Consider the following 55,449-nt stretch of genomic DNA (forward strand, 5'->3'; position numbering starts at 1 on the left):
GCCGAGCGCGGCGACGACCATCAGCAGGTCCACGTCGAGGGTCCGCTCCCGGAGCGCCTTCAGCCCCTCCCAGCCGGGCTCCCAGCCGCCGGTGGCGTAGGCGGCGGCGAAGAGCGTCCCCCACAGCCACGCGGGACCGTCCAGGAGGTAGGGGGTGAGGGCGAGGAGGAAGAGCGCGAGCGAGGCCAGCGCCCAGCGCACCTCGGGAAGCGCGAGGGCACGGGTGCGGGTGCGGGAGGGCGGCGCGGCGTCGGGGCGCGCGGGCCGCCGGGCGTCCGGGTGTGGCGCGTCCCGGTCGCCCCGCGGCCCGCGCGGGTCGCGGGGGTCGCTCGGGTCGCGACGCTGGTCGCGCTGGTCCAGGGAAGAAGGCATGGCGGAGCGACCCTTCGCGGGCAGGCGGCATCGACCCCCTCACCATACCGGAACACCTGAACACCTATTCATGTGTCATCCGTATGATGGGCGCATGGGCCACGGAATCGACACCGTCACCGGCGCGACCCCCCGCGAACGGCTCGACGCCGTCGGCACCGCGGACGTCGCCGCCACGCTCCAGGCCCTCGCCACCCCCTCCCGCCTGTACATCCTCGCCAGGCTGCAGGAAGGCCCCTGCTCGGTCGGCGACCTCGCCGAGGCCGTCGGCATGGAACCCTCCGCCTGCTCCCACCAGTTGCGCCTGCTGCGCAACCTCGGACTGGTCACCGGCGAACGTCACGGCCGCTCGATCGTCTACGCCCTGTACGACAACCACGTCGCCGAACTCCTCGACCAGGCGCTCTACCACGTGGAGCACCTCCGCCTCGGCGTCCGCGACGCGACCGCGGAGCCGTCGGCCTCCTGACGGGCCCCGGCGCGTCGGACGGGCAGAGCCGGACGCCCGACCCCTGACGGGCCCCGGCGCGTCGGACAGACAGAGCCGGACGCCCGCCCCCCGACGGGTCCCGGCGCGCCGGACAGACAGAGCCGGACGCCCGACCTCCCTGACGGGCCCCGGCGCGTCGGACCGGGCCGGGCGCCCCCTCCCGTACGAAGAATGGGGTGGAACCGTACGAACCACCCCGCGGGAGACGCCCGTCCATGAGCACGACGCCCCCACCCCCCGTCCGGATCGGCGCCCTCGCCCCGCTCACCCGCCCCGGCTGGACCGAGGCCGGCCGGCATCTGCTCGCCGGCCTCGAACTGGCCGCGCGGGAGGCCAACGCCGGCGGCGGGATCGACGGCCGGCCGCTGGAACTCCTGGTCAGGGACACCGCCGCCGACCCGCACCGGGCCGAGGCGGCCGTGGACGACCTGGCCGGGCTCGGCGTGACCGCCCTGGCCGGCGAGTACCACAGCGTCGCCGCCCGCGCGGCGGCCGCCCGGGCCGACGCCCTCGGCCTGCCGTTCCTCTGCTCCTCGGCGGTCCTCGACGCGCTGACCGAGCGGCCGACGGACCGGGTCGCGCGGCTGGCCCCGGCGCAGTCCCACGGCTGGCGCGTCTACGCCGACTTCCTCCTCGCCGCCGGCCACACCCGCGTCGCGGTCGCCGCCGAACCGAGCCTCTACTGGGCGGCCGGCACCCGCGTCCTCCGCGACCACCTGGCCCCCCGCGGCGGCACCGTCACCGAACTCGACGCGCGCACCCTGCCCCCCGAGGCGCTCTGCGACGAACTGGCCACCGGCTCCCGGGACGTGACGGCCCTTCTGCTCCTGACCGGCTTCCCGGACCCGGCGGTCCCGATCGTCCGGGCGGCCCGCCGGGACCCCCGCCTGGCCCACGTCCTCATCGGCGCGCCGGCCGGCCAGCCGGAGTTCCCTGCCTGGGAGTCCCTCCTCGGCGAGGCCGGCGCCGCGATCCCGTTCCTCCGCTACCTCCCCGTACGCCCCACCCCGCTGGGCGCGCGCGTGGAGTCCGCCCTCCGCGCCCGGCTCGGCGCCGCCCCCTCGTTCGTGGCGTTCGAGGGGTACGACACGATCACCGTCCTCGCGGAGACCCTCCGCGCCCACGGCACGGACCGCGCGGCCGTCGCCGGGGCCTGGCCCCGCGTGACCGTCGAGGGCACCCGGGGCGCCATCCGCTTCACCCGCCCCGCCGACACGCCCGTCCAGCAGTGGGCCTGGCCCCCCGTCCAGGTGGCCGACCGCGACCCGGCCGCCCCGACCCGCTTCCGCACCCTCCACACGGCGACCGCCGGAACGCCCGGGCGGTGAGAGCGGGGCACCGCGCCGGCCCGCCCAGGGCCCGAGGGGCAGTTCCCGGCCGACTGCCCCTCGCGGCCCCGGCGCGTCGCTAGCTTCTCCTCCGGAGCGAGACACGCTCCAGAACAGGGAGACGGAACGAGAATGAAGCGATCCTCAGTACGTCTGGCTCTCGCCTTCGCCGCGGTGCTCGGCCTGACGGGCCTCGGCGGCGTGGGCACGGCCGCGGCCGACCCGGCGGCGGCCGACACGGTGGCGGTCGGCACGGCGGCCGTCACGACCGAGTACTTCACCGGCTTCGGCACCGGCTCGACCGCGTGGACGGCCGAGTCCTCCGCCTACAACGACGCTTACGTGAAGGCGTCGTTCGCCGGCTACGCCCGCTACACGTGCTTCCCGTCCGGCATCCCGTACACGCGGCAGATCAGCCAGTACATGTACTGGTCGAACGCCACGGTCCGCTGCACGAAGTGAACCCGGAGCCCCTGAGCTCCTGAACCTCCGCGGCATCAGCCGGGTGCGGCCGGCCCCGTCCCCGACTCGTCAGGGACGGGTCCGGCCCCCACCGGACCGGGTCCCGGCGATGCTCCGGGCCGCGTCGCGGGCGGGGCGGCCGACGCCGATGAGGGTGGCGGAGGCGGGGCGGAAGCCGGTGCACCAGATGATCGCGTCGGCCTCGGCCGTGGTGCCGGCGGGCCATTCCACTTGTAGTGGTCCGCGATGCCATGACCCTCGTCGGTGAGGCCGACGGCTGGGTCAGGGCCCGGAGCACTTCTTCGGTCGGCTTCGTCAGCTCTCCCTCACGGCGTGCGCGGGCGGTTCACCATCGGCCGGACCGTACGGAGGGGGAGGGCGGCGCGCGCACGTGCGCAGGGGCGCGTGAGCTGCACCGTGGTCCGTGCGACCGGCAGGACGGTGCCAGGGGTGGTTCATGCCAGCGGGTGCGGGTTCCGCGCGGGCGGGTGGGTGTCGAGACTCGACGGTGACCGCAGTGTGCGCCGGCATGGGCGGCGTACGCGTCCCGTCGAAAGAGAGCGCACGTGTCCCCAGTACCCCGGGCCAAGCTGCTGAGTCGGGCGATCCTCACGGGGACGTCCGTCTATCTCGCCGGCCAGGTGGTGCACACGGTCCTGAACACCAACCGGTGGCCGTTCTGCACCTTCAACATGTTCGCGTACCACAAGCGTGACCAGGCGCTGCAGATGCGCGTCCGGCTCTTCACGGACGACGGCGAGGCCGTCGGGCCCACCGATCCGTGGTCGCTGCTGCCGCTGGAGTTCTTCCGGGTGGTGTCCGTCCTGGAACGGGTCTTCCACGCGCAGGACGACGTGGAGGTCCGGGACCGGTTCTGCCGACAGGCACTGGAGCGGTTGAACCGGCGCGGGTGGCGGGCCTGGGACGAGGTGAAGGCGTCGTTCTCGGCGGGGGCCGGGCGGCGGTTCGTCGCGATGGAGCTGTACTTCGTCGAGGTCGACTTCCGGACCTGCTCGCCCTTCGACCGCACGGAGGTGACGTCGGCCGAGCTCGTGCACCGGTACGACCCCGAAGGCGTCGTGGCCGATCAGCCGGAGGCGCCCCTGTGGCGGTTCGTCGAACCCCTCGTCGAAGAGACCGAGGAAGGGAAGAAGGAGGAGGCGGGGCATGCTGCCTGAGATCACCGGGGCGCGTCAGCGCCTCGCACTGGCCCGGCTCACCACCGGCCTGGCGATCCTGAACACCCTCTGGCACCTCCCGCCCGGCGACGCCCTCGTCGACGAGTGGAGCCGTAAGGAGGAGGGCCAGGACGGCCGGCCCTCCGGGCGGCTGAGCGCCGAGCAGTACGAGGCCCTGCGACGGCTCGCGTTCGTGTCGACGGCCGCCTGGACGCTCGGTGCCGAGAGCAAGGCCCTCAAGTTCGCGGCCAATGCCTCGTTCGCCGCCGTGCAGCGGCATGTCGCGCAGTTCGACCAGCGGGCCTGGAACTACAACTCCAACCTCAACGTCTACCTGCTTCTGCTCTCCCTGACCGACTCGCGCGGCAGTCTCGCCGAAGCCGTCGGCGAGGGAGCGGACGACGGCACGGGCGACGGCGCGGACGGCGGGGGACCGTCGCCCGACGTCGCCACCGCCGTGCTGCTCGCCATGCGGCTGTACTACGGCTGCCTCTACTTCCAGTCGGGGCTCTCCAAGGTGCTGCTGAGCGGGCCCGCCTGGGCCGACGGCCGTACCCTGCGCGGCAGCTGGGCCGAGCTGGGCAACCGTGCGGGCAAGTGGCTCAGCAGGCGGCCGATGACCGTGGCGGCCGCCGCCAGTGCCGCCACGCTCGCCTTCGAACTCCTCTTCCCCGCCGCACAGATCGCGCTGCGCAAGCACCCCCGTGCCGTGGGGCTGTCCTCCGTCGCCTTCCACGCCTCCATCAAGGCGACGATGGGCATCTCCTTCTGGCATCACGCCGTCCACGCCCTGCCGCTGTTCGTCCTCGACCCGGGTGCCGAACGGCACACGGCACGCCTCCTGCGTCCCTTCCGGAAGCGCTGAACGGAGACCTCGACAGAGCGCTGACAGAGCGTTCACAGAGCGCCTTACCCGCCCTCCGCCGGCCCCCCCGAGCCTTCCGCTCGGGGGGCTTTCGCGTTTCCAGGACGGCTTTTCCAGTGTTATCCGATTTCACCTCCGGGCAGCTTCCTGCCGGGTGCAATTGCTGCCAACCGGAGGGGCTTCCGCGAGCTCCGGCCACAGGACATCATTAACTCGTCGCCAACAAACGGAGGCGACACCGGGAGGAAATCCCGGGAAACCTCGAAATCACTCAGGGAGTCATCATGCTGAAGATCATCAAGGTTGTCGCCGCCCGCGCCGTCTCCGGCCGCGCCTTCAACTAGTAGTCGTCGCCTCGCGGGCCGGGAGCGACCCCGGTTCCCGGCCCGCGGCAGCGGCGGCTCCCCGCAGTGCCCCTGCTTCATCCAGCTTTCCCCCAGCTTCCCTCCCCAGGTTCAGAGTTCGTCCGGAGGCGGAACGGCCCATGGTGCATACGGAAAAGAAGAACGCGGAACCGTCCGATGTGAAATCCATCTGGCGTGACTCCAGATTCCGCCGCCATTTCGCCGGAATGTGGGTCAACGCCTTCGGGAACGGCGTCTTCAACATCGTCCTTCCCCTCCTCGTCTTCGACCGGACCCATTCCTTCGCCGCGATGGGCGGCGTGGCCCTCGCCACCCAGCTGCCCAAGGCGTTTCCCGGACCCCTCGTCGGCGTGCTCGCCGACCGCCGGTCGCCCCGCGCGATGATGCTGTGGGCCTATCTCCTCCAGGCCGTCCTCGTCCTGACGATCCCGCTCGCCGCCGGCGCGTCCGTCGCCGCCGTCTGGCTGATCGGCCTCATCGCGTACGCGATGAACACCATCGACCTGTTCGCCCGCACGGCCACCTTCGTCACCATCCCCCGCGTGTACGGAGACCGCCGCAGCAAGGTGAACGCGGCCTTCGCCAGCGCCTGGACGTCCGCCTCGGTACTCGGCCCCGCCGCCGGCGGGTTCCTGCTGCAGGTCACCTCGGCGGACGTGCTGATGCTGCTCGACAGCCTCACGTTCCTGGCCATCGCCGCCGTCGTCCTCACCATCGGTGTCCCGACCACGCCGGGGAACGCCTCCACCGCCCCGATCCGGAAGAGCCTCCTCGAAGGCCTCACCTGGTTCCGCAGGGCCGAGGGCGCCGGGCGGTTCATGAGCTCGATCGCCGCCGTGGCCGTCGTGTACGCGCCCCTCGGCACGCTGGCCGTCTTCGCCGTACGGGACGTGTACGGCGACGGGCCCACCGAGGCAGGCATCGTGACGAGCGCCGCGGGCGCCGGCCTCTTCCTCGGCACCCTGATCTGCCAGCGCCTCGCCGACCGGCCCAAGGAACCCGTGATGCGGCGGGCCGCCCTGTGGATGGCCTTCGGCGCGGCCCTCTTCGCCGTCCCCTCCTGGATCGGTGCCACGGCGGCGATGCTCGTCGTGAACCTCTGCGGCATGGTCTACGCGGTCTCCCGCTCCAACCTCATCCAGGAGCGCGTCCCGACGGAGCACCTGGGCCAGACGATGACCGCCGTGCAGTCCCTGGAATCCGCCGTCCAGCCGGTCTCCGTCGCCGTGGTGAGCGCCGTGCTCGCCCTGGCCGGACCGCCCGGAGCGGCTGTCTTCCTCACCGTCTTCTCGGTCGTCGCGGCCCTGCTCGTCCTCGGTGGCGGCCGGCTGCTGGCGCCCCGTACCGAGACCGCCGCCCCCGCTCCGACCACCTCCCGCTCCCCGTCCACCCTGAACGCGACCGCCTCCGCGGCGGCCCACGGAGGCACCCGATGACTTCGATCAACCTGCGGCAGGGACTCTCCGTCCTGCAGCCGGGCAAGGACCTCATGATCGGCCTCATGCCGCCCGCGGCGCTGGCCATCGAGGACGCCCCCGACTACCTGCGGCACGTCCTGTCCGCCTTCTCCCGGCCCGTCCCCGAGGCGGAGGCGCTCGCCACCGTGACCGCCCACTCCGACCTGGGCGTCGAGGAGGCCGGGCAGCTGCTCCACGAGCTCCGCTGCGCCGGCGTGCTCACCACGCACTGGGTCGACCGGGAGGAGCGCTACAGCCGCCACCGCCTCTACTTCGGCGTCGCGGGCTTCGAGGGCGACCCGATGGCCGTCATCCGGAACAGCACCGTCGGCCTCATCGGCGCGGGTGGCATCGGCAGCAACGTGGCGATGATGCTGGCCGCGGCGGGCGTCGGCCGGCTGGTGGTCGCCGACGCGGACGTCGTGGAGACCACGAACCTCACCCGCCAGTTCCTCTACACCGAGGGCGACGTCGGCACCCCGAAGGTCGAGGCGCTGGCCCGCCGCGTCGCCGAACGCAACACCGAGGTCCGCGTCGACGTCGTCAACGACGTCTTCGACGGCCCCGACTTCGCCGTCCGGCACTTCGCCGACTGCGACCTCGTCATCCTCTCCGCCGACACCCCGCAGGACGTCCACCGCTGGCTGAACGAGGCGTCGGTCCGCACCGGCGTCCCCTACACCTGCGCCGGCTACCTCGACACGATGGGCATCGTCGGCCCGCTCGTCGTGCCCGGCCGCACCGCCTGCCTGGAGTGCCACTTCGCCGACACCGGCCTGGCCTCGTTCAACGGCGGCGACCTGGAGGCCACCGACTTCACCGACTACAACCAGGCCTACCAGGCCCCGAGCTACGGCCCCCTCAACGCCATGGTCTCGGCCGCCGCCGTCAACGACACCCTGCGCTTCCTCCTCGGCCTGCCGGCCAGGTCCCTGGGCACCAAGCTGCTCCTCGACTCCATCGAGTACGGCGTCCAGACGGAGGAGTACGAGCGGAACACCGCCTGCGGCTCGTGCGGCACGGGCGCGCGCGAGGGGGCCTTGAGCGGCGTGGCCTAGCGCTCTGAGGGCCCGTGGCCGCCGACGGGGCCACGGGCCCTCAGCCGCGCAGCGGAAGCGCCATCTCCAGTTCGCGCTGGCTCTGGTTCAGCGGGTACGGCTTCTTTTGGCCGGTCGGCACGAAGCCGCGACGCCGGTAGAAGGCGATGGCCCGGCGGTTCTCCTCGTGGACGAGAAGGACGAGGCGCTCGGCCGCCGTCTCCTCGCGTGCCCAGCGCACGATCTCGTCCAGCATGAGCGTCGCCACGCCACCGACCGGGCCTCGGTGGTCCGGACGCAGCCAGACGCCGACCAGCTTGGCCGTGTCCGGCGCGGGCAGGAATCCGTTCATGACCCCGACCCATTCCCCTTCGGAGCCGACGGCCGCGACACCGATGTTGCCGGGGCTCGCGGCCCGCGTCGTGCGGAACTGCCACTCGGAGTCGGGGTGGGCGAGCGCCTCGTCGATCGTCTCCAGGTAGGCGAGCGGGGTGTCCCGGATCATCTCCAGGCGTATCGCCCGGTACGCCGGCCAGTCCTCCGCCTGTACGCGGTGCAGGGTGTAGTCCATGGCGGGCGATCTTCGCAGGAAGCCGCAGCTCTGGCCAGGCTTGTTCTCTGTTCAGCGCAGGAGTTCGGCGATCGCGCGGGCGGCGTCGCGGGCGGGGCGGCCGACACCGATGAGGGTGGCGGAGGCGGGGCCGGTCCAGTCGCCGTAGCCGAGCAGGTGGAGGCGGGGTTCGCCGAGCGCCTGGGTGCCGGTGGTGGGGATGTGGCCGCGGGGGCCGCGCAGTCCGAGCGGGGCGAGGAGGGACAGGGCGGGGCGGAAGCCGGTGCACCAGATGATCGCGTCGGCGTCCGCCGTCGTGCCGTCGGGCCATTCCACGCCGGTCGCGGTGAGGCGGGTGAACATGGGCTGGGGTTTGAGGAGGCCGGCGTCGCGGGCCGCGCGGACCGGGGGGACGGCGACGATGTCGCCGAGGGAGGCGACGCCGCCGGTGTCGGTGCGGCCTTCGTCGAGGGCCTTGCGGCGGGCGGTGGCGTGGTCGAAGAGGGCGCGGCCGTCGATGTCGTCGGCGAGGTAGACCGGTTCGCGGAGGGTGACCCAGGTCAGGTCGGCGTCGTACGCGAGGTCGGCGGCGATCTGGGCGCCGGAGTTGCCGCCGCCGACCACGATCACGCGCTGTCCGGCGAAGTCGGAGGGGCGCTGGTACTCCACGGTGTGGAGCTGGGTGCCCCGGAACTCCGTGCGGCCGGGGACGGCCGGGACGAAGGGGCGGGACCAGGTGCCCGTCGCGCTGACGACCGCCCGGGCCCGCCACGTACCGGAGTCGGTCGCGACGCGGAGGCGTGCGCCGTCGCGGTGGACGCCCGAGACGCGGACGGGGCGGTGGACCGGGAGGTCGTAGCGCCGCTCGTAGTCGGCGAGGTACGTGACGACGTGGGCGGCGTCGGGGTACGTCTCGCCCGGCTGCGGGGGCATCATGCGGCCGGGGAGGGACGAGTACGCGGCGGGGGAGAAGAGATGGAGGGAGTCCCAGGTGTGCCGCCAGGCGCCGCCGGGGGCCGTACCGGCGTCCAGGATCACGAAGTCCAGGCCGGCCCGGCGCAGGTGGTAGCCGGCGGCGAGGCCCGCCTGGCCTCCGCCGATGACGACCACGTCGATGCCGACTTCGGCGGTCTGGTGCTGGGCCATGCCCGGGATTCCCTTCTCGACGACGGTGCCCCGGCCCGCACGGCGGGGCGGGGCACCTGGGGGTGACGCGTGACGACGCCTACCGCTGAGCCGGGGCGAACTTCCTGCGCCAGGCCAGCGACACGTAGACGAGCGCGACCAGGACCGGGACCTCGATCAGCGGGCCGACGACGCCGGAGAGGGCCTGGCCGGAGGTGACGCCGAAGGTGGCGATCGCGACGGCGATGGCCAGCTCGAAGTTGTTGCCGGCCGCCGTGAAGGCGAGCGTGGCCGTCCGGTCGTAGTGCAGGCCGATCGCCTTGCCGAGCAGGAAGGTGCCGAACCACATGACGGCGAAGTAGACGAGCAGCGGGAGCGCGATCCGCGCCACGTCCAGCGGCTGCGAGGTGATCGTCTTCCCCTGCAGGGCGAAGAGGATCACGATGGTGAAGAGGAGGCCGTAGAGGGCCCACGGGCCGATCTTCGGCAGGAACTTCGCCTCGTACGACTCCCGGCCCAGCTTCCTCTCGCCGATGCGGCGGGTGAGGAACCCGGCGACGAGCGGGACGCCGAGGAAGATGACGACGTTCAGCGCGATCTTCCACATCGAGATGTCCAGCGTCTCGCCCTCGCCCAGGCCGAGCCATCCGGGGAGGATGTCGAGGTAGAACCAGCCCAGCAGGCCGAAGGCCAGGACCTGGAAGACCGAGTTCAGGGCGACCAGGACGGCTGCGGCCTCGCGGTCGCCGCAGGCCAGGTCGTTCCAGATGATCACCATGGCGATGCATCGGGCCAGGCCGACGATGATCAGGCCGGTGCGGTACTCGGGCAGGTCCGGCAGGAAGATCCAGGCGAGCGCGAACATGAGCGCCGGGCCGAGGATCCAGTTGATGACGAGCGACGAGACCATGAGCTTCTTGTCGCCGGTGACGGCGTCGAGCCTGTCGTAGCGGACCTTGGCCAGGACCGGGTACATCATGATCAGCAGGCCGACGGCGATGGGGAGCGAGATGCCGCCGATCTCGACCTTCGCGAGCGCGTCGTCCATGCCGGGGATCAGGCGCCCGAGTCCGAGGCCGAGGCCCATGGCGAGGAGGATCCAGACGGCGAGGAAGCGGTCGAGCGTCGACAGCTTCGCGACCACCGACTTCTCGGGGCTCGTGGTCGTGGGGGCGGCGGGGGTCACGGGCAGGACCTCTTGGTGTCGGCGTGGGCGCGGGCGGTGGCGGCGAGGCCGGCGAACTGCTCGGCGAGCGTGTCGAGGACCTCGGGCTTCAGTCGGTAGTACGTGAACCGGCCGCAGGGCTCGGTCTCCACCACGCCCGCCTCGCGCAGCACCTTGAGGTGGTTGGAGAGGTTGGTCTGTCTGGCCCCTGTCTCCTCCACCAGGTGCGTGGTGCACAGCGTCTCGCGGGCGAGCAGGGTCACGATCTGGAGCCGGAGCGGGTCGGCGAGGACCTTCAACAGCTCAGTGTCGACTGACGTCAGCATGGACTGATACTCTCACATCATTGAGGGCTGATGCCAGCCCGGGCTGATACCTGCCTGCTGTGAAGGAAGAACCGATGTCCGAGTCCCCGCTCGCGTCCGTACTGTTCGTCTGCGTCCACAACGCGGGGCGTTCCCAGATGGCCGCCGGCTTCCTCCGCCACCTGGCGGGCGACCGCGTCGAGGTCCGCTCGGCAGGCTCCCTCCCGGGCGACCGGGTCAACCCGGCCGCCGTGGCCGCCATGGCCGAGCTCGGCATCGACATCTCCGACCAGAAGCCGAAGGTGCTCACCGTCGAGGCCGCCCAGGCGTCGGACTACATCATCACCATGGGCTGCGGCGACGCCTGCCCGTACTTCCCCGGCAAGACCTACCTCGACTGGGTCCTGGAGGACCCGGCCGGCCAGGGGGTCGAGGCCGTCCGTCCCATCCGGGACGAGATCAAGGGGCTCATCGAGGGCCTCATCGCGGAGATCGACTCCAAGAACGCCGAGAAGCAGGAGAACTGACCTCACCATGACGACCGCCACGACCCCGACCGGCGCCCAGGACGACGTCCGCGAGGTCATCATCATCGGCTCCGGCCCCGCCGGGTACACCGCCGCGCTCTACACGGCCCGCGCCCAGCTCAAGCCGCTGCTGTTCGGCAGCTCCATATTCGTCGGCGGCTCGCTCACCACCACCACCGAGGTCGAGAACTTCCCTGGCTTCCCCACCGGCATCGACGGCCCGGACCTCATGGACAACATGCGGGCGCAGGCCGAGAAGTTCGGCGCCGAGATGATCGACGACGACATCGTCTCCGTGGACCTCGCCGGTGACATCAAGCTCCTCACCGACTCCGCCGGCACCGTCCACCGCGCCAAGGCCGTGATCATCGCCACCGGCTCCGGCTACCGCAAGCTCGGCCTCCCCCAGGAGGACGAGCTGTCGGGTCGCGGCGTCTCCTGGTGCGCCACCTGCGACGGCTTCTTCTTCCGCGACCGCGACATCGTCGTGGTCGGCGGCGGCGACACCGCCATGGAGGAGGCCACCTTCCTCACCCGCTTCGCCCGCTCGGTCACCGTCGTCCACCGCCGCTCCACCCTGCGGGCGTCCAAGACCATGCAGAACCGCGCCTTCGCCGACGACAAGATCTCCTTCGCCTTCGACAGCGAGGTCGCCGAGATCAAGTCCGAGAACGGCATGCTGTCCGGCGTCGTTCTGCGGGACGTCCTCTCCGGCGAGACCCGCGAGCTGGACGCGACCGGCCTGTTCATCGCCATCGGCCACGACCCGCGCACCGAGCTCTTCGCCGACCAGCTCGAACTCGACGAGGAGGGCTACCTGAAGACCGAGGCCCCCTCGACCCGTACGAGCCTGCCGGGTGTCTTCGGCGCCGGTGACGTCGTCGACCACATCTACCGCCAGGCCATCACGGCCGCTGGCTCCGGCTGCGCCGCCGCCCTCGACGCCGAGCGCTATCTCGCGGCCCGCCGCGACGCGGAGCCGGCCGCCGCGACCGGGCTCGTCACCGCCGGATGAAAAGCGTCGGGCCCGGCCCGTCGTGCTTTCCTCACGACGGACCGGGCCCGACCACCGGGACCCGCTGATGCGGGGTTCAGGAGGCGGCCACCAGCGCGGCCGTCTCCGGCAGCTCCAGCTTGACCGTGCGGTCGCAGAGCCGCTCCACCTGGCCCGGGTCGTGCGACACGAGCAGGACCGTACGGTTGCCGCGCAGCGCCGCCACCGACTCCTCGACCGTGTCACGGCTGCGCTCGTCCAGGGCGCTGGTCGGCTCGTCCAGCAGGAGCGCCGCCGGCTCCAGGGCGAGGGCCCGGGCCAGGCACAGCCGCTGGCGCTGGCCGTTGGAGAGCGACTGCGCCGGGGTGTCGAGCCGGTCGCGGACCTCGTTCCACAGGCCGGACTCCCGCAGTGCCTTCTCCATCCGGTCCCGCATCTCCGTCCGCGAGGCGCGGACCAGGTGGCGCAGACCGAACAGGGCGTTGTCCATGATGCTTCCGCCGAAGACCACCGGCGTCTGCGGCACCAGGACGACCGTGCTCCGCAGGGTCGCGTCTCCCTTGCCGCAGCAGATCGTGCGTCCCTGCACGTCCACCTCGCCGTCCCGCCGCAGTCCGTGCGGGAGGAGGTCGACCAGGGCGCGCAGCACCGTGGACTTGCCGGCGCCGGAAGGGCCGCACAGGCCGGTGGTGGAGCCGGCGGGCAGCTCGAAGGTGACCGGCCCGACCAAGGTCTTCTTTCCGTCGAGGACCCGCAGGTCGCGGACGGCGATCACGTTCTCCGGGGTCGCGTTGCCCGTGGTCACGTTGTCCAACGTCGTGCTCCTTCGAATCGGTTGCGCAGGAAGACGGCCAGGGTGAGGAGTCCCGCGGTGATGAGGACCAGGACGAGGGCGCTGCCCCAGGCCTGGGCGATCGCCTCGGGGGCGCCGGAGTCCTGCGACAGGGTGAAGATGTGCGTGGGCAGGGCCTGCACCGGAGCGTTGACGATGCCGGTCGGCAGGGCGGGGGCCCCGAAGAACACCGTGGCGGTGAAGATCAGGGGGGCCGTCTCGCCCGCCGCGCGGGCCAGGCCGAGCAGCAGGCCGGTGAGGGTGGCCGGCCACGTGTAGGGGATGACCACGGAGCGGATGTACTGCGGCCGGGTCAGGCCCAGCGCGAGCGCGCTCTCGGTGAGTTCGCCCGGCATGCCGCGGACGCGGCCCGCGGTGGTGAGCGCGACGACCGGGACCACGACGGGGACCAGGACGACCGCGCCGGCCAGCCAGGAGCGGCCCCAGCCCATGGTCGTGCAGAACAGCACGTAGCCCGCCAGGCCGAGCAGGATGGTGGGTGTCCCGCCGACCGCCACGGTCAGGGTCTCCAGGATCCGGGACGTCTTCGCGGAGGCACGGGTGCCGATCACGATGCCCGCCCCGTAGCCGAGCGGCAGGGCGATCAGCGCCGTGGTGGCGAGGAGCAGGAGCGTGCCGACGATCTGGTCCCGGATGCCTCCGTCGGAGGCGCCGGCGGACGGGGTGAACCAGAAGACCGGGTTGAGCGCCGCGCCACCGCGGGCCAGCAGGATGCCGAGCATGCCGAGGAGGAGGGCGGTCGGCAGGAGCAGAGCGCCGTACCGGACGGCCGTGGTCAGCCGGTCCTTGGGGCCGCGCAGCCACGCGGAGGTCCGCCGCACGCGTGGTCCGCGCCGCACTCGGGCCGAGGAGCCGCGGGTGCCCCACACGGTGGCGACGGCGACCAGGGCCAGCAGGATGATGCCGAGCCCGCACAGGGCGGCGAAGTACGGGCCCGAGGTGCCCGCGAGCATCGGCTCGGGTCCGGCGAGTTTGGTGGTCAGAGTCTGGCCGGGGCGGACCAGAGAGGAGAAGAAGTCCCCGAACGACTGCGGGAGCCGTCCGTCGGCGCGGCCGATGACCATGAAGACCGCGATGGCCTCGCCGAGCGCCCGGGCCAGTCCGAGCAGGACGCCGGAGCGCATGCCCGAGCGTGCCTGGGGCAGGACGGCGGAGCGGACGACCTCGCGGCGGGTGAGACCGAGGGAGTACGCGGCCTCGCGGTAGCGGCCGGGGACGGCGGCCAGGGCGTCGACGCTGACCGCCACGATCGTCGGCATGATCATCACGGCGAGGACGATGCCGGCGGCGAGGATGCTGTCGCCGCCCGGTACGTCGCCGAGGCCGGCGACGAACGGCCGGATCACCATGATGCCGATCAGGCCGTAGACGATGGAGGGGACCGCGGCGAGCAGCTCGATGCTCAGGCGCAGAGGCTTGGCGAGGCGGGGCGGCAGGTACTCGGAGAGGGCGATGGCCGCTGCCCAGCCGACCGGCACGGCGAGGGCCAGGGCGAGGACGCAGACGACCGCCGAGCCGTAGATCATGGCCAGGCCGCCGAAGGCGAGGTTGCCGGGGCTCCACGTCGACGACGTGAGCAGGGCTCCCCAGTCGACGGTGCCGCTCGCGATGCCGTCGGCCAGGTAGCCGACCAGGACCACGAGGGCGAGTCCGACGGAGAGGATGCCGCTGTAGGCCCAGCCCCAGACCCATCTCGCCCGGCCGGGGCGGCCGCCCTCCTCGGGCGGCCTCCTCTCGGCGGACGCGTGCGCCTTGGCGGGGCGCTCCAGGGTGAGGCTCACGTCAGAGGCCCATCTGCTGGCGGGTCAGGTAGCCGTGCTTGGGCAGCAGCTTCTGGCCCTCGGCCGACAGGATGTAGTCGATGTACTGCTTGGCGTGGCCCTTGGGCTGCCCGTTGGTGATCATGTACAGCGGGCGGGTCATCGGGTACTTGCCGGAGGCCACGTTCGCCATCGTGGGGGCGATGCCCTCCAGGGGCACGGCGACCAGGTCGGGGTGGCCGTCGATGAAGCCCGTCGACAGCGGGGCGATGGAACCGCGGGTCGACTTCAGCTTGTTGCGGGTCTCGGTGTTGCCGCCGACCACGGCGTAGTTGGCGGACTGCGGCGGGGCCGGCGGCTCGCCCTTGCCGTAGACGAACTTGTCGAGGACCTCGCGGGTGCCGCGGCCGGGCTCCTTGTCGTACACGAAGACCTGGAGGTCGGGTCCGCCGACCTCCTTCCAGTTGGTGATCTTGCCCTCGAAGAGGCCCTGCACCTGCGCCTTGGAGAGGCTCTTCACCCCGCCGTCGGCGACCTCCTTGGTGATGATGACGCCGACGGCGTCCGCGCCGATCTGCGTCGTCACGAAGTCGGCGTTCGGGTACGCCGCGCGGTCCTTGTCGGCGAGCGGCTTGGAGCTGAGGGCGATCTCGATCTGGCCGGTGCCGAGCTGGGAGATGCCGCCGGCGGAGCCGCCCTGGGTGGCGACGGTGATGTTCAGGCCCTTCCCCTTCAGCGCCTCGGCGGCGTCGGAGGCGACCGGGGCGACCGTGGTCGAACCGCTGGCCTGGAGGGCCCCGCTGTCGGCCTTCGCGGAGCCGGCGCAGCCGGTGAGGACGGCGGCGAGGAGGAGACCGGCAGAGGCGGCGGCGCCCCGGCGGACCCGGCGCCCGGTGAGGGCCGCTGCGGTGCTTCGGAATTCGGTGGAGGTGACAGACATGGCGGTGCCTTTGCGGTGGTGGGAGAGGGAAGGGAGGACGTGCGGGGCTGTTCGGACGTCCGCTGAATGACAGGCGAACAGTGGGTGAACTCGCTCGATGTGACGCAGACGGCTGTCCGGGCGGACATAGGGTGATCGTCATGTCAGCGGAACAAGCGACCGATCACCGCTCGGAGTTGCTGCCCTTCGTCGACGAGGATCCGACCTGCGGGGCGCCTCTCGACGTGGAACCGCTGCCCAGAGAGCGGGCGGAGGCGTTGGCCCGGAGCATGAAGGGCGTCGCCGATCCGACCCGGCTGCAGATCCTCAGCGTGCTGCTGGCGGCCCCGGAGGGCGAGGCGTGCGTGTGCGACATGACGCCGCTGCTCGACCTCGCCCAGCCGACCGTCAGTTACCACATGAAGATCCTGGTGGACGCCGGCCTCGTGAGCCGCAGGAAGCGCGGCACCTGGGCCTGGTACGCCGTCCGGCCCGAGCACCGGGCGGTGCTCGACGCGCTGATCTGGGGCGAGGGCGTGGGTCCGGCGGCGTGAACCGCCCGCGCCGGGCGTACCACCTCAGACGGCGACGGCCGCCCGGGCGCTCACCTCGGCCGTGAAGGCCGTGATCAGCCGGTGGATCCGGCCCGGCCCCGAGACCAGCTCGGGCTGGAACAGGGTGCCGATGAAGAACGGGTGCCCGGGCACCTCGGCGGCCCGCGGGGCGCCTTCCTCGTCCCATCCGCTGAACAGCACGCCCGCGCCGGTGAGCAGCTCGACGAACTCCGCGTTCAGGCCGTACTTGCAGTGGTACGTCTCCGTCGAGCGCCCGGCGCCGTCGTAGACCGCCGCGAGCCGGCTGCCGGCGGTCAGCAGCAGGGGCGCCTGCTCGCCGGCGAGGCAGCAGGTGAGCGGCACGATCAGCGGGGTCGCGGCCTCGGGGTCGTACTGGACGTCGTCGGCGTCGCTGAGGCCGGCGACGTTGCGGGCGTACTCGATCAGCGCGTGCTGGAAACCTCCGCAGGTGCCCAGGTACGGGATGCCGTTCTCGCGGGCGTGACGGGCGGCGGCGAGGACGCCGTCCTTGTTCTCGTACGGGGAGCCGGGCACGACCCAGAGGCCGTCGAAGCCGTCGAAGGACTCCGGGCCGGTGATCGTCTCGGTGGGCACCCACACGGTGTCCACCTCCAGCTCGGCGCGGAAGCTGTCGAGGCGGGCGTGGGCGGGGGACTTGCCGTGGTCGCCGATCAGCGCCACGCGGGGGCGGGGTCCGGTGACGGTGGTCATGAGGCGGTCTCCTGGTCGGTGTCGAGGGCGCGCCCGAGGTGGACGAACCCGTGGGGGGCGAGGCGGGCGACGAGCCGTCCGTCGCGCTCGGCGGTGGTGGACGCGCCGCCGAGGAACAGCAGGGGTCCGTCGCCGGGCGGCAGCAGCGGCTCGGGGAGCAGCTCCTGTGCCTCGGAGGTGAGGTTGGTGACGGTCAGCACGTGGGCGGTGCCGTCGGCGCTGGCGCGGACCTCGGCGGCCAGCGCGGGGCCCGCGTCCGGCTCGTGGCGGACGGCGCCGTCGGCGTAGGCGCCGGCGAAGCGGGTGCCGCCCGGTGTGTGGGTCTGGGCGAGCGGGGGCGCGAGGGTCACAGCAGGCTCCTTCCGGTCATGGCGGGTCCGCTCGGACGGCCGAGCAGGGCGAGCACGGTGGGCGCGATGTCGGCGAGACTGCCGCCGTCGCGGAGGGCGTCGGGCAGGACCTGTCCGGGTGCCGGGACGACGACCGCGGGGACCGGGTTGGTGGTGTGCCCGCCGTACGGGAGCGGGGTGCCGTCCGGGCCGGGCTTGGACATCCGCTCGGCGTTCCCGTGGTCGCCGACCAGGACCACCCAGCGGCCGGTCGCGGCGGCGGCGGTCAGGATCCGGTCGACCTGGCCGTCGGTGTGCTCGGCGGCCTTGACGGTGGCGTCGTGGTCGCCGGTGTGGCCGACAACGTCGATGTTGGCGAGGTTGGCCGCCACCAGGGCGACGTCGGACCGGCCGGCGGCCTCGATCACCGCGTCGGCGACCCGGTCGAGGTTCATCTCGGGTCGGGCGGTGTACTCGGGCGCCTCGTCCGAGGTGATCCGGACGTGCTCCTCGACCTCCCGGCGCCGCTCGTCGCGCCCGTTCAGGTAGTAGGTGACGTGCTCGAACTTCTCCTGCTCCGCGACCCGCACGGACCGCAGACCGTGTGCCTCCAGCTGGTCCGCGAGACCCCCGGAGGCGTCGGCGCGGCCGACCAGGGCGGGGATGTCCGCCTCGGTGTCGTACTGGGTCAGGGAGAGGATCCGCACGTCGCTCTCGGCCAGGTGCTTGACCAGGTCGTCGGCGAGCTGCTGGATGCGGTCGCTGCGGAAGTTGGCGAACAGGACCGCGTCCCCGTCCCGTACGGTCGCCAGCGGTGTGCCGGCGGCGTCGGTGAGGACGGTCGGCGTGACCCAGACGTCGCCGTCACCGGCGCCCGCCAGCACCTGGCCGTAGTCGCGGGCCAGGGCTCCGCGCCCGTCGGCGACCGCCTGGGTGACCTTGGCGGTCAGCTCCAGGTCGCCGCTCTTGTCGAGGGCGTAGCCGCGGCCGGAGACCGTGGCGAGGCGGCCGACGCCGGTCGTGGCGAAGAACTCCTCGACCCGGCCGAGGTAGTGCCCTGCCGTGCGGTCGGCGACATCGCGTCCGTCGGTGACGGCGTGCACCCAGACCCGCTCCACGCCCCGGGCGGCGGCGATGGAGAGCAGCTCGTGCAGGTGGTCGACGTGGGCGTGGATCTGCCCGTCGGAGACCAGCCCGATCAGGTGCAGGGCGCCGCCGCCGGCCGCGAGGGCGTCGAGCGCCTCGGTGAGGCGCGGGTTGTCGCGCAGCCCGCCGGTGTCGATCTGCCGTTGGACGAGGACGCTGTCGTAGTCCAGGGGGCGGCCGGCGCCGATGACCATGTGGCCGATCTCGGAGTTGCCGACCGTGCCGGGCAGCAGGCCGACGTGCTCGCCCGAGGCTTCGACGAGCGTGGCGGGGTACTTGGCGCGGATGCCGTCCAGGACGGGGGTGTCCGCGACCGCGAGGGCGTTGCCGGCCCCCGGTTCGGCGTGGCCCCAGCCGTCCAGGACGAGCAGGATGCCGGGGTGCGTGTCGGTGGTCCCGGTCATCGCAGGGTGTCCAGGGTCTGCCAGAAGGCGGGGAAGGACTTGGCGACGCAGCCGGGGTCCTTGATGACGACGCCCGGAGTGCGCAGGCCCATGATCGCGAAGGTCATGGCGATGCGGTGGTCGTCGTAGGTGTCGATGACCGCGCCGTGCGAGGGGCCGCCGTGGACGGTCATGGCGTCGTCGTACTCGTCGACCTCGACGCCCATCTTGCGCAGCTCGGTGGTGACGGCCGCGATGCGGTCGCACTCCTTGACCCGGAGGCTGGCGATGTTCGTGATGTGGGTCGGGCCCTCGGCGAAGGCGGCGACGGCGGCGAGCGAGGGGACGACGTCGGGCATGGCGTCCATGTCGACCTCGATGCCGCGGAGCTGTCCGCCCTTGACGGTGACCGAGTTCTCGGTGACCTCGGTGTGGGCGCCCATCCGGCCGAGGACCTCGACCAGGCCGACGTCGCCCTGGTGGGAGGTGGAGCCGATGCCGGGGATGGTGACCCGGCCGCCGAGGATCGCGGCGGCGGCGATGAAGTACGACAGGCCCGAGGCGTCCGGCTCGACGACCGCGTGGCCGCCCTTGAAGGACTGCCCGGCGGGCACCTTGAACCAGCGGTAGCCGTCGCGCTCGACGGTGATGCCGTGCTCGGCGAGGGTGGCGAGGGTCATCTCGACGTACGGCTTGGAGACCAGTTCGTCGACGATCTCGATCTCGGTGTCCTGCTTCGCGAGCACGGAGCTGATGAGGAGCGAGGAGGTGTACTGGCTGGAGACGGCGCCGGAGATCCTCGTCTTCCCGCCGGCGAAGTTGCCGCCGGTGACGCGGATCGGCGGGGAGCCGTTGCCGCGCACCGCGACCGCCTCGACGCCGAGACCGGGCAGGGCGGCGAGCAGGTCGCCGAACGGGCGCTCCTGCATGCGGGCGTTGCCGGTGATGGTGGTGGTGCCCTCGGCGAGGCCGGCCATGGAGATGAGGAAGCGCAGCGGGGTTCCGGCGCCGCCGACGAAGATCTCCTCCTGCGGGGCCGTCATCGGCTTGCCCGTGGGGGTGAAGGCGATCCGGTGGGCCGCGTGGTCGATCTCGGCGCTGACGTGCCCGAAGGACTCGACGGCCTTGGTGAAGAAGACGGTGTCGTCGGAGATGAGCGCCCCGTCGATCACGCCTTCCTTGCCGGACAGGGCGGCGACGGCGATCTGCCGGTTGGTGTAGCTCTTCGAGCCGAGCACCTTCACGTCGTGGTCGATGGCGGCCAGCGGCTCGACGGTGAGCTCTTCGGCCTTGAGACGGGGGTCGTTGATGCCGCTCATGGGTGGTACTCCTCGCAGGGGTGTGTGATCTGGATCACGCAGGAAGGGGGCCCGAGCCGGGGAGGGCGTCGGGAAGTCGGGGGGCGGAGGTGATCCGCCAATGGGCCAGAGAAGGGCTGGAATTCAGCGCCCGCACGCAGATTTCCCACGCGGCGGAAATCGCCTCGGCGGGGTTACGCGTGCGGTGGAAGAAGGTCAGCTCGATTCGGCCCGGAGTGGAACTGGCGTGGACATGCTCAAGGTCGTCCTCGACCATCGCGGACGCCCAGACGATGTCCGTCACCGCCGCCGCCTGCAGGGTCCGGTGCGCGGCGGCGTCGGTGGCGACGAGGGTGGCGGTGGCCATGAGCATGGGGCCTCCCGGTCGGGCGGCGAGCCCAGGTACGGACCACACGTGCTGGTCGGCCTCGGCCGGAGTGATCTCGGCGTACAGCTCGGCGTGACGGCACTTCGGGCCGCAGCCGTGCCCGCCGGCGGGCGAGAAGCCCAGGGCGACGGCGGCGGCCCTGTTGGCCAGGCGCAGCAGACTCCGCGCAGCGGACATGGCTGTCCTCCGTGTGTGGTGGATGGAATGCCCCGCGAAAAGGGGCGTGAAGTCAGGTGCGGAATCCGTAGTGCCGGCCTGCCGAACCTTTGTGATCACCAGTCTGCTGAGGCCCCGGCGGCGACGGAAGGGATATCGGCTGGCATGAACCGCGTCCGGCAACGACCTGCCTGCGAGGGGTAATTCCGGTCGCTCGGTACGGGCTTGAGCGTCTCTCGCGGAGCCTGATCACAGGGCGAACACGTCTTGTCTGCGGGTGCCCTGAGCTGCAAAGATCGGCGCTCGCCAATGGACTGACGAAGGTGTCTCAGTTGTTGAGACACGGGCCGGGGGGTCGCTGTGCTGGCGAGTTTGGGACTGGATGCGGACGCCGAGACGGTCTACCGCCTGATGCTCACGCACCAGGACTGGGGTGTCGCGGAGCTGGCCGGCCATCTGGCCCGCCCGGAGTCGGAGATACGGGAAGCGCTGGACCGACTCGCCGAACTCAACCTCCTGCGCCGCTCGCTCCAGGCCCCCGGCGGCGTGCGCCCCGTCAGCCCCAACCTGGGCTTCCAGCTCCTGCTCCAGCGCCAGCAGGCGGAACTCCTGGCCCAGCAGCAGCAGTTCGCCGAATCGCAGGCCGCCATCAGTACCCTGCTCGCCGAGTACGCCGAGCTGCGCACCGGTGAGCGGCACGGCGTCGAGTACCTCCAGGGCATCGACGCCATCCAGGCACGCCTCGAAGAGCTGGCCCACCGCAGCACCCACGAGTGCCTGTCCTTCATGCCCGGCGGCGCCCAGTCCGCGGCCAGCCTGGAGGCGAGCCGGCCCCTCGACGAGCAGCTGATGCGGCGCGGCGTGCGGGTCCTGACCGCCTACCTCGACAGCGTCCGCAACGACAACCCCACCGTCGAGTACGCGCACTGGCTGCACGACAACGGCGGCGAGGTGCGCACCGTCCCGGCCCTGCCGCTGCGGATGGTGCTCTTCGACCGCGAGGTCGCCCTGCTCCCCGTCGACCCGGACAACACCAAGAAGGGGGCCGTGCAGCTGACCGGCCCCGGCGTCATGACCGCCCTGGTCTCCCTGTTCGACCAGGTGTGGGAGCGCGCGGCACCCCTCGGCAGCGTCCGCGACCGGGACGACGCGGGTCTGACCGCCCAGGAGCGGGAGCTCCTGCGCCAGCTCACGCAGGGCGCCACCGACGAGATCGCCGCGAAGAAGCTCGGCATCGGCCTGCGCACGGAGCGCCGGATCATGTCCGAGCTGATGGCCCGGCTCGGCGCCCGCAGCCGCTTCGAGGCCGGCGTCCTCGCGGCCAAGGCCGGCTGGACGGACTGAACCGGCCCGCCGACCGACCGGCCCCCCGGCGGCGCCTCCGCCGGGAACGCGCCCGGCCGGCCCGGTGCGCGAGGCACCGGACCGGCTCTACGGGGGCGGTGTGGAGTCGTGGTGAGGAGCGGACCCGGATCGCGGGTCAGCCGCAGCAGCCGCCCTCGGGCTGCAGGGGCTTGATCGGCTCGTAGGCCGTGCTGCCGAGCAGCTTCGCCTTGAGCCGGCCGATCGCCGTCGTCGGCGCCGCTTCCTCGGCGGTCGAGCCGAGCGCCTCGCGGCGGGCCTGGCCGTAGGCGGCGTGCAGCTCGGCGACCTTCGGCCGGAGCGCGGCGTCGGCGACCAGGACGACGGAGCGGATCTGCCCCGGACGGAAGCCGCGCAGCCGCTTGGCCTCGTCCGCGCCCGGGCCCGCCTCGATCGCGGTGACGCCCTCGGCGAAGGCGTCGCGCAGCGGACGGTCGAGGGCGATCTCGAAGTACACGCCGCTGCGCTCGCCCAGCGCCTCGTAGTCGAAGCCGGCCCACTTCACGAAGAGCCGCTTGCCGCGCCGGACCATCACCGAGGCCGCGACCACGGCGTCGTCCTTGTGGACGAGGTACGCGCGGATGTCGGCGCCGCCCTCGACCAGCGAGGTCAGCAGGGCGCCGATGTGCGCCTCGTCCTCGCCGCCCTCGTACTTCTGGCGGTTGTGCGTCACGAGCTCGGTGATCCGGCCGATCAGCGGGCGCAGCTCTTCGCCGTCCTTGCGCTCGATACGGGTCCCGGAGTTGTCCGCGCGCTCGCGATCCTCCTTCACGCGGCGCCGCTTCCGGGCCGGCAGCGAGGCCAGGTAGGCGTCGTAGCTGTCGTGCTGGAGGTCGAGCAGGTTGTTCTCGCCGTGGAAGGCGATGTCGCCGCCGTACGCCTGGAGCGCCAGGGCGAGGACGTCGCTGTACGCGCTGTTGTGCAGCCACGGGGCGGTGATCGAGCGGATTCCGGCCTCGATCGCCGCCGGGACGATGTGGTCGACCAGGTCGGCGACGAGCAGCGGGTCCTCGACGGACGCGGTCGCCTCGGAGCGGTAGCCGAGCGGGGAGCCGAGCAGCAGCGACGGGAAGAACGCGTCGGAGCCGAGAGCCTCGACGGTGTCGGTGGCGGACTCGCAGCACGAGGAGGTGGCCGAGCAGCAGGCGGCGGTGCCGTCCTTCGGCTGCCAGCCCAGGAGCGTACGGGGGTCGGCGTCCACGATCGGGTCGACGTCGAAGACGTACCCCGGCAGGAAGGCGACGTCGCCCTCGCCGCGGTCGGCGACGGTGTGCCAGGCCTTCGCGCCCTTCAGGCTCTCCTCGGTCGCCGTCAGCCAGTCCACCTGGGCGTACGGGGTGGGGTCGGTGGCCTGCGGGATGCCGCCGCCGAGCGCCGCGACCGCGTCGTCCAGGGAGAGACCGGTGCGCACCTGGGCGGGCTCGGCCTGCTCCTCCTGGGGGCCGCAGCATCCGGAGGCCGCGACCGGCTCGGGCTCGGCGGGGCCGCAGCAGCCGGAGGCCTCGGCGGGCTCGGGCTCGGTGGCAGGGGCGTCGCAGCAGCCGGACGCCTCGACGGGCTCGGGCTTCTCGGTCTCGCTGCCGCAGCAGGAGGACGCCTGCTCCTCGGCGGCCTTCTCGGCCGGCTCGGGGGTCGAGCAGCAGCCGGTGGAGGCGGACTCGACGACCGGGAGGACCGGGGCGGGCTCCTCGGCGGTGGTGCTGCAGCAGGTGGTGCTCATGGGTGCTCTCCTCGTGGGGTCAGCGGTGCGCGGGGGTGCGGGTCGGGTGCCCGGCGGGAAGGGCGAGGGGTGGTGGTCAGTCCCAGCCGGCGCCGTCGGTGGAGGGGTCGGTCGGGACCGAGTCCCAGCCGGCGCCGTCGGTCGTCGCGGGGGCCACGTCCCAGCCGGCGCCGTCGGTGGAGTCGTCGGTCGTCGCGGGGGCGATGTCCCAGCCCGCGCCGTCGATGGAGGAGGCGAGGACGACGGGGGCCACGTCCCAGCCGGCACCGTCCGTGGAGTCGGTGGGGACGGTGTCCCAGCCGGCCCCGGCGAGGGCGGGGAGGGCGGTCGCGCCCAGGGTCGAGGTGGCACCGAGTCCGATCACGGCGACGAGTGCGGCGGTGGCAAGACGCATCGAGGTACGCGAAACAGACATGGCTCTCCCCTGGGCGATGACGGTGGCTTTTTGTCGACCGGCGGCCTCGGCGGCCTTTCCCGGTGTCCCGGGGGCTTGCCGCCCTTCCGGTGTTCATGAGTCTGTCCGAGCCCACCCAGGGCGTGGAAGGGATCACCGGTGGCATGAACTGCGCCCGGCATCCACCTGCCTGGAGATGCCGAAGGGCCGGTCCTCCTCGCGTGACGCGGGGATGAACCGGCCCTTGGGGAAAGGGTGTTGTCGTGCCTGGTCAGCTCGCTGCGAGGAGCTGGGGCGACGGGTCGAGCGCCTGGCAGAGCACGCTCATGCTCTCCGGGGCGATCCGGTAGTAGGTCTGGCGCCCGCGCTTCTCGCGCTCCAGGAACCCGGCCTCGTACAGCACCCGCAGGTGGTGCGTGACGGTCGGCTGGGTGAGGCCCAGGGGTTCGGTGAGGTCGCAGGTGCACGCCTCGCCGCTGGGCTGGGAGCGGATCAGGCCGAGCAGGCGCAGGCGGGTGGCGTCCGCCACCACCTTCAGGGCGGTCGCGAGATCGTCGGCGGCCTCGGGCGTGAGCGGGCCGGCGAGCACGGGGGAGCAGCACAGCTCCGAGATCGACGTGGGCATACCGGACTCAACGATGGTCATCTATGAATTGTTCCCGAGATTCATTGACAGTCATCTATGAGTTCCGGCAGAGTCTGACCCATCGACAGCCGTCTATGAATTGCTGGAGCCCCCGTGATCGACACCGTCCTCGACGTCCTGTGGCGCACCGCCCAGGACGTCGGCCACTCCCTCTCCGCCAACTGGCCGTTCCTGCTCATCAGCGTGGTCCTGGCCTCGGCCATCCCCGTCTACATCGGGGCGGACCGCCTGTCGGCCTGGATGCGCCGCAAGACCGCGGTCGCGGTGCTCGGTGCGATCGTCCTGGCGACCCTCACCCCGTTCTGCTCCTGCGGCACGACCGCGGTCGTCCTCGGGGCGCTCGCCTCCAGCGTGCCGTGGGCCCCGGTCGTCACCTTCATGGTGGCCTCGCCGCTGACCAGCCCCGAGGAGTACGTGCTGTCGACCGGGCTTTTCGGCTTCGACTTCGCCACCACCTTCTTCGTGGCCGCGATGGTCCTCGGCGTCTTCGCCGGTGTCGTCACCTGGCTGATCGAGAAGACCGGCTGGCTGGAGGGGCAGGCGCGTCTCACCGCCCACCAGGCGGAGGAGAAGGCGTCCGAGAGCTGCTGCGGCGACGAAGGCGAGATCGAGGGCTCCGGTGGCGGCGTCTCGGCCGGCGGCGGCGTTCCTGCCGGTGGCGGCGGACTGGCCCGTACGGCCCTGCTCACCCGTCCGGTCGCGCCCAAGCCCGTTCCCGCGCCCGCTCCGGCCGGTGTCGTGGAGCGCTGGAAGCTCAAGGAGTTCGGTGAGGAGCTGAAGGTCAACGTCAAGCGCCTCGCGCTCTACTTCCTGGGCTTCGCCACCCTCGGCTTCCTGCTCATCAACTCGATCCCGACGCACTACCTCACCGAGTTCCTCGGTGACGGCAACGTCTTCGCGGTCCCGGTCGCCGCCCTCATCGGCATCCCGGTCTACCTGAACTCCGACGGCTCGCTCCCGCTCGTCGCCACCCTGATGCAGGGCGGCATGGGCCCCGGCCCGGCCCTCGCCTTCCTCGTGACCGGTGCGGGTACCAGCATCGGCGCCATCAGCGGCATGCTCCTCATCGCCCGCTGGCGTGTCGTCGCCCTGGTCGTCGGCATCCTCTTCACCGGCGCGCTCGTCCTGGGCTACACGGCCCCCATCTGGCTCTGAGTCCCCCATGGGCCGGCCTTCGGCGCCGGCAGGCTTCACCAGCACTGTGTAAGACGGCAACGGCCCGCCCCCTGGCTTCGGGGCGGGCCGCAGCCGTTTCCGCGTACTCGGCTCCGCGTGTTCTCAGCAGCGCGAAGGCGTGCAGGCCGCACTCCGCATCCCCGCCAGTGGGCCGATCAGGTGCTCGATCCGGTCCGGGCGGACGAAGTAGTAGACCTCGTTCGCGCGCCGTTCCGAGGCGAGGATGCCGGCCTCCCGCAGCTTGCGCAGGTGGTGGCTGATGGTCGGGCCGGTCAGATCGAACTCGGCGGCGATCTCGCCCATGCAGACCTCGCCCGCCGGGCAGCAGGCCACGATGCTGGCGATCCGCAGGCGCACCGGGTCCGCCAGGGCCTTGAACATGACCGACAGCTCCTCCGCCTGATCCGGTGTCATGGGGTCGGGGCAGCAGGATCCGGACGGGGGTTCGGTGGTCAGGGGCTCGATCATGCGGCCCAATGTGGCCGATGGCGGCGCGCCGCGTCCAGAGTCGCCCGCCTTCCGGACCGCCCGCACCCAACTCATTGACAGTCATCTATATGTCACGCCATACTCATCTCATAGATAAGCGTCTATGAATCGAGGTCGCGTCATGCCGTCTCTCCTCACCTCGCTCCGCCGGCTCCGCAGTGCCCGCCGCTCCGCCCGCACCACCGACGTGCGCTTCTGTGACGGCTGCGTGGAGGTCGTCGACCGGGGCGCCCGCGCCGCGGCCCTCCGCCGGGGCCACGAAGCCACGCTCGGTCACTTCGCCGTCCGCCTCTGACCCGTGAGGAACCCCGTGAACCCGCTCCGTCCCGCCGCGCGTGCCGCCGCCGTCCGGCCCTCGGCCACCGCCGCGCTCGACGCCCAGGCCAAGGCCCTCGTCGCCGAGGGCGTCGACGTCATCAACCTGACCAGCGGCGAACCGGCGTTCCCGACCGTCGAACCCGCCGCCCGCGCGGCGGAGAGGGCCATAGCCGAGGACTTCACCCGCTACACGCCGGCCGCCGGCGTCCCCGCACTCCGTACGGCGATCGCCGCGCACCTCAACCGCCACGGCGCGGCGTACGAGGCGGCACAGGTCGTCGTCACGGCGGGCGCCAAGCAGGCCCTGCACCACGCCTTCACGGCCCTGCTCGACCCGGGTGACGAGGTGCTCGTCCCCGCCCCGTACTGGGTCAGCTACCCCCACCTCATCGCCCTGGCCGGGGGAGCCCCGGTCCCCGTCCGCCCCGCTCCCGGCGCCGGCCTGAAGGTCACGCCCGAGCAGGTCCGGGAAGCGGTCACCGACCGCACGAGGATCCTGCTCCTCAACAGCCCCGCCAACCCCTCCGGCGTCGTCTACAGCCGCTACGAACTGGCGGCCCTGGCCGCAGTGGCCGTCGAGCACGACCTCGTCATCATCAGCGACGAGATCTGCGACCACTGGGTCTTCGGCGACGCCCGCTTCGCCTCCGTGGCCGCGCTGGGCGCCGAGATCGCCGCCCGCACCGTCACCATCGGCGGCGTCTCCAAGACCTTCGCCATGACCGGCTGGCGCATCGGCTGGCTCGCGGCCTCGGCCGAACTGGCCTCCACCGTCACGGCCCTGCAGAGCCACACCGCCTCCGCGCCGTCCTCCATCGCCCAGCGGGCCGCCCTCGGCGCACTGACCGCCGACCTCGGCGCCGAACTGGAGCGCCGCCGCTCCGGACTCGATGCCCGCCGCCTCGCGACCGTCAAGGCGATCGGCGACATCCCCGGCCTGCGGGTCGACGGCAACCCGGAAGGCGCCTTCTTCCTCCTCGCCGACGTCAGCGGCCTGTACGGGAAGACCTGCGCCGGCCGCACCATCACGTCGGCCGCCGGCTTCGCCGAACTCCTCCTGGCCGAAGCCCAGGTGGCGGTCGTCCCCGGCGCCGACTTCGCCGCCCCGGACCACGTCCGCATCTCGTACACGGTCCCGCCCGAGCAGCTCGACGCGGCACTCGGACGCCTCGCGGGGTTCGTGAGCGCGCTGTCCTGACGGCCCGGTTCCGCCCTCGCGGAGGGGCGTCGGCCGCCACGGCCGGCGCCCCTCCGCGTTTCGGCGCTCGGCGGTCGCCGCTCCACCCACCGCGCGAGCGCGCGGAAGGCGGCCGGGTGTTCCAGCGCCGCTGCCGTCGTTCGTCCTCAGGCGGAGGTCGACGGGCTCAGCAACTGCCCCATCGCCGCGAGGACCCCCGGCTCCACCCGGTAGTACACCCAGGTCCCGCGCCGCTCGGAGGAGAGCAGCCCGGCCTCCTTCAGCTTCTTCAGGTGGTGGGAGACGGTGGGCTGCGAGACGCCCACGTCCGAGATGTCGCAGACGCACGCCTCGCCGCCCTCGTGGGAGGCGACGGCGGAGAACAGCCGCAGGCGCACCGGATCGCCCAGGGCCTTGAACATGACCGCGGTCCGCTCCGCCTCCTCGGCCGTCAGCGGGCGTTCCGTGAGCGGCGGGCAGCACGGCTCGACGGCGGGCTGGAGCAGCGGGAGCGCCTTCACGTTCGACATACGCCTATGTTGACACATGTCGAAACAAGAGCCCAGGGAGTCACCGTCGGCCCAGGGTCCGGGCCAGACGCCGGGCGGCGCGCCGGGCATCGCGGCCGACGCCGCGCAGGGACGCGGACGACAGGCTGCGCTGCCACTCCAGCCCCACGTGGGCCAGGCGGGGATGGGCGAGCGAAGAGCCGTCCCGGTGCCGGGGTCTGCCGGTCCCGTCGAGGGCGTCGAGCGGGGCGAGGTAGCCGAGGTCGGGCAGGTAGCCGGTGGCCAGGATGATCGTGTCGACCTCTTCCCGCGTACCGTCGGCCCACGGCACGGTCGAGCCGTCGAGGCCGGTGAACAGGGGGTGCCGGTCCGGCCGGCCGGCGGCGAGGGCGGCCCGGTAGCGGCCGTCGTCGATGACCGCCATCGTCGCCGGACGCCGCTGGAGACGACCGAGCGGCGCCGCGTCCGCGCCGGTGACCGTGAGCCAGAAGTGCAGGTCACGCCCGAGCGGCCGCTGGGGGAACCAGCGCACGGGCGCCCGGCTCGCCAGGCTCACCCGCGCCACATCCGCGAGCTCGACCGCGACCTGCACCGCCGAGTTCCCCGCGCCGACCACCACGACCCGCTGCCCCGCGAACGGGCCCGGTGCGCGGTACTCCGAGACGTGCAGCGCCGTACCCGTGAAGGTGTCGAGCCCGGGCAGCGCGGGCCGGTTCGGCCGGCCGAAGCCGCCCGTGGCGGTGACCACCGCGCGGGCGCCCAGCGCCTGCCCGTCGGCGAGGTCGAGCTCGAAACCCTCCCCGGCCGGGCGCACCGCGGTGACGCGCCGCCCGGTGCGGAGGTCGGCGTCCAGGCGTCCGGCGTACCGCGTCAGGTAGGCCACCACCTCGTCCCGGCGCGGATAGCGGTCCGGGTCGCCGCCGAAGGGCAGGTCCGGCAGGGAGCTGTACCGGGCGGGCGAGAACAGGGCGAGGCTGTCGTAGTACCGCGGCCACGAACCGGCCGCCCGGTCCGAAGCCTCCAGGACCACCGGCCTGAGCCCTTCGCGCAGCAGGCTGTGTGCCGTGGCGAGGCCGGACTGGCCGGCTCCGATGACGGCGACGTCGAAGCGGTCCATGGGCATCACTCGATTCGATGAATGTCTATGTTGACGTCTATCGATATCCGATGCATGCTGAGAGCGCAAGAGATCGACGGACGTCGAAACATAAGGGGACCTCTCGTCATGAACGCCGCCATTGAGCAGCTGCCCGTCGTGGTCGTCGGAGCCGGCCCCACCGGCCTGGCCGCCGCCGCCCACCTCGTCGAGCGCGGCATCGAGCCGCTGGTCCTGGAGGCCGGGCCCACGGCGGCCGCCGCGGTACGCGAGTGGTCGCACGTCCGGCTGTTCTCCACCTGGGGCGAGCTCACCGACCCCGCCGCCGAGAAGCTCCTCGCCCCCACCGGCTGGACCAGGCCCGACGCGAAGACGTACCCCACCGGCGGCGACTGGGCGGACCGCTACCTCCAGCCGCTCGCCGACGTCCTCGGCGACCGCGTCCGCACCGGCGCCCGCGTCACCGGCGTCTCCCGAGCCGGCCGCGACCGGATCGTCGACGCCGACCGCGACGCCCAGCCGTTCGCCGTCCACGTCACGTACGCCGACGGACGCGAGGAGCGGCTCACCGCCCGCGCCGTCGTCGACGCCTCCGGCACCTGGGCGGTCCCCAGCCCCGCGGGCGCCGACGGCCTCCCGGCGCTCGGCGAACGCGCCGCCGCCGACCGGATCTCGTACCGCGTCCCCGACCTCGCCGACCCCGCCGTCCGCGCCCGGTACGCCGGCCGGCGCACCGCCGTCATCGGCTCCGGCGCCTCCGCCTTCACCGCGCTCGCCTCCCTCGCCGCCCTCGCCCGCGAGGAGGCGGACACGAAGGCGGTCTGGATCCTCCGCCGGGGCCTGTCCGGTGCCACCTTCGGCGGCGGCAGCGCCGACCAGCTCCCCGCCCGCGGCGCCCTCGGCCTCGCCGCCAAGGCCGCCGTCGACGAAGGCCACGCCGACGCCGTCACCGGCTTCCGTACGCAGGCGATCGAGCGCGACGGCGACGGCCGCCCGGTCCTGGTGGCGGAGGACGGCCGCCGCCTCGACCCCGTCGACGAGGTGATCGTCCTCACCGGCCTCCGCCCCGACCTGTCCTTCCTGGACGAGCTCCGCCTCGGCCTCGACGACCGCCTCCAGGCCCCCACCGCCCTCGCCCCGCTCATCGACCCCAACCAGCACTCCTGCGGCACCGTCTACCCCCACGGACACCGCGAACTCGCCCACCCCGAACAGGGCGTGTACCTCGTCGGCATGAAGTCCTACGGCCGCGCCCCCACCTTCCTCGCCCTCACCGGCTACGAGCAGGTCCGCTCCGTCGTCGCCGCCCTCGCGGGCGACCTCGACGCCGCCGACCGCGTCGAACTCACCCTCCCCGAGACCGGCGTCTGCGGCGGCTCCGGCCTCTACGACGCCCCCGCCACGCAGTCCGCCGACCCCGGCGGCTGCTGCGCCCCGCCGGCCCCCCAGCTCGTACAGCTCGCCGCTCCGTCCGCCCTGCCCCTCGCCACCGAGCAGCCCACGGGCGGCTGCTGCGGCTCGTAACCGAAACCGACGCCGCCGCACCCGAGGTCGGGACCGCCCCCATGGACCGGTCCCGGCCCGCGACCGTGACGGCGGGCTCGGGCCATCTGCGGGCGGGCCGCCGCCACGCAACTTGGTGTACGACTCCGGCAAGGGCGGGAGCGAGCTCGAAGCGAAGCTCCCGCAGGAGGCGACCGCGCCGGCCGGCTGCGGCACGATCGGACACGGGGGTGCCTGATCGGCACCGACGAACCACGGCTGACGGGCCCGGCCGGCGTCATGACCGCCCGGTCTCCCCGGTCGATGCCGGGGAGACCGGGTTCCTCGGGCCCGCGATTCTCGGGTCCCGGGTTCCTCAGGCGCCCGAGCCGGTCGTCACTTGGGCATGAGGACGGTGTCGACGATGTACACGTGGGCGTTGGCGGTCTTCACGTTGCCGCAGACGACCTTGGAGGTGTCGTTGACGGTGTAGTCCTCGCCGGAGCCCTTGGTGGTGATCATGCCCTTCTGCAGGGTCTCGAAGCTGCCGTTCTCCAGCTGCTGCGGCGTGAGCTTCTGACCGACGACGTGGTAGGTGAGGATCTCGGTGAGGGTGGCCTTGTCGGCGAGGACCTTGTCGAGGTCGGCCTTCGGGATCTTCGCGAAGGCGTCGTTGGTGGGTGCGAAGACCGTGATGTTCTCGGCGTTGTTGAGGGTGTCGACGAGTCCGGCCTGCTTCACCGCGGTGACGAGCGTCGACAGGGCCGGATTGTTCGACGCGGCGGTCGCGACGGGGTCCTTGGCCATGCCGTCGAAGGAGCCCGCACCCTCCTTCGGCACGCCGGCGCACGCCGGGCCGAAGGGCTGGTCGTCGGTCATCGGCGCCTCGGAGGGGCTGCTCGCCGGCGTCGTCGCCTCGTCACCGGCGGCTGCGGAGGAAGCGGCCTCGGTCTTGCTGCCGGAGTCGGAGCACGCGACGAGGGAGAAGGGCAGCAGGGTGGCCGCGGCGACGGCGAGCGCGGTGCGGCGGAACTTCATGCTGTTCATGATCAGTTGCTCCTTGAAGGGCTGTTCTCTGGGTTGTCGGTGTACGGGTTTCGGTGCACGGGTGGTGCTGTCCCGGGCACGGCCTGCCGGCCCCGCCGGGGGGTCTACGGGTGGTGGTCCACGCGTGGTCCACGGGTGGTCTAGGTGACGGTGACGAACACGCTGTGCCGGCCGCTGGGCCCGTCGGGGACGGTGCGGGTACGGCGCTCGGTCTGGACCTGGCCGGTGCCGTCCGTGGCGCGAACGGTGAGCGTGTGGCTGCCGGGAGCGGCGTTCCAGCGGTAGGACCACTGGCGCCAGGTGTCGACGGTGTCCTGCGCGGCGAGGTCGGCGTCCCGCCAGGGACCCTCGTCGACGCGGACCTCGACGCGGGTGATGCCGCGGCGCTGGGCCCACGCCACCCCGGCGACCGTGACCGGGCCGGCGGCGACGCGGGCGAACGGCTTCGGGGTGTCGATGCGGGACTGCGTCTTGACCGGGGCCCGGCGGGCCCACTTCCGCTTCACCCAGTACGGGTCGTAGGCGGCGAAGGTGGTGAGCTCGATGGACTCGATCCACTTGCAGGCGGACACGTAGCCGTACAGGCCGGGCACGAGCATGCGGACGGGGAAGCCGTGGTCGAACGGGAGGGGTTCGCCGTTCATGCCGACGGCGAGCATCGCGTCCCGGCCGTCCATGACGTCCTCCACCGGGGACCCGAGCGTCATGCCGTCGACCGAGCGGGCCACGAGCTGGTCGGCCCCGCCGCCTTTCGACGGCGGCCGCACCCCGCACTCCTCCAGCAGGCCGGCCAGGGGGACGCCGAGCCAGCGGGCATTGCCGAGGTACGGCCCCCCGACCTCGTTCGACACGCACGTCAGCGTGATGTCCCGCTCGATCAGGGGGCGGGCCAGCAGCTCGTCGAGGGTGTAGGTGCGGGCGCGTGCCACGCCCTCCCCGTGGATCCGCAGGCGCCAGGTCCGGGCGTCGACCTTGGGGACGACCAGCGCGGTGTCCACGCGGTAGAACTCGCGGTTCGGTGTGACGAAGGGGCTGATGCCGGGCACCTTCAGCTGGACCCCGGCCGGCACCGATGGCGCCGGTGACGCCGGGGCGGGCAGCGCGAGGCCGTCGCGGGAGGCGACGGCGCCCTGCCCCCGCTGCCCGGCCAGGAACCGGCCGAGGACGCCCGCGCACGCGGCCGCCCCGGCCGTGACGGCCGCCGAAGTTAGAAACGCGCGCCGGTTCCAGCCTTGCTCGCCGTCGTTCCCCGGCGACACGACGCCCCTCGCAGGGACCGCCCTGCCCGCCAGCATCCACAGCGCCGCGGCCCCCGCCAGCGCGCCGGCCACGGACGGCAGCACGTCCAGGGGACCGGCGTCCGGACGGCTCACTGCCGCCCCCACCCCGACCAGACCGAACACCAGGATTCCCGCCGCGCCGCCGGTCCGGTGCCGCAGGGCCGCCACCCCCAGCCCCATCGCGATCAGGGCGAGGACGGCGAGGATCCCGAGCTGCAGGACCGTCTTGTCGCTCTCGCCGAACGTACGGATCGCGAAGTCCTTCACCGGAGCCGGCGTACGGTCGATCACCACCCCGCCCACGACCGTCACCGGCCCGGCCTCCGGACGGACGAGTCCAGCGGTCAGCTCGGCCATGGCCAGTGCGGAGAACCCCGCGACCAGCCCGGCCGTCGCGCCGGGCCACGCTCTGCTGCTGAGGGTGCGGAAGCTGCTCACGTCGGGGATTCGGCGACTCCCGCACCGCGGATGGGTCACTCATCCGAAAGAGGGGCGGCCGAGACGCACTTGACGGCAACGGCCACGCCACGGCCACGGCGTGGGGCGGGGCGGGACGGTGCACCGCCCACTGTCAGCGGGCACTCCCCTCGCCGGGCAGCCCTTCGCCCGGTCCGCCCGGAACGCTCTGGCGGGTTCCTGCGGGAGCAGGACCGTTTTGCCGGCGGGGGGCGCTGGGGTTCAGCGAGGTTCCCGGGGCCCGGAGCGGGTCCGGCGAGGGTCCGACCGGGATCCGGCCGGGGGCCGGCGAGGATCACCATGAACGAGGCCCCCTTCGCTCCCGGTCCACGCCAACCATGCGCCGCACGCCTCCTGCGCGGGCCCGGGCGCCCTGACGGACCAGGGCAGAAGGCTGCGGGCGGCTGTGGCGTCAGCCGCCCGCAGCCGACCCCATCCCAGGGCACGGCTCTGCGTGCGGAACAGCCCGGCGCTGCTTCCGCCCGTGCTCCGGGCGGGTCACCGGCCTGCCCCACCCCCAGGGGGCACGGGCCGGAGCCGCGTGCCGCCGGTCAGGCGTTCACGCACGTGGTGCCGAACGCGGGGTTCAGCAGGCCGACGACACCCACCGCGTCGCCGCACGCGTCGACCGGCACGTGGACGGGTACCTGGACGAGGTTGCCCGACCCGACGCCGGGCGAGTGGGCCGCCCAGCCCTGCGCACCCGCGTCGGCGGCGGCCGTCGAGGCCCCTCCCGCCATCACGGCGCCGGCCACCAGGGCCACTGTCAGACCGCTGCGCATACGCGCCATCGCACTACCTCCAGGATGAGGATCCACCCGTCCGCGCGGACAGCGCGCGGACGGAGAGAACGGGCGGACGCGCCTGCTCTCACCGGGGTTTCGCGGTGGTCCCCGATCCGGCTGGGCCTCGGCGGTCGTGTTCCCTCGATCGGGTCAGCCGCAGGCCGCGGAGCCGGCGAAACCGCTCCCATCCGTACGCGTGTCCGCTACGAAGAACGTTCACAGAGACCCCTGGCGCCCGAGAACCGATCCTTCCCCGATCCGCCCGGATCAGGGCTTCAGCGACGAGGACCCGCATGCGATGGACCGCCCTGCCCCCGCCGGCACCACCCGGCGTCCGCGCCTGGCCGCACCCGGCGGAGGGCGTCCGGTGAGCGAACCCCTTCCCTTTCGCCGCACGGCCCGAAGCACCGTGGCCCCCGACCTTCCCGCCGTCATGGAGCAGGTCGCCCTGGGCGACAAGAACGCCTTCTCCGCCCTCTACGACGCGCTCGCACCGATGGTCTTCGGCATCGTGCTCAGAATCGTGCGGGACCCGGCGCAGTCCGAGGAGGTCGCCCAGGAGGTCATGATCGACCTGTGGCGCCAGGCCGCCCGCTACCGCAGCGACGCGGGCTCCGTCAGCGCCTGGGCCGCCACCATCGCCCACCGCCGGGCCGTGGACCGGGTCCGCTCCGCCCAGGCCGCCACCGACCGCGAACACGCCCAGGCCGCACGCGACCACCACACCGCCTACGACGACGTCGCCGAACAGGTCGAGACCCGCCTGGAGTCCGAGCAGGTACGCCGCTGCCTGCGCGGCCTGACCGAACTCCAGCGCCAGGCGGTGACCCTGGCCTACTACCAGGGCCTGACCTACCGTGAAGTCGCCGAGACCCTGCGCGCGCCTCTTCCCACCATCAAGACACGCATGCGCGATGGGCTCATCCGGCTCCGCGACTGCATGGGGGTGACCACGTGAACCACCATTCCACCGACATCCACGCCCTCGCAGGCGCGTACGCCCTCGACGCCCTCGACGCCGCGGAGACCGACGCCTTCACCCGCCACCTCCAGCAGTGCGAAGCGTGCCGGCACGAGGTCGCGGAGTTCCACGCCACCACCGCCCGCCTCGCCGACGCCACGGCCGAGGAGCCCCCCGCGGCGCTGAAGCAGCGCACCCTGGACGCCGTCGGCGGCGTACGGCAACTGCCCCCACGCCTGACCGGCACGCCCACGCCGACCGGCCTCGGCGACCGCCTGCGCCGCAAGGCCCTGTCGCTGGGACTCGCGGCCAGTCTCGCCGCCGCCGCGTCCTTCGCCGGCCTCGCCGTCTGGCAGCACCAGGAGGCCCGCCAGGCCCAGCAACAGACCCGGCAGGCCCAGCGGAACCTCGACACCGTCAGCGGCGTCCTCGCTGCACCAGACGCCCAGGCGGCCCACGGCAAGGCCACCAACGGGGCACTCACCACGGTCGTCACCTCCGAGCGCCAGAACAAGGCGGTCTTCACCGCGACCGGCCTCCCCGCCCCCGTCCCGGGCCGGACCTACCAGCTGTGGCTCCAGCACGACGACACCATGCGACCGGCCGGCTTCATCCACCAGGACGGCACCGTCCTCGTCGACGGCGACCCCGCCGACGCCACCGCCCTCGGCCTCACCCTGGAACCCTCCGAAGGCTCCCCCCAGCCCACCACGACCCCCCTCCTGCTCATGACCATCCCCGCCTGAGCGGGCAGCGCGTGGCGGCCTTCACCACCGCCGTCAGATCCCGCGGCGGCCGCCCTGGTCGTCGCAGGGCAGTCCGCCGACCGGCGGCCCGGGCGATCCCTTGCCGCCGCCCAGGGCCGGCCACTCCTGCGCCCCACGGCGCGGACGTGACAAGGGGCGTCGGCCAGCAAAAGGACCCTCCCGAAGGAGGGTCCCGGTCTTGCGCCCCCGGCAGGACTCGAACCTGCGGCCAAGTGCTTAGAAGGCACCTGCTCTATCCGCTGAGCTACGGGGGCCGGTGGTGGCCTTGGGCCTGGTGGCCCTGGTGGGTGGGGTGGGGCTGCCGGGACAAGGATAGGGGTCCTGGCGGCTCGGGCCCGGTGCTTCGCCTGCGTGGCACGATGTGGAGGTTCGGTGAAGCGAACCGATAATCGCAGGCAGGTGCGATTCGCGCAGCGCTTTTCACGTCGCTCGGGGCGGGTGTTGTGCACTCGTTATGCCCGGGCTTCCGGTCGGCCTCCCCTTCTTCGGCGCGCAGGGCCGTTATACGCTTCAAAAACGCTCATAAATTGGGCATTCTTCGCATGTGGTGACCTTGGACGAACGGCCTCAGCTGATCGACGCACTCTCGGCCCTGCGCGACCGAGTCGCGGCCGTGCGTCTTCCCCTTCCCCTTCCGGACGTGCCGCGCGCCCGGCAGACCCGGGCCGAGCTGCTCGCGCAGCTCGACGACTACCTGGTGCCCCGGCTGAAGGACCCCGACGCGCCGCTGCTCGCCGTCGTCGGAGGGTCGACCGGGGCCGGGAAGTCCACGCTCGTGAACTCGCTGGTCGGGCGGCGGGTCAGCGAGGCGGGGGTGCTGCGGCCGACCACCCGGACGCCGGTGCTCGTCTGCCACCCCGAGGACCAGCACTGGTTCGCCGGACTGCGGGTGCTGCCGCAGCTCACCCGGGTCTGGCTGCCGCAGGCCGACGAGGAGCACCCCGCGGAGCCGGGCGACGCCGAGGACAACGCGCTGCGGGTCGAGACCGCCGCCACCCTGCCGCGCGGGCTCGCCCTCCTCGACGCCCCCGACATCGACTCCCTCGTCGTCGAGAACCGGCTGCTCGCCGCCGAGTTGATGTGTGCCGCCGACATCTGGGTGATGGTCACCACCGCCTCGCGGTACGCCGACGCCGTGCCCTGGCATCTGCTCCGTACCGCCAAGGAGTACGACGCCACCCTCGTCACCGTCCTCGACCGGGTGCCCCACCAGGTGATCGGCGAGGTCTCCCGGCAGTTCGAAGCCCTGCTCGACAAGGCCGGGCTCGGGGACGTGCCCCGGTTCACCATCCCCGAGCTGCCCGAGTCGACCGGCGGCGGGAGCGGGCTGCTGCCGGAGAGCGCCGTCGCCGCGCTGCGCGGGTGGCTCGCGCACCGGGCCGAGGACCCGGCCGCGCGCCAGCAGGCCGTCTCCCGTACCGCCTCCGGGGTCATCGACTCCCTCGACACCCGCCTCCCCGAACTGGCCGGCGCCGTCGCCGCGCAGTACGCCGCCGCCGTACGCCTCGGGGGAGCCGTCGAGGCCGCCTACGGCCGGCAGGCCGCGCGGGTGCGCAAGGAGCTCGGGAAGGGGGCCGTGCTCGCCGGGGACGCCCGGGCCCGCTGGCGCGCCTACCCCCGCGACAGCACCGCCGACGAACTCCTCGACGCCCTCACCGAGTCGCTCGCCGCCCTCCTCCACTGCGCCGTCTCCGCCGCCGAGGAGTCGATCCGGGACGTCCACCGCCGCGAGCCCGCCGCCGGCGCCCTCCGGGCCGTCCCCGGCGGGGACCGGGAGGTCGCCGAGCGGATCGGCCTGGAGGTGCGGCGCTGGCGGCGGGTCCTGGAGGAGCTGGCCGAGGACGAGGTGCGGTCCGTGGAGAAGCCCGCCGGACGCGGGGCCGCCCGCGGCACCGTGCCCGACGCCGAGACCGTCGCCGCCCTGCTCGCCGCCTCCCTCCTCGGCGGCCGCCGCGCCCGCCCGGCCGGCGAGCGGCTCGCCGAACTCCTCGGCGCCCAGGCCGCCCTGCGCCTGCGCGACAAGGGCGGCGACCTCGTCCTCACCCACGTCGACCGCGTCCTGCACGCCGAGCGCGACCGCCGCCTCGCGCCCCTCGACGCCCTCGACGTCACCCCCGAGCCGCAGGCGGAGCTGATCGCCGCGCTCTCCGTACTGCAGAAGGAGAAGTGACGTGGCCGAGAACCCCGAGAAGCCCGAGAACCCCGAGAAGCCCGTGAAGCCCGTGAAGACGGAGAAGAAAGAGGACGCGGAGCGGCGGTGGGACGACGGGCTGATCGCCCGGCGGGCCGCCGAGCGGGCCGTCCCCGGGGAGCCGGCCGCCGAGGGGACCGGGGCGGGGGAGGAGTCCGAGGACGCCCGGGGGTTCGGCGGGAGTTACGGCGGCGGGCTGCGGACCCGGCTGGACGCCCTCCACGAGCTCGTCGGGCTCTCCCGTACCCGGGTCGAGAGCGACGCCCTCGCCGAGGCCGGCCGGGTGCTCGACGAGGCCGCCGCCCGGCAGCGGCTCTCCTCCCGGCACACCGTCGTCGCCCTCGCCGGTGCCACCGGCAGCGGCAAGTCGACCCTCTTCAACGCCCTCGCCGGCGTCGCCGTCTCCGAGACCGGGCTGCGCCGGCCGACCACCTCCGCGCCGCTCGCCCTCACCTGGTCGGAGGGGGCCGCCGGGCTCCTCGACCGGCTCGGGGTGCCCGGGCGGCTGCGGCGGCGGCCCCTCGCGGGCGGGGCCGCCGACGCCGACCTCGCGCCCCTCGTCCTCATCGACCTGCCCGACCACGACTCGGCCCTCACCGCCCACCGCGACCAGGTGGACCGGGCGCTCGGCCTGGTCGACGCGGTGATCTGGGTGGTCGATCCGGAGAAGTACGCCGACGCCGCCCTCCACGAGCGGTACCTGCGGCCGCTCGCCGGGCACGCCGAGGTCACCTTCGTGGTGCTCAACCAGGTGGACCGGCTCGGCGCCGAGGCCACCGAGCTCGTCCTCGACGACCTGCGCCGGCTCCTCGACGAGGACGGCATGGCCCTCGGCGAACACGGCGAGCCCGGTGCCACCGTGCTGCCCGTCTCCGCCCTGACCGGCGAGGGCGTGCCCGAACTCCGCGAGCTCCTCGCCCGGTTCGTCCAGGAACGCACCGCGGCCGAGCGCCGCATCGCCGCCGACATCGACGCCGCCGCGGCCCGGCTGCGGCCCGTGTACGTCGCCGACGGGCGGGCGGGGCTCGGGGAGCGGAGCCGCGAGGAGTTCGCGGGCCGGCTGGCCGTCGCGGTCGGCGCCCAGGCGGCCGGCGAGGCCGCCGAGCGGGTCTGGCGGCGGGGCGCCATCCGCGCCTGCGGCTCGCCCTGGCTGCGGCTGCACCGCTGGTACGAGCGGAAGCGCTGGCACGGTTCCACCGATCCGCGGCTCGCGGTGCCCGCCGAGGACGAGCTGACCGCCCGGCAGCGCGTCGAGCAGGCGGTACGGATCGTGGCCGACGAGGCGTCGCGGGGGCTGCCCGCGCCCTGGGCCCTGGCCGTACGGGAGGCGGCGACGCGCGGCGCGGAGGGGCTGCCGGAGGCGCTGGACGAGCTGACGGTCACCCTCGGCGACCCGGCCGCCCGGCCGCCGCGCCCCGCCTGGTGGCCGGCCGCGGTCCTCGTCCAGGCCCTGATGACGCTCCTTCAGCTGTTCGGCGCGCTCTGGCTGGTCGGTCAGATCGTGGGCGTGGTGGAGCCGGGGCTGCTGCCCCCGGTCCTGGTCATGCTGGGCGGGATCGTCGGCGGTCCGCTGGTCGAATGGGCCTGCGAGAGCGCGGTGAAGGGACCGGCGCGGCGGTACGGGCAGGAGGCCGAACGCAAGCTGGCGGAAGCGGCGGCCGCCTGCGGCCGGGCCCGGGTCCTCGACCCCGTCTCGGCCGAACTGCTGCGGTACCGGGAGGTGCGCGAGCAGTACGCGAAGGTGGCCGGGCCCCGGCCCTCGCCGCGGATCGTCGGTGCGGGCGGCCGCGGAACCGGCCCGCGCCTGGGCGCCACCCGGGCCGGTGCCCGGCTCCGCTAGAACGGCGAGAACGGCGAGAACGGCGAGAACGGTGCGAACGGCGCGAGCACCGAGAGCACCGAGAGCACCGAGAGCACCGAGAACGCCAGAGCGCCAGAGCGCCGGGAACGCCGGGAGCACCGACACCCCGGCCCCTCTCCCGCGCGCCCGTCAAGCCCCGTACGAGTGGGGGGTTTGTCCACAGCCCGCCGGTCGTCCACAGGCGCCGGCGGGCTTTCCGTGTGCCCGCCAGCATGGTGCTCACCAGGAGGAGACAGACGCAGGGACGGGGAGGGGCACGGGGATGAACGACACGACGGTGACGCTGGTGGGGAACGTGGCGACGGCGGTGGAGTACCGGGACACGGTGGCGGGGGCGGTGGCCCGCTTCCGGTTCGCGGTGACCGCGCGGCGGTGGGACCGCGAGCGGGCGGCCTGGACCGACGGCGCCACCAGCTTCTACACGGTCTCGGCCTGGCGCTCGCTCGGCGCCAACCTGGCCGCCTCGGTCTCGGTCGGCGAACCGCTGGTGGTGCACGGCCGGCTGAGGGTCCGTGAGGACGAGCGCGACGGACAGCGCAAGACCTTCGTCGACATCGACGCCGTCGCCGTCGGCCACGACCTGACCCGGGGCACCTCCGCTTTCCGCCGGACCTCGCGGGCCGAACCGGGGGCCGAACCGCGGACCGGGCCCGGGGCCGGGGCCGGGGCGCAGGCTCCGCCAGGCCCGGGAGAGGGCGACTTGACGGATCGCGAGGTTCCGCCGGGACTCGTTCCGGCCGACGGAAAGGACCCCTGGACGACCGCCGCACACCGGTTGGTAACGGCCCCCTGACCTTGTGTCGTGGGGATTTGTCGACCAACTCGCCAGCGGTATAACGATTCCGAGACGGAATGGTTATCTCGTCGTATGACCGGGGACCGGGGTCTTCCGCCTCCCTAGGATTCCGAATACTCATGAGGCACGTGAGCCCATCGAGTCAGTGAGTGCGCTGGCGAGCGCTCCCCCCACGCGAATCGACCACGTTCGCGGAGCCGCTCGCCCGGAGGGGAAATCCATGTTTTCAGTTCGTCGGCCTGGCGTCGCACGCCGCGCCGCAGCGACGCTGGTCGCCGGTCTCGTCGCGTCCGCCTCGATAGCCACCGCCGGTACGGCCTACGCCGACGGCGGTGCCACGGCGAAGCTCGGCGGTCTGACCGACGAGGTCGGCAAGATCAAGATCACCGAGAAGGACGGGGACGAGTTCACCGAGACCGGTGGCCTCTTCACGATGCAGGTCGAGGGCGGCGGAAACCTCTTCACCTACTGCATCGACCTCTACACCCTGGCGAAGACCGAGTACGACTACAAGGAAGTCGGCTGGGACGAGTCGTCGCTCCACAACAACCCGGACGCCGGCAAGATCCTCTGGATCCTGACCAACGGCTACCCGGAGCAGAAGCTCGAGGACCTGAACGCGAAGATCGGCGCCACGCTCACCAAGGGTGACGCCGCCGCCGGTACGCAGGCCGCGATCTGGACCCTCTCCGACGGCGTCAAGGCGACCCCGCTCGACGAGGACGCCAAGAAGCTGACCGAGTACCTCCTGGAGAAGGCGGTCCAGCTCGACGAGCCGACCGCGTCCCTCTCCCTGTCGCCCGCCTCGGTGGCCGGCAAGCCCGGTGAGAAGCTCGGTCCGATCACCGTCACCAGCAGCAAGAAGGAGGGCACCGCGGTCGCCCTCACCCCGGGTGCCCCCGAGGGCGTCAAGGTCGTGGACGAGGCCGGCAACCCGGTCACCACCGCCGGCGACGGCAGCAAGCTCTTCTTCGACGTGCCCGCCGGCACCGCCGACGGCGCCGCCGAGCTGACCGCCTCCCTCACCACCGAGGTCCCCCTGGGCCGCGCCTTCGTCTCCATCGACGGCCCGTCCCAGACCCTGATCCTGGCCGGCTCCAGCGCCTCCACCGTCACCGCCAAGGCCGGTGCGACCTGGGCCAAGACCGGTGCCGTCCCGGCCGTCACGGTCGCCAAGGACTGCGCCAAGGGCGGCCTGGAGATCGTCGCCTCCAACAGCGGCGACGAGCCCTGGACCTTCGACCTGAAGGGCACCTCGTACACGGTCGGCGCGGGCGAGACCAAGACCATCGCCCTCCCGGTCGGCGAGGACGAGGCGTACAACTTCACGATCACCGGCCCGAACGGCTTCTCGGAGACCTTCGAGGGCGTCCTCGACTGCAAGACCGCCCCGAGCCCGGAGCCGTCCACCGGCACCCCGTCGGAGACCCCCTCCGGCACCCCGTCGGCCGGCACCCCGTCCGAGACCCCCTCGGCGAGCCCGTCCACCCCGGCGCCCAGCACCACCACGGACGCCTCCACCGGCACCACCGGCACCACCGGCGGTGACCTGGCCGAGACCGGCAGCTCCAACGCCACCCCGATGATCGCCGGCATCGCCGTCGCGCTCGTCCTGGTCGGCGGCGGCGCGGTGTTCTTCCTCCGCAAGAAGAAGGCCGCCGGTCAGTAAGGCGGGAAAAGCGTGACGTCACAGGGTGGCACCACCCCGTGACGGACGGCCCCGGACGCGATCCGCGTCCGGGGCCGTCGCACGTCCCCGGGCCCCTGAGTCGACGTCCCCGGGCCCCTGAGTCGACGTCCCCGGGCCCCTGAGTCGACGTCCCGGGCCCTGAGTCGCACGTCCCCCGGGTCCTGAGTCGTATGTCGCCAGGCCCTGAGTCGTGCCGCCGCGGACCCTGGGGCGCGCTCCCACGGCCACGGAGGGGGCCGCCGGAGGCTACTGGTTTCCGCCTGGGGGCGGTGGTGCGGCAAGATGGGTGTATCTGCCCACTCACTCCTTGCCGGACGGTTTCCTTTGGCTGAGTACATCTACACGATGCGCAAGACGCGCAAGGCGCACGGCGACAAGGTCATCCTCGATGACGTGACGCTGAGCTTCCTGCCCGGTGCGAAGATCGGTGTGGTCGGCCCGAACGGTGCCGGTAAGTCCACCGTTCTGAAGATCATGGCGGGTCTGGAGCAGCCGTCCAACGGCGACGCGTTCCTGACCCCCGGCTACTCGGTCGGCATCCTCATGCAGGAGCCGAAGCTCGACGAGTCCAAGACCGTCCTGCAGAACGTCGAGGACGGCGTCGCGGAGATCAAGGGCAAGCTCGACCGGTTCAACGCCATCGCCGAGGAGATGGCCACGAACTACACGGACGCGCTCATGGAGGAGATGGGCAAGCTCCAGGAGGACCTGGACCACGCCGAGGCGTGGGACCTGGACGCCCAGCTGGAGCAGGCCATGGACGCCCTGGGCTGCCCGCCCGGCGACTGGCCGGTCAACAACCTCTCCGGTGGCGAGAAGCGCCGCGTGGCGCTCTGCAAGCTCCTGCTGGAGGCCCCCGACCTGCTGCTCCTCGACGAGCCCACCAACCACCTCGACGCCGAGTCGGTGAACTGGCTGGAGCAGCACCTCGCCAAGTACAAGGGCACCGTCGTGGCCATCACCCACGACCGGTACTTCCTCGACAACGTGGCCGAGTGGATCCTGGAGCTCGACCGCGGCCGCGCCCACCCGTACGAGGGCAACTACTCGACCTACCTCCAGAAGAAGGCCGAACGCCTCAAGGTCGAGGGCAAGAAGGACGAGAAGCGCGCCAAGCGCCTCAAGGAAGAGCTCGAGTGGGTGCGGTCCAACGCCAAGGGGCGTCAGGCCAAGTCCAAGGCGCGCCTCGCCCGCTACGAGGAGATGGCCGCCGAGGCCGAGAAGATGCGGAAGCTGGACTTCGAGGAGATCCAGATCCCGCCGGGCCCGCGCCTGGGCTCCGTCGTCGTCGAGGTCAACAACCTCAACAAGGCGTTCGGCGACAAGGTCCTCATCGACGACCTGTCCTTCACCCTGCCCCGCAACGGCATCGTCGGCATCATCGGCCCGAACGGCGCCGGCAAGACCACGCTCTTCAAGATGATCCAGGGCCTGGAGAAGCCGGACTCCGGCGACATCAAGATCGGCGAGACGGTCAAGATCTCCTACGTCGACCAGGGCCGCGCCAACATCGACCCGAAGAAGACGCTGTGGGCCGTCGTCTCCGACGAGCTGGACTACATCAACGTCGGCCAGGTCGAGATGCCGTCCCGCGCCTACGTCTCCGCGTTCGGCTTCAAGGGCCCGGACCAGCAGAAGCCGGCCGGCGTGCTCTCCGGCGGTGAGCGCAACCGCCTCAACCTGGCGCTCACCCTCAAGCAGGGCGGCAACCTGCTGCTCCTCGACGAGCCCACCAACGACCTCGACGTCGAGACCCTCTCCTCGCTGGAGAACGCGCTCCTCGACTTCCCCGGCTGCGCCGTGGTCGTCTCCCACGACCGCTGGTTCCTCGACCGAGTGGCCACGCACATCCTGGCCTACGAGGGCGACTCCAAGTGGTTCTGGTTCGAGGGCAACTTCGAGTCGTACGAGAAGAACAAGGTCGAGCGGCTCGGCCCGGACGCCACCCGTCCGCACCGCGCCACCCACAAGAAGCTCACCCGGGGCTGAGGTCGTCGTGGCGAGGCACATCTACAGCTGTCCCCTCCGCTGGTCGGACATGGACGCCTTCGGGCACGTCAACAACGTGGTCTTCCTCCGCTACCTGGAGGAGGCCCGGATCGACTTCATGTTCCGGCTGGCGCCCGGCGACGGCAGCCCGTCCTTCTCCGGCGGGTCCGTGGTGGCCCGCCACGAGATCGACTACCGGCGCCCGCTGGTCCACCGGCACGAGCCGGTGACCATCGAGTCGTGGGTCACGAAGATCGGGGCGGCCTCGCTGACGATCGCGTACGAGATCAAGGACCCGGGCGTGACCTACGTCCGGGCCTCCACGGTCGTCGTGCCGTTCGACCTGGAGGCACAGCGCCCGCGCCGGATCTCCGAGGAGGAGCGCCGCTTCCTCCAGGAGTACGTCGACGACGGGATGACGTCCGGCGCATGATGGTGCTCGCCCCGCTGCACTTCGCCGACCCCAGGGAGGCGGCGGCCCTCGCCGCCTTCCTGACCCGGCTCGTGCACTACGACCGCGCCGCCGCCGTCCGCCTCCAGGCCGGGGGCGGCGCGCTCGCCGTGTTCGGACGCCCGCCGTCCTTCGAGGTGCTCGCGGTCCGCACCGCCCGGCTGGCGGACGCCGTCGACCTCGACATCACCGTCTCCGCCGGGGAACTCCTCGACGGCATCGAGGAGACGGCCGGCAAGGCCGCCGTCCCCGCCGCCGTCACCGGCCCGCCCTGGGCCGGCGTCCTCCCGCCGCGCACCGGCTGGCAGCCCGTCGAGGGCCTGCCCGGCGCCGGGGAACTGCGCGGTGCGGTCGCCGCGGCCGTCGCCGAGTTCCGCCGCCGCGACGACGAACTGCCCGAGGAGCGGCGCACCCGCGCCGAGCGCGACCGCCTCGGCCGCGAGATCTGGTCCCGCACCCTCGGCGCCACCGGCCTGCCGCTGCGGGCCGTGCACGCCGCCCAGTCGCTGGGCTTCCTGCCCCCGCAGGACCTGCCGGTCGCCCTGATGGCCGCCGGACCCTGGCTGCGGCTGCGCACCCCGTACGGCTCCGTAGCGCTGCGCACGGCCCCCGCCGGGCTCACGGTCACCCCCGCCTAAGCCCTCAGGGGACCCGCGGGCCCTTCCCGGTGAGCTCGTGCCGCAGCGAGGCGACCGAGAGGCCCGCCGCGAGCAGCAGCAGGCCCGCCGGGACGGGGAGGGCGCCCCGGGCGACGTTCTCGTCGGCCGGGACCGGGTCCATCCGCCCCGCCGGGTCGTAGGCGATCCGGACCGGCGCCCCCGCCTCGCCCAGCCTCCGCTCCCAGGAGAACTCCTTCGGGCGGCCGCCCGGGCAGTCCAGCGTGTGGTGGTACAGCCGCTTCGCCTCCGGGGCGCCCTCGCCGAACGTGGGATGGTCGGTGACCCGCACCTTCCCCACCACGACGCAGCTGACGGTCGCCCCGCGCACCCGGGAGTCCCGGGCCTCGATCCACACCGCGCCGAGCCCCGCGAGCAGCACCACCAGCGCCAGGGCGCCGCCGCCCTCGCGGAAGAGCGCGTTGTGCGCCGCCGCCGCGAGCCCGGCGAGGACCAGGCCGCCGAGCACCGCGAGCGCGGTCGGCACGGCCTGCGCCGACCGCATGGACCAGCTTCCCCACAGGTGCAGCAGCACGCCGGCACCGAGCGGCACGGCCACCGCCCCGGCGTACGCGAGAACGCGTCCCATCCCGACCACCCCGGGACGGGGACGCGCCGGCCGCGCGGGCCGGTTCCTCAGCCCTCCGCGTCGTCCGGCCACACCCCGATGTGGTCCTGCTCCAGCTCCAGCGCCACGCGGTGCTCCATCCCCAGCGCCTTGGTGTAGTCCGCCGGCAGCTGGAGCCGGCCCGCCCGGTCGAGCATCGCGTACTCCCGCGCCACCAGCGACTCCCGGCCCGCCTCGTCGACCTCGGTGCGGCGCAGCACCTCGGAGGAGGTCCGGCCGTCGCGGATCGCGACCGTGCGGCGGACCTCGGTGGCGACGGCCTGGTCGTGGGTGACGATGACGATCGTCGTGCCCAGCTCCTCGTTGGCCCTGCGGAAGGAGGCGAAGACCTGCTCGCCGGTGGCCGAGTCCAGCTCGCCGGTCGGTTCGTCGGCGAGGAGGACCTTCGGGTCGTTGGCGAGGGCGACGGCGATCGCGACCCGCTGCTGCTGGCCGCCGGAGAGCTGGTGCGGCCGCCGGTCCCGGCAGTGGGCGATGTCCATCATCGCGAGCAGTTCCTCGGCCCGCTCGGCCCGCTTCCGCCGGCTGCCGGCCAACTGCATCGGCAGCGCCACGTTCTGGGCGGCCGTCAGATAGGGGAGGAGGTTGCGGGCGGTCTGCTGCCAGACGAAGCCGACCACCTCGCGCCGGTAGCGCAGCCGGTCCTTGCCGGTCATCGCGAGCAGGTCGCAGCCGCCGACCCGGGCCGCGCCGGCGGTGGGCACGTCCAGGCCGGCCAGGATGTTCATCAGGGTCGACTTGCCCGAGCCGGACGCCCCGACCAGGGCCATCAACTCGCCCTCCTTGACCAGGAGGTCGAGCCCCTGGAGCGCCTGCACCTCCACCCCGTCGGTGGTGAAGATCCGCACCAGGCGGTCGCAGGCGATCAGCGCGTCGTGGCCGTACGAGGGCCGGTCGCGGTGCGCGTTCGCCCGCCGCTCCAGCTCCTCCAGAGTCGCGTTCGCGGTCGTCGTCATCGTGCGTCTCCTGCCCTGAGTTCCTTCACCGAGCTCTTCCGCCCCGTCCACCACGCCTGGACCGCCGCCGCCGCCCCCGTCAGGAGGACCACGGCCAGCGCCGGCACCACCAGCGACCACGGGTCGGCCCGCAGCGCGACCCCGCCGGGCCCCACGCCGTCCGCCGCCGTCGCCAGCGCCAGCCGGTGCAGGTCGACCCCGGGCGCGAGCAGCGGCACCGTCGCCCAGCCGGCGAGCGCCCCGCCGAGCGCGGCGAAGACGGCCGGCGGCAGCGCCTCCAGGCCGAGCAGCCGGCGCCCCTGCCTGCGGGTCAGGCCCATCGTCCGCAGCCGGGCGAGGAGCGTGGTCCGCTCGGGCCCGCTGCGCGTGAGCGACAGCAGCACGGCGACCACCGCGTAGGCGGCGCCCGCCCCGATCGCCGCCGTGTAGAGCCCCTCGGCGCCGGACTGGAGGGGCGAGTCGACATAGGAGCCGCGTGCCTCGGACGTGAGCGTCACCGCGAAGTCCGGGGACTTCGAGGCGACGGCGGCGCGCAGCGCGGTGCCGTCGACGGCACCGCCGGCGAGCACGGTGGTGTGCCGCAGGTTGGTGACGTCGGCGGCGTTGACCACGAGGAAGTCCTCGCCGCGCACGGCCGGGGTGGAGTCCCGCACCGCGACGACCTTGACCCGGAAGGCGCCGGCCGCGGCGTTCAGTCGCATCGGCTGGTCGCCGAAGCGGGCGGCGACCTCGGGGGAGGCGAGGGCCGGCAGCACCCGGTCGGTGTCGCCGACGGCCTCCGGGCCGCCCTTGCCGGTCGAGGCGAGCAGGCCGGCGGGGAAGGCGCCGTTGCGGGTCTGCTGGGCGAGCTTCGCGTAGGCGGCGGGGTCGACGGCGACGAGCGGGGCGCTCATCGGCCGGTCGGTGGAGACCGGGGACGGCAGCGACAGCCCGTACTCGATCTGTACGGGCTGCGCCTCGCGGACGCCCTTCGCGGCGCGCACCGCCTCGATGAGTCCGGCCGGCAGCGGGACGCCCTCGGTGCGGCCCTCGATCCGGGCGTCGGCGCCGGTGGCGAGCAGCGCGGCCCGGTCGCGGGCGTCGGCGACCCCGGCGAGGACGGAGCCGCCGAAGGCGGCCGTGGTCAGCGCGAGGACGAGCGCGAGCAGCGGGAGCACGCCGGTGGCGGAGGAGCGGGCGGCGCGGGCGAGGGCCAGCGGTCCGACGACGCCGCGCATCCGGCGGGCCGGGCGGGCCAGCCAGCGCAGCGGCAGCGGCTGGATCCGTACCAGGGCGAGGGCGGCGATCACGCCGATGAAGACCGGGGCGGCGCTGACCAGGTGGTCGCCGGCGTCGTCGGTGCCGCGCAGCCGCAGCGAGCCGATCGCGCCCGCCGCGAGGACCAGCAGGGTCAGTTCGGCGACGGTGCGGCGCCGGGAGGGCTTGGCGTCCACCAGGTCCTCGCGGGCGCCGTGCAGCCGGGGCGCCCGGTGCCGCAGCACGGCCCGGACGGGCAGGACGAGGGCGGCGATCAGCGCCACCAGGGCGGCGCCGAGGACGGAGGGGAGGAGCGGCGCGGAGCCGGTGAGGGCCGGGGCGCCGGGGGTGTCGGGGCCGCGTACCAGGGCCACCGCCGCCGCCAGGCCGAGCGCGGCCGCCGGGACCGCGACGGCGGCGGTCTCGCCGAACAGCCGGAGGCCGATGCCGGGCAGGGAGGCGCCGCGGGCGCGGAGCAGGGTGAGTTCGCCGTCCCGGCGGCTGAGGAAGAGGCCGCCGGTCATGGCGACGACGACGGCCGCGACGGCGCCGATGCCGAAGACGGCGACGGCGACGACGGGGGAGATGGCGGCCTTCGTCGCCGCGTAGGCGGCCATGATCTCGTCGAGGTCGGTGGTGAGCAGGCCGGTCTGGCCGGTGACCTCGCGGATCTTCGCCGAGGCGGGGCCGGTGCGGGCCGAGTCGACGGCGGCGGCGAGCGGTCCGGCGTCCCGCGCGGTCAGGTGCTCGGCGACCGCGGGGAAGCGCCAGAAGACCTCGGGGGTGCCGGTGGTGGAGACCAGGGCGGACCCGGACTCCGGGGCGACGAGGAGACCGGCCCGCCAGTAGCGCTTCGGGTTCACCGGGTCTTCCGTCATCGCCAGCGCCGGCGTGGACAGCTGCGGTTCCACCACCCAGTACGGCCGCCGGGGGTCGCGGGGCTCGACGACGCCGGTCACGGTGACGGCGACCGGCACGGCGGAGACGCCGGGCACGTGCACGACCGAACCGGGCTTGATCCCGAGGGTCTCGGCCATCGCCGTCGTCACGACGGCCTCCGGGCGGAGCGGGTCGCCCTTGGCCATCCGGCCCTGCCGCAGGACCGCGTGGGCGGCGAGGTCCGAGGGCGAGGAGAGCCGGAACTGGACCGGCTCGTTGTCCGGCTTCGGCAGCCACGCGTCGAGGCCCGGGACGGGCTCCACGGTCCGGATCCCGTTCACGGTCTGTTCCGGGTCGGTGCGCAGCGGCGCGGGCAGCAGGCCCCGCAGCTTCTCCTGGTCCCCGCGCAGGGCGGCGGGCGCGATCCTGGCGCCGTGCTCCAGCGGGTAGGTGATCTCCAGCTGGGACCGGTGGGCGGGGGCGGTACGGATGCCGTGCCGCAGCCCCTTCGTCTCGTACGCGTCCACCACCCGCGGCAGCGCGGCGGCGAGCAGCGCGGTGACGAACACGAGCAGCGCCAGGCCGGCGGCGGCGCCGGGCGCGGCCCGCAGCCGGGTCCGCACCCAGGGCGCGACGGCCCGGGCACGGCCCTGCCCGGACTCGGCCGCCACTCCGGCCTGGGCCTTCTCGGACTCGCCTGCGGGCTGCATCGGACGGGACTCCTCGCGCGGGACGTCGGACATCAGTTGTCTCCCTGGTGGCGCAGGGACACCGCCGGATCGTTGCGGCGCAGGGCGATGGCCGCGACGACCGCGAGCGGCAGGGCGGCGACTCCGGCGAGGAGCAGGGCCACCTCGCCGAGGGGCAGTTCGACCAGGACGGGCGGCACGGGCCGGGTGGCCCGGCCGGTGAGCACCACGAGCGGGACGACCACGCGGGCCAGCAGGGTGCCGAGGGCGACGCCCACCAGGAGGCCCACCCCGATCAGCACGCCCTGTTCGGCGGCGAGGAGCCGGGCGAGCCGGCGGCGCGGCGCGCCGAGGGCCCGCAGGATCGCGAACTCGGCGGACCGTTCCCGTACGGAGCCGGCCGAGCCGACCGCGAAGCCGACGGCGGCCAGCGCGGCGGCCGCGGCGGCCACCGCCATGAGGGCGGTGTTGGGGCCGGCGCCGAGCGGGTCGCCGAGCAGTTCGTCGGCGATCGTGTCGCGGACGACGATCTCGCCGGGCTCGTCGGCGGCGCGCAGTGCCTTCGCGACGTCGTCCGCCCGGCCGGACTCGGGGGTCAGCCACCACTCGGTGGGCGCCACCGGCGCCTCCGGGCCGGTGGTGGCGAGGTAGCGGTTGACAGCCGTCAGGTCGACGAGCACGCCGCCGCCGTCCTCCGGCACGCGGGTGGCGGCCGCCGCGTCGCTGGTACGGCCCCCGGAGCCGGTCGTCGGCAGGTCCTTCACGACCCGGCCGACGACGGCGTAGAGCCGCCGGCCGCCGAGCGAGAGTTCCAGGTGGTCGCCGGGCTTCGCCTTGGCCGCGGCCATGAACGCCTCGGAGGCGACGGCCGGCAGCAGGTGGTCCTGCCCCTTCTCGACCGGCGAGGAGAGCGGGGCGAGGAGCTCGGCCGCCGTCGCGCCGGCCAGGTCCTCGCGGAGCAGCAGACCGTCGGCGAGCCGGTCGGTGGCGACGGCGAGCACGGTCGCGTTGCGGCCCGCCAGGTCCATGGCGGACCGGTGGACCGGCGTGACCTCCCGCACCCCGGGGACGGCGGCGAGCCGGGAGGCACGGGCCGGGTCGCCGGGGCCGACGCCCAGCACCCGCACCGGCGCGCCGGCCCGGAAGTCGGCCTGGTCGTGCTGCGACCGCTCCCAGGAGTTGCTCTGGCCGATCGCCAGCATGCCCATCGCCACGGCCAGGACCAGCAGCAGCACCGGGCCCGCGCCGCGCAGCGGGCGGCGGCTGAACTGCCAGCCGGCCAGCGCGGCCGAGAGCCCCCGGCCGGCGGCGGCGCGCCGCTCGGCCAGCCTGGCGGCGGGCGGCAGCAGACGGAGCGTCAGGACCGTGCCGGCGAGCAGCGCGAGCGCGGGCGCCGCGACGAGCACCGGGTCGATCCCGGCGCCGTCGGCGGCGGCCTCCGGCGTCCGCTGGAGCTGCCACAGCGCGATGCCCGCGACGAGCAGCAGCGCGACGTCGGCGCCCGCCCGCACCGGCCAGGGGAGGGTGCCGCCGCGGGCCTTGCGCAGCGAGACGGCGTCGCCGTCCCGGGCGCCGAGCGCGGGGGCGACGACCGCCGCCGCGCAGGCGAGGGCGACCGCGGTGGAGACCAGCCAGACCGTCGCCGACGGCGAGGTGTCGAGCCGGACGCCGAGCGAGGAGAGCGCGGACCGCTCGGCGAAGAGCCGGGTCAGCGGGCCGGAGAGCAGCGGGGCGACGACGGCGGCGGGCAGCGCGAGGAGCAGCGCCTCGGCGGCGGCGAGTCCGGCGATCCGGCGCCGGGAGCCGCCGCGGGCGCGCAGCAGCGCGGTCTCGCCGGAGCGTTCGGTGCTGAGCAGCCGGGCGACGAGCAGCAGCGCGTAGGCGGCGAGCATCACCAGCTGGACGGCGACGACGAGGAGGGTGGAGCGGGAGACGGCGAGGGCGCGTTCGGTCTGCGCGAGGACGGTCGGCAGGCCGGTGTCCGCGCTGATCGTGGTGCCGAAGGTGGTGGTGTCGGAGGCGAGCCGCTGCGACTCGCGGGCCGCCGCCTCGCGCAGCGGCGCGATCCCGCCGGTGTCGAGGCCGGAGAAGTCTGCGGAGCCGAGCCAGGAGGTCCCGCCGGCGGTGACGGCGCCGGAGGCGAGCACCGACGGGTCGGCGAGCAGCGGCCCGTACGTGGTGAAGGAGACGGTCCGCACGCCGCGGCCGCGGGCGTCGTCGAGCTGCCAGTACGGATCGGTGAGGTCGACCGGCGCGTAGACGCCGGTGATCCGGACCCGGAGGGTCTTCTCGGCGAGCCGGTCGGTGAGTTCGAGGACCGCGCCGGGGCCGGTCCTGAGGCGCCGCGCCGCCTCCTGCGGCAGCGCGGCCTCCAGGACGCCGCCGGGGCGGCCGGCCTTCGGCCAGGCGCCGTCGACGAGGGTGAGCCGGGAGCGGTCGAGCGCCGCGAAGTTGGTCAGGTCGGGGTCGCCCTCGCGGGCCGCGGGCGGCTGGAGCGAGCGCGGCAGCGCGTACGGCCCCGAGCTCTCCAGGCGCCGGACGGTGACGGGCAGTCCGTCGAAGGCGCGCCGGGCGGCGTCGGTGACCGCCCGGTCGGCGGCGGCCCGGTGGTCGGCCGGTATCTGCCCGGAGACGACCAGGGTGGCGGCGGCAGCGGAGCGGTCACGCAGTCCGGCCTGGAGCGCGGCGTTCCCGATGGAGCCGGAGAAGCCGGCGAGCGCCGCGAGGACCGTCGTGGTCAGGGCGACGGCGAGCAGCGCCGCGCCGAGCAGCAGCCGGTGTGCCCTGACGCGCAGAAGTACGAACCCCGTCACCCATCCCCCTGGCCGCTCCACGCACGTCCGCATGCCGCCGAACGCCTGTCGAACTCTCGAAAACGTTCTGGGAATGCTTTCATCGGCCACCGGTCGCTGGAAACCGCTTGCGCACCGACCTTGATGGGATCGTGACCGTTATTCGGTCATGCGTCCCCGGAATGTGTTCATCCGGTGGCGTGGAGTGGTCTGAACCTCGTGAGGGCCGGGGTCCGTTCAGCCGGCGGTGTTGATCATCGAGGCCGCCGCGTACGTCATGTACCGCCACAACTGGGCGTCGTGCTCCGGCGCGAGCTCCAGGCTGTCGAGCGCGGCGCGCATGTGCCGGAGCCAGGCGTCGTGCGCGGCCTGGTCGACGACGAAGGGGGCGTGCCGCATGCGGAGACGGGGGTGGCCGCGGCGCTCGCTGTAGGTGCCCGGGCCGCCCCAGTACTGCATGAGGAAGAGCGCGAACCGCTCCTCGGCGGGGCCGAGGTCCTCCTCGGGGTACATCGGGCGGAGCAGCGGGTCCCCGGCGACGCCCTCGTAGAAGCGCCGGACGAGGCGGCGGAACGTCTCCTCGCCGCCGACCTGCTCGTAGAAGGTCTGCTCCTGCACCGTGCCGTCCCCGGGAATCTCGTTCACCGTTCCATCGTCTCAGACGGGGCGGCGGAGGACCGGAGGTCTAGGACCCCCGGACCTCCGGCCCGCCCGGTCAGCCGCGCCGGACGGTGATCGTCGTCCAGGCGCCGACGTGCACCCGGTCGCCGTCCTGGAGCTGGACGGGGACGTACGGCTGGATCGGCTCCTCGCCGCCGTTGACCGTGGTGCCGTTGGTGGAGTTCTGGTCCACCACCGCCCACGAGCCGTCGGGCTGCTGCACCAGCACGGCGTGCTGGTGCGAGACGCCCGGGTCCTCCGGCGGCACGGCCAGGTCGATGTCGGGGGACTCGCCGGTGGAGTGCCGGCGGCGCCCGATGGAGACCTGGTTGCCCTGCAGCGGCAGCTGCTTCGGCGGCGCGTACGCGGGCAGGTTGAGGCCCGATGCCTCGGGGCCGCTGCGGCGCATCATCGCCATGAAGTAGTCGCGGTCCGGCCCGATGTGGGCGGTCCACTGCTGCGGACGCGGCGGCCCGGGCTGCGGGGCCTGCGGGGGCTGCGCCTGGGACGGCGGGGACAGCACCCAGTCGTCGTCGGCCGCCGCCCGGGGCTGCGGCGGGGCCGGCGGAGCCGGAGCCTGCGCCTGGGCCTGGGCGTACGGGGGCGGCGCCTGGTGGTGCGTCGGCTCGGCGCCCAGCGGTTCGGCCGGCCGGTTCACCTGCGAGGGCCGCGAGTCGTGGTACCCGAACGGGTCCTGCGGCGCGGCCGGAGCCGGCGGCGCGGGCGGCGCGGACGGCGCCGACGGAGTCGACGGAGCCGACGGGAAGCCCGGCGGCGGCCCGGCCGACCGGTTGGCCGGTGCGATCGGGGTGTACGAGGTCGCGGTACCGGTCAGGAAGTTCCAGCGGCACTCCTCGCAGTACGGCGCCATGTGCTCGCGCGGCGTACGGCACTGAGGGCACAGCTCCGCCTGCGCGGTGGCATTCGGATCCCCACCACCCGAGAACCCCCCGGGAGCCCCGCCCTCGCCCCGGAACCCGGGCGGCGGAGGCGGCGTACCGGGCCCACCGGCGGGACCACCGGGGAACCCGGGCCCACCGGCCGGACCGGCCGGGGCGCCGGGCCCACCGGCGAAGCCGGGCGCGCCGGGCGCACCGGGGCCGTCGGGGAAGCCGGGACGACCGGGACCGCCGGGACCGCCGGGCGCGCCGGGACCGCCGGGCGCGCCGGGACCGCCGGGCGCGGGCGGGAAGCCGGGGCCGCCGGGGAAGCCCGGACGGTCGCCCCCGGGCGCACCGGGGCCGTCGGAGAAACCAGGACCATCGGCGCCCGGCGGGCGGCCCGGGAAGCCGGGACCGTCGGGAGAGCCGGGCCTGCCGGGACCGGCCGGGGCGCCGGGACCGCCCGGAGCGCCGGGGCCGCCGGGGAATCCGGGACCGTCGGCACCCGCCGGGCCACCGGGGAAGCCGGGGCGGCCGCCGTCGGCCGGAGCACCGGGCCCACCAGGGAAGCCGGGCGCGCCGGGGCCGTCGGGGAAGCCGGGACGACCGGGTCCGCCAGGGGTGCCGGGCGGGAAGCCGGGCCCACCGGGCGCGCCAGGACCGTCGGGGAAGCCGGGGCGGCCGGGGCCGC

The 55,449-nt window shown here is 73.6% G+C and carries 51 protein-coding genes, 1 tRNA gene and 2 pseudogenes (1 of these 54 cut by a window edge); 24 read left to right on the top strand and 30 right to left on the bottom strand.

From position 1 onward, the window contains the following. On the bottom strand, window positions 1–372 hold the start of the coding sequence (locus tag IF73_RS0110635; RefSeq protein ID WP_078868006.1) for a heavy metal translocating P-type ATPase. It extends 1,674 nt beyond the left edge of the window; only the first 372 of its 2,046 coding nucleotides appear in the window; it begins with the start codon at window positions 370–372; its stop codon lies beyond the left edge, outside the window. A 94-nt stretch (window positions 373–466) separates the two neighbouring features. Between IF73_RS0110635 and IF73_RS0110640 the strand changes: the two genes are divergently transcribed. From IF73_RS0110640 to IF73_RS40945, 3 genes are all read left to right on the top strand, one after another. Continuing rightward, complete coding sequence (locus IF73_RS0110640) at window positions 467–841, top strand: ArsR/SmtB family transcription factor (protein ID WP_031005989.1); 375 nt, start codon at window positions 467–469, stop codon at window positions 839–841. Window positions 842–1,077: 236 nt separating this feature from the next. Next, a complete protein-coding gene (locus IF73_RS0110645; RefSeq protein WP_031005991.1) occupies window positions 1,078–2,190 on the top strand; it encodes an ABC transporter substrate-binding protein in 1,113 nt (370 codons plus the stop codon). A 132-nt stretch (window positions 2,191–2,322) separates the two neighbouring features. Then, a complete protein-coding gene (locus IF73_RS40945; RefSeq protein WP_031005994.1) occupies window positions 2,323–2,652 on the top strand; it encodes a hypothetical protein in 330 nt (109 codons plus the stop codon). Between the two features lie 69 nt (window positions 2,653–2,721). Here IF73_RS40945 and IF73_RS40365 read toward each other — a convergent pair. Further along, window positions 2,722–2,883, bottom strand: a pseudogene (locus IF73_RS40365) (pyridine nucleotide-disulfide oxidoreductase); the annotation flags it as partial. Window positions 2,884–3,218: 335 nt separating this feature from the next. Between IF73_RS40365 and IF73_RS0110660 the strand changes: the two are divergent. From IF73_RS0110660 to IF73_RS0110675, 4 genes are all read left to right on the top strand, one after another. After that, entirely contained in the window at window positions 3,219–3,830 is a 612-nt protein-coding gene (locus IF73_RS0110660; protein WP_031005996.1) for a hypothetical protein, read from the top strand. After that, a complete protein-coding gene (locus tag IF73_RS0110665; RefSeq protein ID WP_031005998.1) occupies window positions 3,820–4,695 on the top strand; it encodes a hypothetical protein in 876 nt (291 codons plus the stop codon). Before IF73_RS0110660 ends, IF73_RS0110665 begins: the two co-directional genes overlap by 11 nt. Before the next feature lie 484 nt (window positions 4,696–5,179). Continuing rightward, complete coding sequence (locus tag IF73_RS0110670; protein ID WP_078868007.1) at window positions 5,180–6,496, top strand: MFS transporter; 1,317 nt, start codon at window positions 5,180–5,182, stop codon at window positions 6,494–6,496. Further along, window positions 6,493–7,575: a HesA/MoeB/ThiF family protein gene (locus IF73_RS0110675; protein ID WP_051716661.1), complete on the top strand. Its 1,083-nt coding sequence runs from the start codon at window positions 6,493–6,495 to the stop codon at window positions 7,573–7,575. The genes IF73_RS0110670 and IF73_RS0110675 overlap by 4 nt, the downstream gene beginning before the upstream one ends. A 40-nt stretch (window positions 7,576–7,615) precedes the next feature. Here IF73_RS0110675 and IF73_RS0110680 read toward each other — a convergent pair whose 3' ends face one another. From IF73_RS0110680 to IF73_RS0110695, 4 genes are all read right to left on the bottom strand, one after another. After that, complete coding sequence (locus IF73_RS0110680; protein WP_031006005.1) at window positions 7,616–8,125, bottom strand: GNAT family N-acetyltransferase; 510 nt, start codon at window positions 8,123–8,125, stop codon at window positions 7,616–7,618. Between the two features lie 51 nt (window positions 8,126–8,176). Then, the gene (locus tag IF73_RS0110685; RefSeq protein ID WP_031006007.1) at window positions 8,177–9,250 is read right to left on the bottom strand and encodes an ArsO family NAD(P)H-dependent flavin-containing monooxygenase; all 1,074 of its coding nucleotides are present in this window, start codon (window positions 9,248–9,250) and stop codon (window positions 8,177–8,179) included. A 79-nt stretch (window positions 9,251–9,329) separates the two neighbouring features. Then, the gene (arsB, locus tag IF73_RS0110690; protein ID WP_031006009.1) at window positions 9,330–10,415 is read right to left on the bottom strand and encodes an ACR3 family arsenite efflux transporter; all 1,086 of its coding nucleotides are present in this window, start codon (window positions 10,413–10,415) and stop codon (window positions 9,330–9,332) included. Beyond that, a complete protein-coding gene (locus IF73_RS0110695; protein ID WP_031006011.1) occupies window positions 10,412–10,720 on the bottom strand; it encodes an ArsR/SmtB family transcription factor in 309 nt (102 codons plus the stop codon). The genes arsB and IF73_RS0110695 overlap by 4 nt, the downstream gene beginning before the upstream one ends. Window positions 10,721–10,794: 74 nt before the next feature. Here IF73_RS0110695 and IF73_RS0110700 point away from each other — a divergent pair, with 74 nt between their 5' ends. Further along, entirely contained in the window at window positions 10,795–11,226 is a 432-nt protein-coding gene (locus tag IF73_RS0110700; RefSeq protein WP_031006013.1) for an arsenate reductase ArsC, read from the top strand. A 7-nt stretch (window positions 11,227–11,233) separates the two neighbouring features. After that, window positions 11,234–12,241, top strand: coding sequence for a thioredoxin-disulfide reductase (trxB, locus tag IF73_RS0110705; RefSeq protein WP_051716662.1), 1,008 nt, complete (start codon window positions 11,234–11,236; stop codon window positions 12,239–12,241). A gap of 76 nt (window positions 12,242–12,317) precedes the next feature. Here the strand turns inward: trxB and IF73_RS0110710 are convergent, their stop codons facing one another. From IF73_RS0110710 to IF73_RS0110720, 3 genes are read right to left on the bottom strand one after another with little or no spacing between them, the layout of a single operon-like run. After that, complete coding sequence (locus IF73_RS0110710; protein ID WP_234338200.1) at window positions 12,318–13,034, bottom strand: ATP-binding cassette domain-containing protein; 717 nt, start codon at window positions 13,032–13,034, stop codon at window positions 12,318–12,320. Further along, the gene (gene pstC, locus IF73_RS0110715) at window positions 13,022–14,854 is read right to left on the bottom strand and encodes a phosphate ABC transporter permease subunit PstC (RefSeq protein ID WP_234338201.1); all 1,833 of its coding nucleotides are present in this window, start codon (window positions 14,852–14,854) and stop codon (window positions 13,022–13,024) included. The genes IF73_RS0110710 and pstC overlap by 13 nt, the downstream gene beginning before the upstream one ends. Before the next feature lies 1 nt (window position 14,855). Then, window positions 14,856–15,773 carry a phosphate ABC transporter substrate-binding protein gene (locus IF73_RS0110720; RefSeq protein ID WP_051716663.1) on the bottom strand — a complete coding sequence of 306 codons (918 nt, stop codon included), beginning with the start codon at window positions 15,771–15,773 and terminating at the stop codon, window positions 14,856–14,858. Between the two features lie 140 nt (window positions 15,774–15,913). Here IF73_RS0110720 and IF73_RS0110725 point away from each other — a divergent pair, with 140 nt between their 5' ends. Continuing rightward, window positions 15,914–16,306 carry an ArsR/SmtB family transcription factor gene (locus IF73_RS0110725; protein ID WP_051716672.1) on the top strand — a complete coding sequence of 131 codons (393 nt, stop codon included), beginning with the start codon at window positions 15,914–15,916 and terminating at the stop codon, window positions 16,304–16,306. A 24-nt stretch (window positions 16,307–16,330) separates the two neighbouring features. Here the strand turns inward: IF73_RS0110725 and IF73_RS0110730 are convergent, their stop codons facing one another. From IF73_RS0110730 to IF73_RS0110750, 5 genes are read right to left on the bottom strand one after another with little or no spacing between them, the layout of a single operon-like run. Next, window positions 16,331–17,038, bottom strand: a complete 708-nt coding sequence (locus IF73_RS0110730; RefSeq protein ID WP_031006026.1) for a glutamine amidotransferase-related protein — start codon at window positions 17,036–17,038, stop codon at window positions 16,331–16,333. Next, complete coding sequence (locus IF73_RS0110735) at window positions 17,035–17,388, bottom strand: hypothetical protein (RefSeq protein ID WP_031006027.1); 354 nt, start codon at window positions 17,386–17,388, stop codon at window positions 17,035–17,037. Before IF73_RS0110735 ends, IF73_RS0110730 begins: the two co-directional genes overlap by 4 nt. Beyond that, entirely contained in the window at window positions 17,385–18,917 is a 1,533-nt protein-coding gene (gpmI, locus tag IF73_RS0110740) for a 2,3-bisphosphoglycerate-independent phosphoglycerate mutase (protein WP_031006028.1), read from the bottom strand. Before gpmI ends, IF73_RS0110735 begins: the two co-directional genes overlap by 4 nt. Then, window positions 18,914–20,215, bottom strand: a complete 1,302-nt coding sequence (aroA, locus tag IF73_RS0110745) for a 3-phosphoshikimate 1-carboxyvinyltransferase (RefSeq protein WP_031006029.1) — start codon at window positions 20,213–20,215, stop codon at window positions 18,914–18,916. Before aroA ends, gpmI begins: the two co-directional genes overlap by 4 nt. Before the next feature lie 34 nt (window positions 20,216–20,249). After that, complete coding sequence (locus IF73_RS0110750; protein WP_031006030.1) at window positions 20,250–20,759, bottom strand: hypothetical protein; 510 nt, start codon at window positions 20,757–20,759, stop codon at window positions 20,250–20,252. A 351-nt stretch (window positions 20,760–21,110) separates the two neighbouring features. Here IF73_RS0110750 and IF73_RS0110755 point away from each other — a divergent pair, with 351 nt between their 5' ends. Then, window positions 21,111–22,082 carry a helix-turn-helix transcriptional regulator gene (locus tag IF73_RS0110755; protein ID WP_324616076.1) on the top strand — a complete coding sequence of 324 codons (972 nt, stop codon included), beginning with the start codon at window positions 21,111–21,113 and terminating at the stop codon, window positions 22,080–22,082. A 136-nt stretch (window positions 22,083–22,218) separates the two neighbouring features. On the opposite strand, the gene IF73_RS0110760 is transcribed toward IF73_RS0110755, so the two are convergent. The 3 genes from IF73_RS0110760 to IF73_RS0110770 form a co-directional block, all read right to left on the bottom strand. After that, window positions 22,219–23,820: a GNAT family N-acetyltransferase gene (locus IF73_RS0110760; protein WP_031006033.1), complete on the bottom strand. Its 1,602-nt coding sequence runs from the start codon at window positions 23,818–23,820 to the stop codon at window positions 22,219–22,221. A 76-nt stretch (window positions 23,821–23,896) separates the two neighbouring features. Further along, entirely contained in the window at window positions 23,897–24,235 is a 339-nt protein-coding gene (locus IF73_RS0110765) for a hypothetical protein (protein ID WP_078868008.1), read from the bottom strand. 250 nt (window positions 24,236–24,485) lie between these two features. Further along, window positions 24,486–24,860 (bottom strand): ArsR/SmtB family transcription factor, encoded by a 375-nt coding sequence (locus IF73_RS0110770; RefSeq protein ID WP_199806635.1) that lies wholly within the window; start codon window positions 24,858–24,860, stop codon window positions 24,486–24,488. 93 nt (window positions 24,861–24,953) lie between these two features. On the opposite strand from IF73_RS0110770, the gene IF73_RS0110775 reads away from it, so the two are divergent. Continuing rightward, window positions 24,954–26,015: a permease gene (locus IF73_RS0110775; protein ID WP_051716664.1), complete on the top strand. Its 1,062-nt coding sequence runs from the start codon at window positions 24,954–24,956 to the stop codon at window positions 26,013–26,015. Window positions 26,016–26,138: 123 nt separating this feature from the next. Here the strand turns inward: IF73_RS0110775 and IF73_RS0110780 are convergent, their stop codons facing one another. Then, the gene (locus IF73_RS0110780; protein ID WP_037878816.1) at window positions 26,139–26,504 is read right to left on the bottom strand and encodes an ArsR/SmtB family transcription factor; all 366 of its coding nucleotides are present in this window, start codon (window positions 26,502–26,504) and stop codon (window positions 26,139–26,141) included. A 142-nt stretch (window positions 26,505–26,646) separates the two neighbouring features. On the opposite strand from IF73_RS0110780, the gene IF73_RS40950 reads away from it, so the two are divergent. Continuing rightward, window positions 26,647–26,820: a hypothetical protein gene (locus IF73_RS40950; RefSeq protein WP_158821973.1), complete on the top strand. Its 174-nt coding sequence runs from the start codon at window positions 26,647–26,649 to the stop codon at window positions 26,818–26,820. A gap of 15 nt (window positions 26,821–26,835) precedes the next feature. After that, the gene (locus tag IF73_RS0110790; RefSeq protein ID WP_051716665.1) at window positions 26,836–28,041 is read left to right on the top strand and encodes a pyridoxal phosphate-dependent aminotransferase; all 1,206 of its coding nucleotides are present in this window, start codon (window positions 26,836–26,838) and stop codon (window positions 28,039–28,041) included. Window positions 28,042–28,187: 146 nt separating this feature from the next. On the opposite strand, the gene IF73_RS0110795 is transcribed toward IF73_RS0110790, so the two are convergent. Then, window positions 28,188–28,550, bottom strand: a complete 363-nt coding sequence (locus IF73_RS0110795; RefSeq protein ID WP_031006046.1) for an ArsR/SmtB family transcription factor — start codon at window positions 28,548–28,550, stop codon at window positions 28,188–28,190. 40 nt (window positions 28,551–28,590) lie between these two features. Beyond that, a complete protein-coding gene (locus tag IF73_RS0110800) occupies window positions 28,591–29,646 on the bottom strand; it encodes a flavin-containing monooxygenase (protein ID WP_031006048.1) in 1,056 nt (351 codons plus the stop codon). 108 nt (window positions 29,647–29,754) lie between these two features. Here IF73_RS0110800 and IF73_RS0110805 point away from each other — a divergent pair, with 108 nt between their 5' ends. After that, window positions 29,755–31,149, top strand: a complete 1,395-nt coding sequence (locus IF73_RS0110805; RefSeq protein ID WP_031006050.1) for an NAD(P)-binding domain-containing protein — start codon at window positions 29,755–29,757, stop codon at window positions 31,147–31,149. Window positions 31,150–31,503: 354 nt separating this feature from the next. Here IF73_RS0110805 and IF73_RS0110810 read toward each other — a convergent pair whose 3' ends face one another. From IF73_RS0110810 to IF73_RS0110820, 3 genes are all read right to left on the bottom strand, one after another. Then, window positions 31,504–32,154, bottom strand: coding sequence for a fasciclin domain-containing protein (locus IF73_RS0110810; RefSeq protein WP_031006052.1), 651 nt, complete (start codon window positions 32,152–32,154; stop codon window positions 31,504–31,506). 140 nt (window positions 32,155–32,294) lie between these two features. Continuing rightward, complete coding sequence (locus tag IF73_RS0110815; RefSeq protein WP_031006054.1) at window positions 32,295–33,881, bottom strand: molybdopterin-dependent oxidoreductase; 1,587 nt, start codon at window positions 33,879–33,881, stop codon at window positions 32,295–32,297. 560 nt (window positions 33,882–34,441) lie between these two features. Continuing rightward, window positions 34,442–34,681, bottom strand: a complete 240-nt coding sequence (locus IF73_RS0110820; RefSeq protein ID WP_078868009.1) for a chaplin — start codon at window positions 34,679–34,681, stop codon at window positions 34,442–34,444. A 361-nt stretch (window positions 34,682–35,042) separates the two neighbouring features. Here IF73_RS0110820 and sigK point away from each other — a divergent pair, with 361 nt between their 5' ends. Beyond that, on the top strand, window positions 35,043–35,633 hold the full coding sequence (sigK, locus tag IF73_RS0110825) for an ECF RNA polymerase sigma factor SigK (protein ID WP_031006058.1): 591 nt from the start codon (window positions 35,043–35,045) through the stop codon (window positions 35,631–35,633). Next, window positions 35,630–36,382, top strand: a complete 753-nt coding sequence (locus IF73_RS0110830; protein WP_031006060.1) for an anti-sigma factor — start codon at window positions 35,630–35,632, stop codon at window positions 36,380–36,382. The genes sigK and IF73_RS0110830 overlap by 4 nt, the downstream gene beginning before the upstream one ends. A 202-nt stretch (window positions 36,383–36,584) precedes the next feature. On the opposite strand, the gene IF73_RS0110835 is transcribed toward IF73_RS0110830, so the two are convergent. Further along, a tRNA-Arg gene (locus IF73_RS0110835) sits at window positions 36,585–36,657 on the bottom strand. A 299-nt stretch (window positions 36,658–36,956) separates the two neighbouring features. Here IF73_RS0110835 and IF73_RS0110840 point away from each other — a divergent pair. The 7 genes from IF73_RS0110840 (at window position 36,957) to IF73_RS0110870 (ending at window position 46,019) form a co-directional block, all read left to right on the top strand. Continuing rightward, complete coding sequence (locus IF73_RS0110840; RefSeq protein ID WP_031006062.1) at window positions 36,957–38,573, top strand: dynamin family protein; 1,617 nt, start codon at window positions 36,957–36,959, stop codon at window positions 38,571–38,573. Window positions 38,574–38,616: 43 nt separating this feature from the next. Continuing rightward, a complete protein-coding gene (locus tag IF73_RS0110845) occupies window positions 38,617–40,434 on the top strand; it encodes a YfjP family GTPase (protein WP_234338207.1) in 1,818 nt (605 codons plus the stop codon). A gap of 283 nt (window positions 40,435–40,717) precedes the next feature. After that, window positions 40,718–41,248: a single-stranded DNA-binding protein gene (locus IF73_RS37580; protein ID WP_037878820.1), complete on the top strand. Its 531-nt coding sequence runs from the start codon at window positions 40,718–40,720 to the stop codon at window positions 41,246–41,248. Window positions 41,249–41,471: 223 nt separating this feature from the next. Then, window positions 41,472–42,920, top strand: coding sequence for an LAETG motif-containing sortase-dependent surface protein (locus IF73_RS0110855; RefSeq protein WP_031006068.1), 1,449 nt, complete (start codon window positions 41,472–41,474; stop codon window positions 42,918–42,920). Window positions 42,921–43,265: 345 nt separating this feature from the next. Next, the gene (gene ettA, locus IF73_RS0110860) at window positions 43,266–44,930 is read left to right on the top strand and encodes an energy-dependent translational throttle protein EttA (RefSeq protein ID WP_031006070.1); all 1,665 of its coding nucleotides are present in this window, start codon (window positions 43,266–43,268) and stop codon (window positions 44,928–44,930) included. A gap of 7 nt (window positions 44,931–44,937) precedes the next feature. Further along, complete coding sequence (locus tag IF73_RS0110865; protein ID WP_031006072.1) at window positions 44,938–45,363, top strand: acyl-CoA thioesterase; 426 nt, start codon at window positions 44,938–44,940, stop codon at window positions 45,361–45,363. Continuing rightward, window positions 45,360–46,019, top strand: coding sequence for a hypothetical protein (locus IF73_RS0110870; protein WP_031006074.1), 660 nt, complete (start codon window positions 45,360–45,362; stop codon window positions 46,017–46,019). Before IF73_RS0110865 ends, IF73_RS0110870 begins: the two co-directional genes overlap by 4 nt. Before the next feature lie 4 nt (window positions 46,020–46,023). Here IF73_RS0110870 and IF73_RS0110875 read toward each other — a convergent pair whose 3' ends face one another. The 6 genes and pseudogenes from IF73_RS0110875 to IF73_RS42725 all read right to left on the bottom strand — a co-directional run. Then, window positions 46,024–46,626 (bottom strand): hypothetical protein, encoded by a 603-nt coding sequence (locus IF73_RS0110875; protein ID WP_158821975.1) that lies wholly within the window; start codon window positions 46,624–46,626, stop codon window positions 46,024–46,026. Between the two features lie 47 nt (window positions 46,627–46,673). Further along, entirely contained in the window at window positions 46,674–47,621 is a 948-nt protein-coding gene (locus IF73_RS0110880) for an ABC transporter ATP-binding protein (protein ID WP_031006078.1), read from the bottom strand. After that, on the bottom strand, window positions 47,618–50,479 hold the full coding sequence (locus IF73_RS0110885; RefSeq protein ID WP_234338202.1) for an FtsX-like permease family protein: 2,862 nt from the start codon (window positions 50,477–50,479) through the stop codon (window positions 47,618–47,620). The genes IF73_RS0110880 and IF73_RS0110885 overlap by 4 nt, the downstream gene beginning before the upstream one ends. Beyond that, window positions 50,479–53,238, bottom strand: a complete 2,760-nt coding sequence (locus IF73_RS0110890) for an FtsX-like permease family protein (RefSeq protein ID WP_031006080.1) — start codon at window positions 53,236–53,238, stop codon at window positions 50,479–50,481. Before IF73_RS0110890 ends, IF73_RS0110885 begins: the two co-directional genes overlap by 1 nt. A 216-nt stretch (window positions 53,239–53,454) precedes the next feature. Beyond that, a complete protein-coding gene (locus IF73_RS0110895; protein WP_031006082.1) occupies window positions 53,455–53,862 on the bottom strand; it encodes a globin in 408 nt (135 codons plus the stop codon). Window positions 53,863–53,932: 70 nt separating this feature from the next. Continuing rightward, window positions 53,933–54,799: pseudogene (locus IF73_RS42725) on the bottom strand (FHA domain-containing protein); the annotation flags it as partial. Window positions 54,800–55,449 lie beyond the last annotated feature (650 nt).

This window comes from Streptomyces sp. NRRL F-5727, from assembly GCF_000719555.1.
Classification (GTDB): domain Bacteria; phylum Actinomycetota; class Actinomycetes; order Streptomycetales; family Streptomycetaceae; genus Streptomyces.

Excerpts from the sequence above, each read along its gene's own strand:
- IF73_RS0110730 (WP_031006026.1), bottom strand. The coding sequence starts at position 17,038 with ATGACCACCGTCACCGGACCCCGCCCCCGCGTGGCGCTGATCGGCGAC.
- IF73_RS0110680 (WP_031006005.1), bottom strand. The coding sequence starts at position 8,125 with ATGGACTACACCCTGCACCGCGTACAGGCGGAGGACTGGCCGGCGTAC.
- IF73_RS0110675 (WP_051716661.1), top strand. The coding sequence starts at position 6,493 with ATGACTTCGATCAACCTGCGGCAGGGACTCTCCGTCCTGCAGCCGGGC.
- IF73_RS0110780 (WP_037878816.1), bottom strand. The coding sequence starts at position 26,504 with ATGATCGAGCCCCTGACCACCGAACCCCCGTCCGGATCCTGCTGCCCC.
- IF73_RS0110700 (WP_031006013.1), top strand. The coding sequence starts at position 10,795 with ATGTCCGAGTCCCCGCTCGCGTCCGTACTGTTCGTCTGCGTCCACAAC.
- IF73_RS0110645 (WP_031005991.1), top strand. The coding sequence starts at position 1,078 with ATGAGCACGACGCCCCCACCCCCCGTCCGGATCGGCGCCCTCGCCCCG.
- IF73_RS0110805 (WP_031006050.1), top strand. The coding sequence starts at position 29,755 with ATGAACGCCGCCATTGAGCAGCTGCCCGTCGTGGTCGTCGGAGCCGGC.
- IF73_RS0110640 (WP_031005989.1), top strand. The coding sequence starts at position 467 with ATGGGCCACGGAATCGACACCGTCACCGGCGCGACCCCCCGCGAACGG.
- IF73_RS0110810 (WP_031006052.1), bottom strand. The coding sequence starts at position 32,154 with ATGAACAGCATGAAGTTCCGCCGCACCGCGCTCGCCGTCGCCGCGGCC.
- IF73_RS0110870 (WP_031006074.1), top strand. The coding sequence starts at position 45,360 with ATGATGGTGCTCGCCCCGCTGCACTTCGCCGACCCCAGGGAGGCGGCG.
- IF73_RS0110880 (WP_031006078.1), bottom strand. The coding sequence starts at position 47,621 with ATGACGACGACCGCGAACGCGACTCTGGAGGAGCTGGAGCGGCGGGCG.
- IF73_RS0110760 (WP_031006033.1), bottom strand. The coding sequence starts at position 23,820 with ATGAGCACCACCTGCTGCAGCACCACCGCCGAGGAGCCCGCCCCGGTC.
- IF73_RS0110795 (WP_031006046.1), bottom strand. The coding sequence starts at position 28,550 with ATGTCGAACGTGAAGGCGCTCCCGCTGCTCCAGCCCGCCGTCGAGCCG.
- IF73_RS0110725 (WP_051716672.1), top strand. The coding sequence starts at position 15,914 with ATGTCAGCGGAACAAGCGACCGATCACCGCTCGGAGTTGCTGCCCTTC.
- IF73_RS0110685 (WP_031006007.1), bottom strand. The coding sequence starts at position 9,250 with ATGGCCCAGCACCAGACCGCCGAAGTCGGCATCGACGTGGTCGTCATC.
- IF73_RS0110800 (WP_031006048.1), bottom strand. The coding sequence starts at position 29,646 with ATGGACCGCTTCGACGTCGCCGTCATCGGAGCCGGCCAGTCCGGCCTC.
- aroA (WP_031006029.1), bottom strand. The coding sequence starts at position 20,215 with ATGAGCGGCATCAACGACCCCCGTCTCAAGGCCGAAGAGCTCACCGTC.
- IF73_RS0110720 (WP_051716663.1), bottom strand. The coding sequence starts at position 15,773 with ATGTCTGTCACCTCCACCGAATTCCGAAGCACCGCAGCGGCCCTCACC.
- IF73_RS0110765 (WP_078868008.1), bottom strand. The coding sequence starts at position 24,235 with ATGTCTGTTTCGCGTACCTCGATGCGTCTTGCCACCGCCGCACTCGTC.
- IF73_RS40945 (WP_031005994.1), top strand. The coding sequence starts at position 2,323 with ATGAAGCGATCCTCAGTACGTCTGGCTCTCGCCTTCGCCGCGGTGCTC.
- gpmI (WP_031006028.1), bottom strand. The coding sequence starts at position 18,917 with ATGACCGGGACCACCGACACGCACCCCGGCATCCTGCTCGTCCTGGAC.
- IF73_RS40950 (WP_158821973.1), top strand. The coding sequence starts at position 26,647 with ATGCCGTCTCTCCTCACCTCGCTCCGCCGGCTCCGCAGTGCCCGCCGC.
- IF73_RS0110820 (WP_078868009.1), bottom strand. The coding sequence starts at position 34,681 with ATGGCGCGTATGCGCAGCGGTCTGACAGTGGCCCTGGTGGCCGGCGCC.
- IF73_RS0110875 (WP_158821975.1), bottom strand. The coding sequence starts at position 46,626 with ATGGGACGCGTTCTCGCGTACGCCGGGGCGGTGGCCGTGCCGCTCGGT.
- IF73_RS0110670 (WP_078868007.1), top strand. The coding sequence starts at position 5,180 with ATGGTGCATACGGAAAAGAAGAACGCGGAACCGTCCGATGTGAAATCC.
- IF73_RS0110770 (WP_199806635.1), bottom strand. The coding sequence starts at position 24,860 with ATGACCATCGTTGAGTCCGGTATGCCCACGTCGATCTCGGAGCTGTGC.
- IF73_RS0110885 (WP_234338202.1), bottom strand. The coding sequence starts at position 50,479 with ATGTCCGACGTCCCGCGCGAGGAGTCCCGTCCGATGCAGCCCGCAGGC.
- IF73_RS0110855 (WP_031006068.1), top strand. The coding sequence starts at position 41,472 with ATGTTTTCAGTTCGTCGGCCTGGCGTCGCACGCCGCGCCGCAGCGACG.
- trxB (WP_051716662.1), top strand. The coding sequence starts at position 11,234 with ATGACGACCGCCACGACCCCGACCGGCGCCCAGGACGACGTCCGCGAG.
- IF73_RS0110665 (WP_031005998.1), top strand. The coding sequence starts at position 3,820 with ATGCTGCCTGAGATCACCGGGGCGCGTCAGCGCCTCGCACTGGCCCGG.
- IF73_RS0110695 (WP_031006011.1), bottom strand. The coding sequence starts at position 10,720 with ATGCTGACGTCAGTCGACACTGAGCTGTTGAAGGTCCTCGCCGACCCG.
- IF73_RS37580 (WP_037878820.1), top strand. The coding sequence starts at position 40,718 with ATGAACGACACGACGGTGACGCTGGTGGGGAACGTGGCGACGGCGGTG.
- IF73_RS0110750 (WP_031006030.1), bottom strand. The coding sequence starts at position 20,759 with ATGTCCGCTGCGCGGAGTCTGCTGCGCCTGGCCAACAGGGCCGCCGCC.